Annotated in this window: 34 protein-coding genes (1 of these 34 running past the window's edge); 24 read left to right on the top strand and 10 right to left on the bottom strand. The window is 73.9% G+C overall.

The annotated features are described in order from the left end of the window. The 13 genes from ACFVHO_RS15410 to ACFVHO_RS15350 all read left to right on the top strand — a co-directional run. On the top strand, positions 1-7,441 hold the 3' portion of the coding sequence (locus ACFVHO_RS15410) for an amino acid adenylation domain-containing protein (RefSeq protein ID WP_385713746.1). It extends 2,066 nt beyond the left edge of the window; 7,441 of the gene's 9,507 nt are visible here — the last part of the coding sequence; its start codon lies beyond the left edge, outside the window; the stop codon is at positions 7,439-7,441. Positions 7,442-7,696: 255 nt separating this feature from the next. Next, on the top strand, positions 7,697-8,794 hold the full coding sequence (locus ACFVHO_RS15405; protein ID WP_385713744.1) for a TauD/TfdA family dioxygenase: 1,098 nt from the start codon (positions 7,697-7,699) through the stop codon (positions 8,792-8,794). Then, positions 8,791-12,051 (top strand): amino acid adenylation domain-containing protein, encoded by a 3,261-nt coding sequence (locus ACFVHO_RS15400; RefSeq protein ID WP_385713742.1) that lies wholly within the window; start codon positions 8,791-8,793, stop codon positions 12,049-12,051. The genes ACFVHO_RS15405 and ACFVHO_RS15400 overlap by 4 nt, the downstream gene beginning before the upstream one ends. Next, entirely contained in the window at positions 12,048-18,572 is a 6,525-nt protein-coding gene (locus ACFVHO_RS15395; RefSeq protein WP_385713740.1) for an amino acid adenylation domain-containing protein, read from the top strand. The genes ACFVHO_RS15400 and ACFVHO_RS15395 overlap by 4 nt, the downstream gene beginning before the upstream one ends. Continuing rightward, a complete protein-coding gene (locus tag ACFVHO_RS15390) occupies positions 18,569-20,209 on the top strand; it encodes a cyclic peptide export ABC transporter (RefSeq protein WP_385713738.1) in 1,641 nt (546 codons plus the stop codon). The genes ACFVHO_RS15395 and ACFVHO_RS15390 overlap by 4 nt, the downstream gene beginning before the upstream one ends. Positions 20,210-20,293: 84 nt before the next feature. Beyond that, on the top strand, positions 20,294-20,497 hold the full coding sequence (locus ACFVHO_RS15385; protein WP_385713736.1) for an MbtH family protein: 204 nt from the start codon (positions 20,294-20,296) through the stop codon (positions 20,495-20,497). 160 nt (positions 20,498-20,657) lie between these two features. Beyond that, on the top strand, positions 20,658-21,983 hold the full coding sequence (gene lat / locus ACFVHO_RS15380; protein WP_385713734.1) for an L-lysine 6-transaminase: 1,326 nt from the start codon (positions 20,658-20,660) through the stop codon (positions 21,981-21,983). Next, complete coding sequence (locus tag ACFVHO_RS15375) at positions 21,980-22,729, top strand: thioesterase II family protein (RefSeq protein ID WP_385713732.1); 750 nt, start codon at positions 21,980-21,982, stop codon at positions 22,727-22,729. Before lat ends, ACFVHO_RS15375 begins: the two co-directional genes overlap by 4 nt. Continuing rightward, complete coding sequence (locus ACFVHO_RS15370) at positions 22,729-23,907, top strand: NAD(P)/FAD-dependent oxidoreductase (RefSeq protein WP_385713731.1); 1,179 nt, start codon at positions 22,729-22,731, stop codon at positions 23,905-23,907. The genes ACFVHO_RS15375 and ACFVHO_RS15370 overlap by 1 nt, the downstream gene beginning before the upstream one ends. Continuing rightward, the gene (locus tag ACFVHO_RS15365; RefSeq protein ID WP_385713729.1) at positions 23,900-24,898 is read left to right on the top strand and encodes a trypsin-like serine peptidase; all 999 of its coding nucleotides are present in this window, start codon (positions 23,900-23,902) and stop codon (positions 24,896-24,898) included. The genes ACFVHO_RS15370 and ACFVHO_RS15365 overlap by 8 nt, the downstream gene beginning before the upstream one ends. Before the next feature lie 81 nt (positions 24,899-24,979). Continuing rightward, positions 24,980-25,678 carry a hypothetical protein gene (locus tag ACFVHO_RS15360; RefSeq protein WP_385713727.1) on the top strand — a complete coding sequence of 233 codons (699 nt, stop codon included), beginning with the start codon at positions 24,980-24,982 and terminating at the stop codon, positions 25,676-25,678. 220 nt (positions 25,679-25,898) lie between these two features. Further along, positions 25,899-26,384 (top strand): phospholipase, encoded by a 486-nt coding sequence (locus tag ACFVHO_RS15355; RefSeq protein WP_385713725.1) that lies wholly within the window; start codon positions 25,899-25,901, stop codon positions 26,382-26,384. A gap of 62 nt (positions 26,385-26,446) precedes the next feature. Then, positions 26,447-26,845 (top strand): MerR family transcriptional regulator, encoded by a 399-nt coding sequence (locus ACFVHO_RS15350; RefSeq protein ID WP_385713723.1) that lies wholly within the window; start codon positions 26,447-26,449, stop codon positions 26,843-26,845. On the opposite strand, the gene ACFVHO_RS15345 is transcribed toward ACFVHO_RS15350, so the two are convergent. Beyond that, a complete protein-coding gene (locus ACFVHO_RS15345) occupies positions 26,842-27,060 on the bottom strand; it encodes a hypothetical protein (protein ID WP_385713722.1) in 219 nt (72 codons plus the stop codon). The genes ACFVHO_RS15350 and ACFVHO_RS15345 overlap by 4 nt on opposite strands. Next, positions 27,057-28,670, bottom strand: a complete 1,614-nt coding sequence (locus tag ACFVHO_RS15340; RefSeq protein WP_385713720.1) for an amidase — start codon at positions 28,668-28,670, stop codon at positions 27,057-27,059. The genes ACFVHO_RS15345 and ACFVHO_RS15340 overlap by 4 nt, the downstream gene beginning before the upstream one ends. 258 nt (positions 28,671-28,928) lie before the next feature. Here ACFVHO_RS15340 and ACFVHO_RS15335 point away from each other — a divergent pair, with 258 nt between their 5' ends. The 3 genes from ACFVHO_RS15335 (at position 28,929) to ACFVHO_RS15325 (ending at position 33,278) form a co-directional block, all read left to right on the top strand. Beyond that, positions 28,929-29,729: a 3-hydroxybutyrate dehydrogenase gene (locus tag ACFVHO_RS15335; protein ID WP_385713718.1), complete on the top strand. Its 801-nt coding sequence runs from the start codon at positions 28,929-28,931 to the stop codon at positions 29,727-29,729. Between the two features lie 69 nt (positions 29,730-29,798). Further along, positions 29,799-31,205 carry an MFS transporter gene (locus ACFVHO_RS15330; RefSeq protein ID WP_385713716.1) on the top strand — a complete coding sequence of 469 codons (1,407 nt, stop codon included), beginning with the start codon at positions 29,799-29,801 and terminating at the stop codon, positions 31,203-31,205. Between the two features lie 114 nt (positions 31,206-31,319). Then, positions 31,320-33,278 carry a helix-turn-helix domain-containing protein gene (locus tag ACFVHO_RS15325; RefSeq protein WP_385713714.1) on the top strand — a complete coding sequence of 653 codons (1,959 nt, stop codon included), beginning with the start codon at positions 31,320-31,322 and terminating at the stop codon, positions 33,276-33,278. Here ACFVHO_RS15325 and ACFVHO_RS15320 read toward each other — a convergent pair. Together ACFVHO_RS15320 and ACFVHO_RS15315 are read right to left on the bottom strand one after the other, a co-directional pair. Then, positions 33,238-35,271, bottom strand: coding sequence for an ABC transporter ATP-binding protein (locus ACFVHO_RS15320; protein ID WP_385713712.1), 2,034 nt, complete (start codon positions 35,269-35,271; stop codon positions 33,238-33,240). The genes ACFVHO_RS15325 and ACFVHO_RS15320 overlap by 41 nt on opposite strands. Before the next feature lie 229 nt (positions 35,272-35,500). Beyond that, positions 35,501-36,022, bottom strand: a complete 522-nt coding sequence (locus ACFVHO_RS15315; RefSeq protein WP_385713710.1) for a CGNR zinc finger domain-containing protein — start codon at positions 36,020-36,022, stop codon at positions 35,501-35,503. Positions 36,023-36,048: 26 nt separating this feature from the next. Between ACFVHO_RS15315 and ACFVHO_RS15310 the strand changes: the two genes are divergently transcribed. Continuing rightward, the gene (locus ACFVHO_RS15310) at positions 36,049-37,449 is read left to right on the top strand and encodes an MFS transporter (RefSeq protein WP_385713708.1); all 1,401 of its coding nucleotides are present in this window, start codon (positions 36,049-36,051) and stop codon (positions 37,447-37,449) included. Between the two features lie 5 nt (positions 37,450-37,454). Here the strand turns inward: ACFVHO_RS15310 and ACFVHO_RS15305 are convergent, their stop codons facing one another. Then, complete coding sequence (locus tag ACFVHO_RS15305) at positions 37,455-38,576, bottom strand: medium chain dehydrogenase/reductase family protein (protein ID WP_385713889.1); 1,122 nt, start codon at positions 38,574-38,576, stop codon at positions 37,455-37,457. 228 nt (positions 38,577-38,804) lie between these two features. Here ACFVHO_RS15305 and ACFVHO_RS15300 point away from each other — a divergent pair, with 228 nt between their 5' ends. Further along, a complete protein-coding gene (locus ACFVHO_RS15300; RefSeq protein ID WP_385713706.1) occupies positions 38,805-39,563 on the top strand; it encodes a TetR/AcrR family transcriptional regulator in 759 nt (252 codons plus the stop codon). Positions 39,564-39,729: 166 nt separating this feature from the next. Continuing rightward, a complete protein-coding gene (locus ACFVHO_RS15295; protein WP_385713704.1) occupies positions 39,730-40,587 on the top strand; it encodes a GNAT family N-acetyltransferase in 858 nt (285 codons plus the stop codon). 88 nt (positions 40,588-40,675) lie between these two features. Here the strand turns inward: ACFVHO_RS15295 and ACFVHO_RS15290 are convergent, their stop codons facing one another. Further along, positions 40,676-43,015, bottom strand: a complete 2,340-nt coding sequence (locus ACFVHO_RS15290; protein WP_385713703.1) for a glycoside hydrolase family 3 N-terminal domain-containing protein — start codon at positions 43,013-43,015, stop codon at positions 40,676-40,678. 167 nt (positions 43,016-43,182) lie between these two features. Between ACFVHO_RS15290 and ACFVHO_RS15285 the strand changes: the two genes are divergently transcribed. Then, the gene (locus tag ACFVHO_RS15285) at positions 43,183-45,147 is read left to right on the top strand and encodes an ABC transporter ATP-binding protein (RefSeq protein ID WP_385713701.1); all 1,965 of its coding nucleotides are present in this window, start codon (positions 43,183-43,185) and stop codon (positions 45,145-45,147) included. Positions 45,148-45,219: 72 nt separating this feature from the next. On the opposite strand, the gene ACFVHO_RS15280 is transcribed toward ACFVHO_RS15285, so the two are convergent. Then, entirely contained in the window at positions 45,220-46,146 is a 927-nt protein-coding gene (locus tag ACFVHO_RS15280) for a LysR family transcriptional regulator (protein ID WP_385713699.1), read from the bottom strand. 189 nt (positions 46,147-46,335) lie between these two features. Here ACFVHO_RS15280 and ACFVHO_RS15275 point away from each other — a divergent pair, with 189 nt between their 5' ends. Both ACFVHO_RS15275 and ACFVHO_RS15270 read left to right on the top strand, forming a co-directional pair. Then, complete coding sequence (locus ACFVHO_RS15275) at positions 46,336-47,529, top strand: MFS transporter (protein WP_385713697.1); 1,194 nt, start codon at positions 46,336-46,338, stop codon at positions 47,527-47,529. A 95-nt stretch (positions 47,530-47,624) separates the two neighbouring features. Beyond that, positions 47,625-48,194 carry a TetR/AcrR family transcriptional regulator gene (locus tag ACFVHO_RS15270; protein ID WP_385713696.1) on the top strand — a complete coding sequence of 190 codons (570 nt, stop codon included), beginning with the start codon at positions 47,625-47,627 and terminating at the stop codon, positions 48,192-48,194. A 49-nt stretch (positions 48,195-48,243) separates the two neighbouring features. On the opposite strand, the gene ACFVHO_RS15265 is transcribed toward ACFVHO_RS15270, so the two are convergent. Further along, on the bottom strand, positions 48,244-49,083 hold the full coding sequence (locus tag ACFVHO_RS15265; RefSeq protein WP_385713694.1) for a 4'-phosphopantetheinyl transferase: 840 nt from the start codon (positions 49,081-49,083) through the stop codon (positions 48,244-48,246). Continuing rightward, on the bottom strand, positions 49,080-50,351 hold the full coding sequence (locus tag ACFVHO_RS15260; RefSeq protein WP_385713693.1) for a glycosyltransferase: 1,272 nt from the start codon (positions 50,349-50,351) through the stop codon (positions 49,080-49,082). The genes ACFVHO_RS15265 and ACFVHO_RS15260 overlap by 4 nt, the downstream gene beginning before the upstream one ends. Positions 50,352-51,643: 1,292 nt before the next feature. On the opposite strand from ACFVHO_RS15260, the gene ACFVHO_RS15255 reads away from it, so the two are divergent. Continuing rightward, positions 51,644-54,520 carry an AAA family ATPase gene (locus ACFVHO_RS15255; RefSeq protein ID WP_385713691.1) on the top strand — a complete coding sequence of 959 codons (2,877 nt, stop codon included), beginning with the start codon at positions 51,644-51,646 and terminating at the stop codon, positions 54,518-54,520. Between the two features lie 219 nt (positions 54,521-54,739). Here the strand turns inward: ACFVHO_RS15255 and ACFVHO_RS15250 are convergent, their stop codons facing one another. Beyond that, entirely contained in the window at positions 54,740-55,405 is a 666-nt protein-coding gene (locus tag ACFVHO_RS15250; protein ID WP_385713689.1) for a hypothetical protein, read from the bottom strand. Positions 55,406-55,996: 591 nt separating this feature from the next. Here ACFVHO_RS15250 and ACFVHO_RS15245 point away from each other — a divergent pair. After that, positions 55,997-57,625, top strand: coding sequence for a flavin monoamine oxidase family protein (locus tag ACFVHO_RS15245; RefSeq protein ID WP_385713687.1), 1,629 nt, complete (start codon positions 55,997-55,999; stop codon positions 57,623-57,625). Positions 57,626-57,671 lie beyond the last annotated feature (46 nt).

The raw sequence follows: 57,671 nt of genomic DNA, 5'->3' as shown, positions 1-57,671 counted from the left end.
CGCGGGCATCTTCTGGACGCTCACCCTCGGCGGCACGCTGACCGTGCCCGACGCCGACCAGGTCAAGGACGCCGACGAACTCGCCGGTCTCGTCGAGCGGCACGCCCTGACGCACACCCTGACCGTCCCCTCCTTCTATCGCGCCCTCCTGAACCGGCCCGGCGGCCCCGGCCGTTCGCTGCGCACCGTCGTCGTGGCGGGCGAGGCCTGCCCCGCCGACCTGGTCGCCGAGCACCGCGCGGCGCTCCCCGACTGCGCCCTCGTCAACGAGTACGGCCCGAGCGAGGCCACCGTCTGGGCCACCGGCCACTTCTGCGCCGACGACGACCCCGGCACCGTCCCCATCGGCACCCCGATCGCCGGCACCACCGTGTACGTCCTCGACGACGCGCTGCACCCGGTGATCCCGGGCGGTGTGGGGGAGTTGTACGTCGGCGGGGCGGGCGTCGCGCGCGGCTACGCGGGCCGGGGCGACCTGACCGCCGAGCGGTTCGTGCCCGACCCGTTCTCGACGGTCCCCGGCGCGCGGCTCTACCGCACGGGTGACCTCGTACGGTTCGACGGCACCGGCGCCCTGGAGTTCCACGGGCGCGTGGACGAGCAGGTCAAGGTCCGCGGCTTCCGCGTCGAGCTGGGCGAGATCGAGGCCGTGCTCCGGTCCGCCGACTCGGTCGCCGACGCCGTGGTGGCCGCCGTGGCCGCGCCGGGCGGCGGCGAACTGCGCCTGGCCGCCTACGTCGTGGCCGCCGACGACACCCCCGTGGACACCGGCCGCCTGCGCGCCTGGGCCGGGGAGCGGCTGCCCGCGCACATGGTCCCGGCCGCCGTCGTGACCCTCGACGCGCTGCCCCTGTCCGTCAACGGCAAGGTGGACCGGCGCGCCCTGCCCGCGCCCCGCTGGGAGACGGCGGCCAAGGACCACGTCGCGCCCCGCACCGACGAGGAGCGGCGCCTGGCCGAGGTGTGGTGCCAGGTCCTCGGCCTGGAACGCGTCGGCGTGCACGACGACTTCCTCGCCCTCGGCGGCGACTCCATCCAGTCCATCCAGGTGGTGGCCAAGGCCCGCGGGGCCGGACTGCGCATCACCCCGCGCCAGCTCTTCGAGCACCCGACCGTCGCCGGACTCGCCGCGCAGGCCGAACTCCTGTCCGCCGCCGACGAGTCGGCCACGGGCCCGGACTGCCTCGCCCCGGGCGGCATCGACACCATCGGTCTGCCCGCGGGACTGCTCGCCTCCTGGGAACGCGACCACGGCCCGCTGCACGCCGTCTGGCCCATGTCCGCCCTCCAGCAGGGCATGCTCTACCACGCCCTCGCCGAGCCCGCGTCGGACGCCTACACCGAGCAGTTGGTGTGCGTCCTGCGCGGCGACCTCGACCCGCGCGCCTTCCTCGACGCCTGGCGCGGCGCCATCGCCCGGCACTCCGCCCTGCGCGCCCACTGCTCCTGGCAGGAGACCGACCGCCCGCTGCTCGTCGTGCCCCGCGACATCGACGTACCGGCACGGTTCGAGGACTGGACAGCCGTCGACGACAGCGCCGGAGGGAGCGCGCGGGAGCGTCTGGACGACTTCCTCGCACGCGACCGCGCCGCGGGCTTCGAGCTGAGCGGCGGCCCGCTGGTGCGTCTCTCGCTGCTGCGCACCGGCGCCACCGAGTGGACCTTCGTGTGGACCAACCACCACATCCTCATCGACGGCTGGTCCCTGCCCGTCGTCGCGGGCGACGCCTTCACGCTCTACCCCGCCCTGCGGGACGGCACCGACATCGAACTGGTGCCCGCCCCCGACTACGGCATCTTCGTGCGCTGGAACGAGCACCGCGACCGCACCGAGGACGAGGCGTTCTGGCGCAAGCAGCTCACCGGCTTCACCGCCCCCGCGCTGCTCGCCCCCGGCCGCGCCCGGGCCGAGCACCACCGCACCGGCACCCACGAGCCCGCGCTGCGGATGCCCGACGAGCGCGCCCGGGCCCTGCGCGAGACCGCCCGCGAGCGCGGCGTCACCCTCGCCGCGCTGGTCCACGCCGCCTGGAGCCTGGTCGTCGCCCGGCGCACCGGCGCCCGCGACCTGGCCGTCGGCAGCGTGCTCTCCGGCCGCCCCGCCGAGATCGACGGCATCGAACGCACCGTCGGCCTGTTCATCAACACCCTGCCGCTGCGCGTGCGGATCGCCGACGACCTGCGCGCCGACCAGTGGCTCGGCGCCGTCCACCAAGGACTCCAGGAACTCACCGACCACCAGCACGCCCCGCTCGCCGACGTCACGTCCTGGGCCGGAGCCCCCGCGGGCGCCCCGCTCTTCGACTCCATCGTCGTCGTCGAGAACTACCCCTTCGAGGGCTTCGGCACCGAGGGCTTCACGCTGGAGAGCGGCCGCCTCCTGGAGCGCACCACCTACCCGGTCAGCGTCCAGGTGATGCCCGGCGAGCACCTGGAGCTGCGCCTGAGCGTCGACGCCGCCGCGTACGACGCCGACACCGCGCGGCGCCTCCTCGACGACCTCGACCGCGCCCTGGACGTCCTCACCGGCGACCCCTCGGCCACCCTGGGCGAGCTGGGCACGAGCGACACCGAGGCGCTCCTCGCCTGGTCCGGCGCCGGAGTCCCGGCGGCGGACAGCGCGGGCCCGGTGCCCGAGGCGGTCGTGGCGCACGCCCGGAAGCAGCCGGACGACGTGGCCCTGGTCGACGGCGAGAGGCCGTGGACGTACGGGGAGTTGGAGCGCGCGTCGGCCGTGGTGGCCGCCCGGCTGCGCGCGGCGGGCGTCGGTCCGGACGACGTGGTGGGGCTGTGCCTGCCGCGCGGCACGCGGATGGCGGTGGCGATGCTGGCCGTGGCGCGGGCCGGGGGCGCGTGGCTCGCCCTCGACCCCTCGTACCCGGCCGAGCGGCTGCGCCTGATGGCCGGGGAGGCGGGCTGCGCCGCCGTCGTGCGGGGCGCCGCCCAGCGGGACGTCCTCGACGGACTGCTGCCGGACGGCACCCCGGTCCTGGAGATCGACGCCCTCGACCTCACCGCCGACGCCGACCGGACGGGCCTGGATACGGCACACGCCGACGACCTGGCGTACCTCGTCTTCACCTCCGGCTCCACCGGCCGCCCCAAGGGCGTCGCCGTCACCCACGGCCAACTGGCCGTCCACCTCGCGCAGATCAGCGGCGCCTTCGGGCTCGGCCCCGCCGACCGGGTCATGGTCTTCGGCTCCTTCTCGTTCGACGTGAGCACCGAGCAGCTGTTCGCGCCGCTGACGTGCGGCGGCGCGGCCGTGCTCCGCCCCGACGGGCTCCTCGCCACCGAAGAGCTCCTCGCCTTCCTCGCCGAGCACCGGGTCACCGTCTTCAACCCGCCGACCGGCCTGTGGCGGCAGCTCGCCACCGCCCTCGCCGACGGCACCGCGGTGCCTTCCGCCCTCGCCCTGCGCCTCACCGTCGTCGGCGGCGACGCCATGCCCGCCGCCGAGACCGGCATCTGGCGGCGCACCGCGGGCGGCCGCGTCATCAACGCCTACGGCCCCACCGAGACCGTCATCACCGCCACCGTCCATGAGGTCGGCGTCGACGGCGCCACCGGCACCGTCCCCCTGGGTCGGCCGCTGCCCGGCCGCACCGTGTACGTCCTCGACGAGGCGCTGCGTCCGGTGGTGTCCGGCGGTGTGGGCGAGCTGTACGTCGGCGGCGCGGGTGTCGCGCGCGGCTACGCGGGCCGGGGCGGACTCACCGCCGAGCGGTTCGTGCCGGACCCCTTCACGTCCGAGCCGGGCGCGCGGCTCTACCGCACCGGTGACCTCGTACGGTTCGACAGCGCCGGCGCCCTGGAGTTCCACGGGCGCGTGGACGAGCAGGTCAAGGTCCGCGGCTTCCGGGTGGAGCTGGGCGAGATCGAGGCCGTGGTGCGGGACGCCGCCGGAGTGGCGGACGCGGCGGTGGCCGCCGTGGCGCCCACGGGCGGCGGCGAGCCGCGCCTGGTCGCGTACGTCGTCGCCCGCGCCGGAGCCGCCTGCGCACCGCAGGCGGTGCGGACCTGGGCCGGGGAGCGGCTGCCCGCGCACATGGTCCCGGCCGCCGTCGTCGTCCTCGACGCGCTGCCCCTGTCGGCCAATGGCAAGGTGGACCGGCGCGCCCTGCCCGCCCCCACCTGGGAGGCCGACGACCAGGGGTACGTCGCGCCCCGCACCGAGGTGGAGCGGCGCCTGGCCGAGGTGTGGTGCCAGGTCCTCGGCCTGGACCGGGTCGGCGTGCACGACGGCTATCTGGCCCTCGGCGGGGACTCCATCCTGTCGATCCAGGTCGTCGCCCGGGCCCGCCGCGCCGGGATCCACCTCACCCCGCGCCAGATGTTCCAGTACCCCACGATCGCCGACCTCGCCCCGCACGTCACGACCGGCGCGAGCACCGGCGCCCGCGCGCAGGGCGACAGCACGGACGAGCTCAGCCCGATCCAGCGCTGGTTCCACGAACTCGACCTCGACACCCCGGCCCACTGGAACATGGGCCTGCTCCTCGGCCTGCGCACCCGGGTGCGGCCCGACGAGCTGGGCGCGGCGCTGAACGCCGTGGCCGAGGCCCATGAGGCGCTGCGCACCCGGTTCGTGGACGGGGCCGTCGACGGGGACGAGGACGGGGCTGGTGACGGCGGGGCCGAGGGGCGTGGGGACGGCGGGCACGGCGTGCACGGCGTGCGGGCCGTGGTCGATCCGAAGGTCGACGTTCCGGTGGAGTACAGCCGGCTGTCTGCGGACCCTGCGGACTCCGGGGACCCTGCGGACTCCGGGGACGCCGTGGGCGCTCGGGGTGCGGGCTCCGGAGCCTCCACTGCCTCAGTCGTCCCTTCAGCCTCCGCCGTCTCCGCCGCCTCTTCCGCCTCCGCCGAGGACTGGCTGCGGGTGGTCGCCGACGAGCTCAACACCCGGATCGACCCGGCCGGGGGCCCGCTCCTGCGCGCCCATCTGGCCGACCTCGGGCCCGACGAGCCGCAGCGGCTCCTGCTGACCGCCCACCACCTGGTCATGGACGCGGTGTCCTGGCGCATCGTCCTGGAGGACCTGGAGTTCGCGCTCGACGCCGTCCGCGCGGGCGAGCCCCCCGTCCTCCAGGCCGAGGGCACCACGCACCGGCAGTGGACCGCCGAACTGCGCCGCCGGGCCCTGGACCCGCAGGTCCTCGACCGGGTCCGCGCCGACCTCGACGAGATCGCGGCCCTCGCCGGGCCGCGGACCGAGGCGCTCGCCCCCGGCACCGAGGGCGCCGCGCGCCGCGCCCGGCGCGCCCTGACCGCCGAGGAGACCGAGCGGCTCCAGCAGATGCTCGTGCGGCGGCTCGGCGGCACCCTGGAGGAAGGGCTGATCACCGCGACCGCCCGCGCCCTTGCCCGGGTCGACGCGCTGCCCTCGGTCGTCGTGGAGCTGGAGAGCCACGGCCGCGAGGACCTGCACCCCGACCTCGACCTGTCGCGCACCGTCGGCTGGTTCACCACCCTCGCGCCGTTCCCCGTCGCCACCGCGGACGACGACCCGCTCGGCACCCTGTGGGACGTCCGCGCCCGGCTGCGGGACCTGGTGCACCGGGGCATCGACCACGGCGTGGTCCGCCATCTGGCCCACGACGAGGAACTGGCCCGCCGGTTCGCCGAACTGCCCGCGCCGCACGTCAACTTCAACTACCTGGGCCGGGTCAGCTCCAGCGCCGACCCGCGGGCCGCGCTCGAACTCCTCGCGCCCGGCTTCGGCCAGGTCCGCGACCCGCACGGGACACGGCCCGCCGCGATCGTCGTGGAGAGCCTGGTCACCGACGGCCGCCTCGCCGTCGAGGTGGAACACACCGGACAGGCCGCCGCCGACACGCTCGCGGACGCCGTCCTCGACGAACTCCGCGCGCTCACCGCCGAGTCGGACGCGCCCGTGCTCGCCGCCGGACTGCGGCACGGCACCGCGCCCGTCGCCGCCGTGCGGGACTGGGCCGCGCGCCGGGGCGGCCTGACGGCGGTCTGGCCGCTCACCCCCACCCAGGAAGGCATGGTCTTCCGTAGCCTCGCCGAGGACGGTGCCGCGGGCAGCGGCGTCTACGTGGAGCAGCTCGTCTGCGTCATGGAGGGCGACCTCGACCAGGAGGCGTTCGCGCGGGCGTGGCAGGCGGCGGTCGACCGGCACGCCGTGCTGCGGGGCGTACCGGTGTGGCAGGACGTCCCGCGTCCGCTGCTCGTGGTGCCCACCGCATGTGAACTCCCCGTCACGTTCCTGGACTTCACGCCGGACGGTACGGAAGTGGGAGCGGGCGGGGACGCACGAGCGGGCGGGGACGGGCGAGCGGGCGACGGTACCGGGGGACCGGCCGGTTCCGCCGCCGTCGACGCCGACGCGCGCCTCGACGCCTACGTACGACAGGACCGGCACACCGGCTTCGACCTGCGCGAAGGGCCGCTCGCACGGCTCGCCGTGGCCAGGCTCGCGGCCGACCGCTGGGCCTTCGTGTGGACCAACCACCATGTCCTCTTCGACGGCTGGTCGCTGCCGATCCTGCTCGGCGAGGTCCTGGAGCACTACGCGGCGCACGGCCGGGGCGAGACCCCGCGGTTCGCCCCGGCGCCGGACTTCGGCACGTTCGCCCGGTGGGTCGCACGCCAGGACCCGGACACCTCCCGGGAGTTCTGGACCCGCGGCCTCGCCGGGTGCGCCCCGGTCCCGCTCGCCCCGGCGGCGGACCGGCCCGCCGTCCACCGCGACCACGAGGTGGCGCTGCCCGCGCCGGACACCGGGCGCCTGCGGGACACCGCGGGCCGCCTCGGCGTCACCCTCGGCGGCATGGTGCACGCGGCCTGGGCCCTCACCCTCGCCGCCGAGACCGGCACGGACGACGTGGTGTTCGGCAGCGTGGGCTCCGGGCGGCCCGCCGACCTCGCGGACGTGGACCGCACGGTCGGCATGTTCATCAACACCGTGCCGCTGCGCACCCGGCTGCCCGCCGCCCTGCCGGTCGGCACCTGGGCCCGTGACGTACAGCAGGCACTGCACCAGGCACAGGAGCACATCCACACCCCGCTCGCCCGGATCGCCGTGTGGAGCGGCCGGACCAGCTCCGCCGGACTCTTCGACACCTCGGTGATCGTGGCCAACTTCCCCTTCGCCGACCTCGGCACGGGACTTCCCGGTCTGTCGGTCACCCGGTCCGAGGCGCTCGAGCAGACCGAACTTCCCGTCACCGTCTCCGCCGCCCCCGAAGGGGACCGGCTCGTCATCGCACTCAACCACGACACCGTCCGCGTTCCCACCGAGCGGGCCGCCGCCCTCGGCGACCAGCTGTGTCGCGCCCTGACGGCGCTCGCCGACGGCACCGCGACCGTCGGCGAGGTGCGCGCCGCGCTCGGCGAGCGGGCCCGCGGCGAACGCGCCGCGGGCCGCGCCCGGCGGGCCGCACGCCTCGGGCCCGCCGCCCGGGCCCGCGCCTAAGCCAGGCCACGGCCGCGCCACGCACCACCGCACGGCACCGCACACCACGCACCGCCCGGCACGCACAGCACAGCTCGGCACGGCACTGCACAACTCGACCCGGCGCGGCACGGCAGTGCACCGCACCGCGCCGCGCAGGACCGCACCGAGCACCGCACCACACCGGAGGGCCGCCTCGTCGCGGCCGGTCCGAACCCGCCCGCCCGGACACGCCCATGTCCCCGCGGGTCATACCGACAAGCAAACGGAGCACCCATGTCCCTTCGTACGTCCCGCATGCCCCAGGAGCCCGTCAGGCGACGGTCCCTGACGGACGCGTCAGTCGTCGCCTTCGGTCCCCTGGAGCCCGCGGCCCTGCCCGTGCTCGCCACCCCGCAGCGGCCCGGTGTCCCGCTGACCGTGTGGGTGCGGGCCAACGCGGAGCTGGTGCGGACGCGACTGCACGAGCACGGCGCGGTGCTCTTCCGCGGCTTCGACGAGGGCGCCGAGGCGCTGCGCCCCGTCGTGGAGGCCGTCGCCGGTGACGGCGCGCTCGCCTACCAGGACGGCGCCACGCCGCGCAGCGACCTCGGCGACGGCATCTACTCCTCCACCGAGTACCCCGCCGACCAGACCATCGAGATGCACAACGAGGCCTGCTACAGCTGGAGTTGGCCGCGCGTCCTCGGCTTCTCCTGCGCGCTGCCCTCGGAGACCGGCGGCCAGACCCCGCTCGCCGACTCCCGCAAGGTGCTCGGCCGGCTGCCCGCCGACCTGGTGGCCCGCGTCGAGGAGCACGGCGTGCGGTACGTGCGGAACTACACGCCGGGCGTCGGCATCCCCTGGCAGGAGGCGCTCGGCTGCGACGAGAGCGGCCTCGACGCCTACGCCGAGCAGACCAGGGTGCGCGTCGAGCGCGTCGCCGACAACCACCTGCGCACCGAGGCCCTGCGGCCCGCCGTCGCCCGGCACCCGGTCACCGGCGAGTGGGTCTGGTTCAACCAGGCCACCAGCTTCCACCTGAGCACGCTCGGCGACGACCTCGCCGCCGAACTGCTCAGCCAGGTCGGCCCCGAGCGGGTGCCCAAGACCAGCAGAGCGGGTGACGGCAGCGAGTTCAGCCGCGCCGACCTCGACGCGATCAGGGGAGCGTTCGACGCCGAGTCCACGGCCTTCGACTGGCAGCTCGGCGACGTCCTCGTCGTCGACAACCTGCTGGCCTCGCACGGCCGGGCGCCCTTCACCGGCAAGCGGCAGATCCGCGTCGCCATGGCGGGCGCGGCGACCTGGCACGACCTGGAGACCCGGCCCGCGCCCAGCGGCGCCCGGACCCAGGACGGCACCACCACGCAGACGCAGGGGGACAGACGATGACCACGGCGACATCGACAGCGACCGGGACGGCCGCACCCGCGGCGGAGATCTTCCGCGCGGGCCCGCAGCAGCACGACGCCACCGGCGACGACACGGTGACCACCCTGGTGCTCCAGGCCCCGGCCGCCGTGCCGGGGGAGGCGCTCGCCGCCGCCGTCGCGGCCCTCACACGGCGCCACGAAGTGCTGCGCACCGCGCTGGTGGCGTCCGCGGCGGGCGGCCCGCCCACGCAGCACGTGTTCGCCGAGGCCGTCCCCGGCTCCGACGACGCCCGGCCCTGGTCCGCCCTCGCGGGCCCCGGCGGCCGCGTCCAGCTCGCCGCGTCCGCCCATGTCCTCGACCCCGAGGGCCTGCTGCTCCTCGCGGCCGAACTGGAGCGGGAGCTGGCCGGGGCGACCGGTGACTGCGCGGGTCAGGACGAGGGCGACGCCCTTCAGTACGCCGACGTCGCCGAGTGGCTGCACGACATGCTCGCCGAGCCCGAGGCGGCCGCCGCCCGCGCGAACCAGGAGTCCGCGCACGGCGGCGCCGACGCGGCGGACGAGACGGGCGACGCGGTGGCGCGGGTGCGCTCGCTGGCCCCCGGGGCCGGTGTCGCGGACGCCGCGGCCACGTCGGCCGGGGCGGGGGAGGGCGGCCGCCTCGCGGCCGACTCCGTCCGCTCGCTCACCCTCCCCGCCGCCACCTACCCCACGGCCGAGGCCGAGGCGCTGCTCCTCGCCGCCTGGCTCGTGGTCCTGCACCGCTTCGGCGGCGCCGAGACGCTCACCGTGCGGGTGCGCACCGGCCTGCGCGAGGTGCCCCAACTCCAGGCCGCGCTCGGCCCGTTGAGCGCCTGGACGGGCCTGCGGTACGAGTTCGGCTCCGGGCGCACCCTCGCGGACGTGGTGTCCGCGGCGCGGGCGGCGCGGGCCGAGCAGCGCGAGAGCGTCGAGCTGATCAGCGACCTGTCCGCCGTGAGCGGGCCGCTCGCCTTCTCGTACGCGGAGGTGCCGGAGCACGTCGGCGGCTGGTCCGTGGAGTCGCTCGCGGCCCGGGGCACCGGACCCGCGCTGCGCCTCGCCGCCGTGCGCCACGGCGACCGCGTCGAGGTCCGCCTGGACGGCGCCGCCGCGGCCGTGCTCGGCGGCCCGGTGGCCGACCGGATCCTGGACGCCCTGGCCGCCGTGGTGGAGCAGGGCGCGCGGGAGCCGGGAACGCGGATCGGCCGGACGGCCCTCGGTCCCGCCGCCGCGCCGCTCGCGGCACCCGTGTCGCCCACGGCCGCCGACTGGCAGGAGACCACCCTGCCCGACCTGATCGTCCGCGCCGCCGGGCGCACCCCGGACGCGACCGCCGTGCGCTGCGGCGACCTGGAGCTGACCTACCGTCAACTCCTGGCGCACGCCGACCGGCTGGCCGCCCGCCTGGACGCCGGCCCCGAGGCCGCCGTCGCCGTGCTCGTGCCGGACCCCGTGGCCCGCCTCGTCACCCAGCTCGCCGTGCTGCGTGCCGGAGCCGCGTACCTGGTCGTCGACACGGACGACCCGGCCGACCGGATCGCCGCGCTCCTCGGCGACGCGTCCGTCCGGACGTGCGTCGCCACGGCGGACACGGCGGCCCTGCTGGTCGACAGCGACAGCGACAGCGACAGCGACAGCGACAGCGACAGCGACAGCACGGGCACGGGCACGGGCACGGGCACCGGCGATGACGGCGTAGGCGACAGCCGTGACGTCGTCGTCCTCACCCCCGCCGACAGCGACTTCGGCTCCGGCGGCCAAGAAGCCGAAGCCGCGGCGGCCAAGGAGGGCCCCGCGGCCCCCGACAATCTCGCCTACCTCCTGTTCACCTCCGGCTCCACCGGGCGGCCCAAGCCCGTCGCCGTCACCCACCGCAACGTCGTCAACTACCTCGGCTGGCTGGCCGACGCGGGCCTCATCGGCCCGGAGACCGTGCTGCCCGCGACCGCCGCGCCGGTCTTCGACGCCTCCGTCAAGCAACTGTGGGGACCCCTGGTGCTCGGCGGCACGGTCGTGCTGCCCCCGGCCGGGCAGCGGCCCGCCGAGACACTGGCGGCGGCCGTCTCCGGCGCGGAAGCCACCACCGTCACCACGGTCAACACCGTCCCCCGCCTGTGGGACGAGACCCTGCGCGCCCTGGAGTCCGCCGACGGCACGACCGGTCCGGGCACGGTCGGGCCGCGGACCCTGGACGTGCTCCTCGGCGGCGAGGCCCTGACCGCCGACCTGGTGGCACGCACGTACCGCCTGCTGCCGAAGGCCCGGCTGTGGAACCTGTACGGGCCCTCCGAGACCACCGCCAACGCCACCGCGGGGATCGTCGGCGCCGACGGCCGCGTCAGCCTCGGCGGCCCCGTCGGCGGCACCACGCTGCACGTCCTCGACGAGGCGCTCACACCGGTCGCGCCCGGTGTCATCGGTGAGCTGTACGTCGGCGGCGCCGGGGTCACCCGCGGCTACGCGGGCCGGGGCGGCCGCACCGCCGAGCGCTATCTGCCGGACCCGTTCACCAGCGAGGCGGGCGCCCGCCTGTACCGCACCGGCGACCTGGTGCGCATCGGCGCCGACGGCCTGCCCGAGTTCTGCGGGCGCGCCGACGGCCAGTTGAAGGTGCGCGGCTACCGCGTCGAACCGGGCGAGGTCGAGGCCGTCCTGCTGCGCCACCCCGCGGTGCGCGCCGCGGTCGTCGACGCGCGCGAGAGCCGCCTGGTCGCCTGGCTCGTACCGGGCCCCGACGGCGCGCCGACGGTGGCGGAGCTGCGTGCGCACTGCGCCGCCGTGCTGCCCGCGTACCTGGTCCCCGGCCTCTTCGTGGCCCTGGACCGGGTGCCGCTGACGCCCCAGGGCAAGACCGACCGGCGGGCGCTGCCGGACCCGGCGGACGGGCACCTGGAGCAGGGCGGCGAGTTCACCGCGCCGCGCACGCCCGTGGAGATGGTCGTCGCGGAGATCTGGCGCACCGTCCTCGGTGTCGAGCGGGTCGGCGCGCACGACAGCTTCTTCGCCCTCGGCGGCGACTCCATCCGCGCCATGCACACCGTCGCCCAGGTCCGCGAACTGATGGGCACCGAACTGCCCCTGCAGGAACTGCTCACCGCGCCCACCGTCGCGGACCAGGCGGACCTGCTCCTCGCCCACGACCAGGACGGCGCCGTCCGCGAGTTCGCGGAGGCGTTCGCCGCCCTGGACCCGGCAGCCGACCCGGAGTCCCCCACCGAGGGCCCCGCCCACGACGCCCCCAAGGACCAGTCATGACCGCACCCGAACGCTCTGATCGTGAGAATCGTCTCGAGCAGGCCCGGCGCGCCCTCGCGGCCCGCCGTCCGGGGCGGAAGGCCGCGACCTCCCGCGTGCCCCGGCGGGCCGAGCAGGACCAGGTCGTCCTCTCGGAGAGCCAGCTCCAGCTGTGGACGGCGCACGCCCTCGACCCCACCGGCACCGCCTACACCGTCCCCGCCGCCCTCGACATCGAGGGCCCGCTGGACGCCGACGCGCTGACCCGCGCCTTCGACTGGATGCTCGCCCGGCACGAGGGGCTGCGCCTGGTCACCGACGAGGTCCGCGGCAAGGCGCACGCCCGGCTGCTGCCCGCGCTGCCCCCACTGCGCCGCACCGACCTGACCCGCCTGGCCGACACGGACGCCGAGGCCGCCGAGCGGCGCAGGGACGAGCTGACCGACGCCGAACTGCGCGCCCCCTTCGCCCTGGACGCCGGCGGCCCGCTCGCCCGGGGCCTGCTGATCGCCCTCGCGCCCGAGCGGCACCGGCTCGTCGTCGCCTTCCACCACCTGGTCGTCGACGGCCTGTCGGTCAGCGTCCTCATCCAGGAACTCACCGCCGCCTACGAGGCGTTCCGCACCGGCTCCACCCCGCCGGCGGAGCCCGAGGGACCCTCGTACACCGACTACGCCTGGTGGGAGCGGAACAGCGAGGACGCGCCCTCGCGGGAGGCGTCCCTCGCCCACTGGCGGGCCGAGCTGGACGGCGCCCCGCGGGGCCTGAGCCTGCCCTTCGACCATCCCCGCCCCGACACGCGCGGCCACCAGGGCCACCACCTGGTCCGCCCCACCGGGCCCGCACTGCGCGACCGCGTGGAGAAGTTCGCCGCGGGCTGCGGCGTGTCCGTCTTCGCGGTCCTGTACGGCGCGTGGCGGGCGGCGCTGCACCGGGCCGCCCTCACCGACGACCTGGTGATCGGGGTGCCGGTCGCCAACCGCGTCCGGCCCGAACTGCGCGCCACCGTCGGCCCGTTCATCAACACCCTGACGCTGCGCAGCCGCCTGCGCGACGGCGCGACGCTGCGCGACCTCGCCCAGGACTCGGCGGCCACCGTCGCCCGCTCCCTCGACCACCAGCACGTGCTGACCTCGTCGGTGGTGGCGGCGGTCGGCGGCAGCACCGGGGCCCCGCTGTTCGGCGCGATGTTCGCCTACCTCGGCGAGGACCGCTCCGCGCTGCGCCTCGGCGAGGCCGTCATGACGCCCGTCCCGGTGGAGACGGCCGCCTCCAAGACCGACGTCACGCTCAGCGTCTCCCACCGCGGCGACGACCTGGAACTGATGCTGGAGTACGACACGGAGCTGCTGCGCGAGCACACCGCGGGCGCCCTGCTCGACGCGTACGTCCAGCTGCTCACCTCCGGCCTCGCCGCCCCGGACCGCGAAGTGCGGCTTCTTCCGCTCGCCGCGCCCGCCGTCCCGGAGGGCCCGATGGCCGAGCCCCTGGTGACGCACGGCCTCGACCACGCCTTCCTGCGTTCGGCCGCCCGCCACCCCGCCCGCGTCGCCGTGCACTGGGAGGGCGAGGACATCGCGTACGCGGAACTCGCCGACCGCGTCGAGACCCTGGCCCGCCACCTGGTGGACCGGGGAGTGGCGCCCGGCGACCGCGTCCCGCTGTACCTGGAGCGCGGGCCCGCGCAGATCGTGGCGATCCTCGCGGTCCTTCGCGCGGGCGCCGCGTACGTGCCGCTGGACCTGCGCAACCCCGCGGACCGCATCCGGCACGTCCTGGACGACAGCGGCGGCCGACTGCTCGTGTGCGGTGCCGAGGGCGCGGGCACGCTCGGCTCGGACCTGCCGCAGGTGTGCGTCGACGGGCACGGCCGCCCCCTCTCCGGGGCCGACTCCGCCGCCCCGAGCACCACCGCGCTGCCCGCCCGGCACCCCGGCGACGTCGCCTACGTCATCTACACCTCGGGCTCCACCGGCCGCCCCAAGGGCGTGGAGGTCGCCGACGCCCAGGTCCTGCGCCTGTACACGTCGACCGCGCGGCGCTTCGACTTCGGGCCGCACGACGTGTGGACGTTCTTCCACTCCTACGCCTTCGACGTGTCCGTCTGGGAGCTGTGGGGCGCAATGCTGCACGGCGGGAAGCTGGCCCTGGTGCCGGACGAGACCGCCCAGTCGCCCGCGGACCTGCTCGCGCTCGTCGAGCGGCTCGGCGTCACCGTGTTCAGCCAGACTCCGTCGGCCTTCAAGGGCGTGGTGGCGGCCGACGCCGCCGAGGGCTCCACCCGTGAACTCGCCCTGCGCCACGTGGTGTTCGGCGGCGAGCGGCTCGACCCGAACACGCTGCGGCCGTGGATCGAGGCGCGCGGCGACCGGTCGCCGGTCCTGGTGAACATGTACGGCATCACCGAGACCACCGTGCACTCCACCTTCCGCGTCATCACCGCCGACGACCTGGGCGACCGCACCGGCAGCCCCATCGGCGTACCCATCGACGACCTGACCCTGTACGTCCTCGACGCGGCCCTCAACCCGCTGCCCGCCGGGCTCGTCGGAGAGCTCCACGTCGGCGGCGCGGGCGTCACCCTCGGCTACGCCGGACGCGGCGCGCTGACCGCCGAGCGGTTCGTGCCCGACCCGTTCTCCGACGTGCCCGGGGCCCGGCTCTACCGCAGCGGGGACCTGGCCAGGGTCACCGAGGACGGCGAGTTCGAGTACTGGGGGCGCGCCGACGCCCAGGTGAAGATCCGCGGCTTTCGGATCGAGCTGGGCGAGGTCGAGGTCGCCCTCGCCACCCATCCCGGCGTCGCCGCCGCGGTCGCCGACGTGCGCGGCGAGCAGCTCGTGGTGTGGCTGGTGCCCGCCGCGGGTGAGCTGCCCGACGTGCCCGAACTGCGCGAGCACGCCTCCGGGCTGCTGCCCTCGTACATGGTGCCCGCGGTCTACACCGCCCTGGACGAGGTGCCGCTGACCGTCAACGGCAAGGCCGACCGGCGTGCCCTGCCCGACCCGGCCGAGGCCCGCCTGGACGCCGGGACCGAGTACACCGCCCCGCGCACCGGCCTGGAGGAGACCGTCGCCGGGGTGTGGGCCGACGTCCTCGGCGTCGAGCGTGTAGGCGTGCACGACAACTTCTTCGCCCTCGGCGGGGACTCCATCCGCGCCGTGGAGATCACCGGCACGCTGCGCGCCCTCGGCCACGAGACCCGCGTGCACGCCGTGTTCAAGCACCAGACCGTCGCCGAGTTCGCCACCCACCTCGCGGGCAGCCGCGAGGAGACCCTGGCGCGCGCCGAGCCGTTCGAGATGATCAGCGCCGAGGACCGGGCCGCGCTGCCCGCCGACGCCGAGGACGCCTACCCGCTCAGCGCCACCCAGGCAGGCATGCTCTACCACCTGCATCTGCACCCCGAGGCGGGCATCTACCACAACACCGTCAGCGTGCGGATGCGCGGCCGCCTCGAGGCGGACCCGCTGCGCCGCGCCCTCGCCGACACCATGGACCGCCACCCCGTCCTGCGCACCAGCATCTCCCTGGACGGCTACTCCGAGCCCCTGCAGATCGTGCACCGCGACGTGCCGCCGCTCCTGACCGTGCGTGACCTGTCCGGGCTCGACGCCGCCGAACAGCGCGCCGAGATCGACGACTTCGTCGCCCGCGAGCGCGAGGACCACCTGGAACTGGAGCGCGCCCCGCTGCAGCGGCTCGCCGTGCACCTGCTCGGCGACGACGAGTTCCAGCTGACGGTCAGCGAGAACCACGTCATCCTCGACGGCTGGAGCTGGACGTCCACCGTCACGGAGATCTTCACCCGGCAGGCGGCACTGCTCGACGACGCCCCCGACTACGGCACCCGCTGGCCCGAACTGCCCCTGCGGTACGCCGACTTCATCAAGACGGAGCGGGCCGCGCTGGAAGGGGCGGACGTCGCGGAGGTGTGGCGGCAGCGGATGGCCGACGCCGAACCGCGCTCCGTCGCCGATCTGCGCCCCGCCGGACTGCCGCAGGTGCGCCGCGTCCAGGTCGACATCGACCCCGACACCTCCCAGCGCCTGGCCCGGCTCGCCAAGGAGGAGGGCCTGCCCTTCAAGAGCCTCGCCGTGGGCGTGCACTTCAAGGTGCTCGCCGAGGCCCTGGCCGTGACCGACCCGGTCACCGGCATGGTGATGCACGGCCGCCCCGACCTGCCCGGCGCCAAGGACCTGCGCGGCCTGTTCATCAACATGCTGCCGACCTCGATGTCCGTGCCCGGCGGCAGCTGGCGCGAGCTCGCCCGGCGCGCCTTCGACGAGGAGCGCGGCCTCCTCGAACACCGGCACACCCCGCTGATCAACGTGCAGCAGGCCCTCGGCAACGATCCGCTGTTCGACGTGGGCGTGAACTTCGTGCGCTTCCACGCGCTCGGCGAGATCCTCGACGCCGGTGTCGTGGAGCTCGTCGACCACCACCCGGCGTCCGCCGAGGACACCAACTACGCGGTGATGACGACCTATTCGGTGCACCCGCCCGCCAACGAGCTGGGCCTGATCCTCGCCTACGACAGCGACCGGGTCTCCGACGAGTGGGCCGCCGACCTCGCCACCATGTACGCGCAGGCCCTGCGCCGCTTCGCCACCGACCCCGACGCCCCGCACGAGGCGGCCAGCCTGCTGCCCCACGACGCGGCAGCCGCGGCCCGCCGCGCCGACGGCGGCCCGCTCGATGTGCCCGGCGGCACCCTGCACGAGACCGTCGAGGCCGTCGCCGCGGCCCGCCCCGGCGCGGTCGCGGTCACCGGACCCGGCGGCGCCCTGACCTACCGCCAGCTCACCGAGCGGGCCCGCGCCGCCGCCGACGGCCTCACCGCCGTCGGGGTGCGCCGCGGCGACCTGGTCGCGGTGGTCGCGAGGCGCGGCGTCGACCTGGTCACCGGGCTGCTCGCCGCCATGACGGCGGGCGCGGCCTACGTCCCCGTCGACCCGGAGCTGCCCCTGGAGCGCATCACCCACCTGATCCGCGACTCGGGCTGCCGCACGGCGGTGACCGCGCACCTCACCGACGACGACGCGGACGTCCTCGCGCTGCTCGCCGACGAGGGCATCACGGTCCGCACCGTCGCCGAGGCGGCCGCGCCCACCGACGCCGCGGTCCCGCAGCGCGCCGACGCCGCCGACCTCGCGTACCTCATCTACACCTCCGGCTCCACCGGCACCCCCAAGGGCGTCGGCGTCAGCCACCACAACCTGCTCGCCTACCTGGAGGCCTCCGGCACCGTCGTGGCGCCCACCGCCGACGACGTGGTCGCGGTCCGCTCCACCTTCACCTTCGACCTGTCGGTGTGGGAGCTCTTCGCGGGCCTCGTGGCCGGATCCCGGATCCACCTCGTGCCCGGCGACGTCGCCGCGGACGCGCAGCAACTGCACGGCCATCTGCGGGGCGAGGGCGTCACCATGCTCGCCACCACGCCGACGATCGCGCAGGAGCTGGCCGCCGTGGACGGCAGCGGCGACACCGGCGGCGTGCCGCTCGGCCTGCGGGCGCTGCTGCTCGCGGGCGAGGAGGTGGTCCCGGCCCGGTTCGCCGACTGGTTCGAGGGACCCTCCGCGCAGGGCTGCCGGGTCTTCAACTGGTACGGCCCGACCGAGGCCACGGTCCTGATGACCGTCGCCGAACTCACCGCCGAGGTCACCCGCAGACAGCGGGCCCCCATCGGCGCCCCCGTGCCGGGCTCCACCATCTGGGTCCTGGACGAACACATGCAGCCGGTACCGCCCGGCGCCGCCGGAGAGCTGTACATCGGCGGTGTCCAGGTGGCCCAGGGCTACTGGCGGCGCCCCGGCCTCACCGCCGGACGCTTCATCCCCGACCCGTTCGCCGCCGAACCCGGCGCGCGGCTCTACCGCACCGGCGACCGCGCCCGCCACCGGGCCGACGGCCAGCTGGAGTTCCTCGGCCGCTTCGACAACCAGATCAAGCTCCGCGGCCACCGCATCGAGCTCGGCGAGGTCGAGTCCGTCCTCGTCGACCACCCGGGCGTGACCGACTGCGTCGTGGTGGTGCACGGCGCCGCCGGGGCCACCCCGCGCCTGGTCGCGTACGTGGTGCCGGAGAAGGACGGCCTGGACCGCGGCGAGCTACGCACCCGGGCCGCGGGACGCCTGCCGCGCTACGCGCTGCCCGCGGCGATCCGCCTCGTCGAGGAGATCCCGCAGACCCCCAGCGGCAAACTGGACCGGCGCCGGCTGCCCGCGCCCACCGCCGACGACTTCCTCGGCACCTCGGGCAACGCCGAGCCGGCCCGCGACGACGTCGAGCGCGAACTCCTCGCGATCTGGCAGGACCTGCTCGGCCTGGAGGGCCTCGGCATCCGCGACCACTTCTACGAGGCGGGCGGACACTCGCTGCTCGCCACCCGGCTGCTCCTTCGGGTGCGGCGCGAGTTCGGGGTGCGCCTGCGGGTGCAGCAGGCCATGGCGGACTTCACCGTGGCCGGCCTCGGTGAGCTGATCAAGTCGGCGCGGGAGAGCACCGGCGGTGCCTCGGCGCGGAGAGCGGGACGTCGATGAACTTCATCTCCCTCCTCGCCACCCGGTCCCGGACGACCGTGATCGCGGCGGTGGTCGCGGGCCTGCTCTCCGGCGGCGCGACCGTGGCCCTGATCGCGGTGCTCCAGCGGGTCCTCGAACGGCTCGACGACCCGGGCACCGGGCTGCTCGCCGCCTTCGTGGCGGCGGCGCTCACCGTGATGCTCGCCGGGGCCGTCTCCTCCATCCTGCTGATCCGGCTCGCCCAGCGCTCCATCCAGGAGCTGCGGATGGAGCTGTGCCGCCGGATCCTGGACAGCGGCATGCGCCGCATCGAGCGCATCGGCCCCGCCCGGCTCCAGTCCGCCCTCACCGACGACGTACAGATCATCACCAGCGCGGTCAGCAGCGTGCCGCTGCTCTCCATGAACGGCTCCATCGTCATCGGCGCCTTCGTCTACATCGGGGTGCTCTCCTGGAAGATGCTGCTGGGCATGGTCGGCGTGCTCGCCGTCGGCCTGCTGCTCTACCAGCTCCCGGTGCGCCGGGCCGGTGTCCATCTGCGCCGCGCCCGTGAGCACCAGGACGCCATGCACGGCCACTTGGAGAGCGTCACGCGCGGTGCCAAGGAGCTGAAGCTCGACCGCGGCCGTCGCGACGAGGTCCTCGACGGCGGCGTCGGCGCCACCGGCAAGCTCCTGGTGCGCGACACCACCCGGGGCGTGGGCCTCTACACCGTCGCGGGCTCCTGGGGGCAGCTGCTCTTCCTCGCCTGCATCGGCATCATGCTGTTCGCCGGGCCCCACTTCGACATCCCCGCCGACGACCTGACCGGCTTCACCCTCGCCGTCATCTACATCAACACCCCGCTGGTCACGGTCCTCAACCTGATCCCGGCGCTCGGCCGGGCCGGGACGGCGCTGCGCTCCCTCGACGCGCTCGACCTGGGCGACGAGAGCGGCCTGCGGACGCCCGACCGGGGCGACGCCGAGCAGGACGCAGGGGCCGAGCTGCGGCTGCGCGGCGCGGTCTTCCACTACGACACTCCCGGGGACGACAAGGGCTTCCAAGTCGGCCCGATCGACGCCGAGTTCGCCCCCGGCACCCTCACCTGTCTGATCGGCGGCAACGGCAGCGGCAAGACCACGCTGGCCAAGATGCTGTGCGGCCTGTACCCGCCGAGCGCGGGCGAGATCGTCCTCGACGGCACGCCCGTGGCCGGGGACCGGGTCGAGGAGCTGCGGGGGAGCGTCGCCGGGGTCTTCGCCGACGTCCACCTCTTCCGCACCCTGCCGGACCACCCCGAGGGCGACGACGAGGCCAACCGGCTGCTCGCCCAGCTCGGCATGGACAGCAAGGTGACCGTGCGCGACGGGGAGTTCTCCACCATCTCCCTGTCCACCGGGCAGCGCAAACGCCTCGCCCTGGTGGCGGCGCTGCTCTCGGACCGGCCGGTGCTGCTGTTCGACGAGTGGGCCGCCGACCAGGACCCCGAGTTCCGGGAGTTCTTCTACACCGAGGTCCTGCCCGCGCTGCGCAAGCGCGGCAAGACGGTCATCGCCATCACCCACGACGACCGCTACTTCAACATCGCCGACCAGATCCTCAAGCTCGACCGCGGCACCATCGCCGAGCTCACGGAACCGGCCCGTCCCGCGGCCGAACCCGCCGCGCTCTGACCGCTTCCGCCCCACCCCCCACACCACCGGGTCGCGCACGCCCAGCGCATCCGTTCCCGCCTCACCACGCTCAAGGAGACAGCCATGTCCGAAGCGCCCCGCTACGACGTCGTCCGCAACGACGAGGAGCAGTACTCCCTCTGGGAGGCCGACCGCGAACTGCCCCTCGGCTGGCACCGCGAGGGCACCAGCGGCACCCGCGAGGAGTGCGTCGCGCACATCGACCGCGTCTGGACGGACATCCGGCCGCGCAGCGTGCGCACGCGCCAGCAGACGGCCCGGGCCTGACGGCCCGTCCGGCCCGCGACCCGTGAACGGCCACGCACCGCACGAGACACCACCGCACGAGACAGCGCCGCGCCATGCGGCACCGCACGAGACAGCACCACGCCAGGCACACGCCACGCCACACCAGTCACACGCCACGTCACAGGACAAGGGGACAGCCATGAGCCAGGCCGGGATCGACCTGCTGCGCGACCACGTCAGCGGGGACTTCGGTGACATCATTCTGGACGTCCGCAACAGCCAGGGCTGCTGGCTGGTGGACGAGCGGGACGGCTCCCGCTACCTGGACATGTCGATGTTCTACGCATCGGCGCCGCTCGGACACAACCATCCGGCCCTGCACGGCGACGCGGAACTCGACGACGCGTTCCTCGCCGCGGCCCGGATGAAGCCCGCCAACCCCGACTACGGCACCCGCGAACAGGCCCGGTTCGTCGAGGAGTTCCTCGGCCTGCTGGGCTCCGACGACATGCCGTACCTCTTCTTCATCGACGGCGGCGCGCTCGCCGTCGAGAACGCCCTGAAGGTCGCCTTCGACTGGAAAACGCAGCACAACGCCGCCCGCGGCGTCGCCGTGCGCGGCTCGCGGGCCATGCACCTGGAGCGCGCCTTCCACGGCCGCAGCGGCTACACGATGTCCCTGACGAACACCGACCCGTCGAAGATCCGCGACTTCCCCGTCTTCGACTGGCCGCGCATCCCGAGCCCGGCCGTCAACGACATGAGCCGCTGGGACGAGCCGGAGCTGTTCGCCGAGGAGCAGGCCGCCCTGGACGCCGCCGCGGCGGCCTTCTACCGGTACGCCGACGAGATCGCGTGCTTCGTCTTCGAGCCCGTCCAGGGCGAGGGCGGCGACCGCCACCTGCGGCCGCAGTTCCTCAAGGCGATGGCGGAGCTGTGCCACGAGAACGACGCCCTGTTCGTCGCCGACGAGGTGCAGAGCGGCTTCGGGATCACCGGCGAGCGCTGGGCCAGCGAGGCGCTCGGGCTGCGCCCCGACGTGATCGCCTTCGGCAAGAAGACCCAGGTGTGCGGTGTCATCGGCGGGCGCCGGGTCCTGGAGGTGGAGGGCAACGCCTTCCGTACGTCGAGCAGGCTCAGCTCCACCTGGGGCGGCAACCTGGTCGACATGATCCGGGCCACCCGGATCATCCAGGTCGTCCGCGACGAGAACCTCTTCGAGAACGCGGCCCGCACCGGCGCCCACCTGGTCGGCCAGCTCCGCGAGATCGCCGCCGAGTTCCCCGAGCTGGTCTCCGACCCGCGCGGCCGCGGCCTGATGTGCGCGATCACGCTCACCGACGGCGCCCTGCGCGACCGGGTCCTGCAGCGCGCGTACGGCTCCCACGGAGTGATCTTCCTCGGCTCGGGCGAGCGCGAGCTGCGCTGGCGGCCGCCGCTGTCGGTGACCGAGGCCGAGCTTGACCTCGGGATCAGCGCGCTGCGCGCCGTCCTGAAGGAGATCACGGCGGAGGACCACGCATGAACCGCATCGCCCGACCGCAGCCACGCCCCTGGGCGGCGCGCCGGCTCGTCTGCATGGGCTTCGCCGGTGGCGGCACCGTCGGCTTCCGGCCCTGGGCCAGGCTCCTTCCGCTGGAGGTGGAGCTGCGCACCCTGTGCTACCCGGGCCGCGAGTACCGGTACGCGGACGAGATCACCGGCGGCTGGGACGGCTTCGTCGCGGACTGCGCCGACGCCGTCGCCACCGAGGTGCGCGCCCCGTACGTCCTCTACGGCCACAGCATGGGCGCCCTGCTCGCGTTCGAGACCGCGCGACTGCTCCAGGAGCGGGGCGCCCAGGGCCCCGAGAGCCTGATCCTGTCCGGGCACATCGCGCCACAGCACTGGACGGGCGTCCGCTCGGCCAAGCTGGCGACCGCGTCCGACGAGGAGCTGGCCGCGTCCCTGGAGGAGGGCGGCGGCCTGCCGCAGTCGGTCGTCGACGACCCCGACCTGCTCGCCATGGCCGTGGACCTGCTGCGCATGGACATGGAGGCGTACGCCGCCTACGAGTTCCGGCGCGAGCCCCGGCTGCGCGCGGGCATCCACCTCATGGTCGGCGAGGACGAGGTGACGCCCGCCCACGACGGCTGGGAGGAGCTGACGGAGGGCCCGTTCACCCGGTCCCTGCTGCCGGGCGGGCACTTCTTCACGCCCCGCGTCTGGGGGCAGCTGCCGCGCCACATGCCCGCCTTCCTGCCCGACGGCGCCGCCGAGCTGGCGGGCTGATGGGGGCGCGAGTACCCGCGGCGGAGCTGCCGCCCGCCGCCGACGTGGTGATCGTCGGCGGCGGGGTGATGGGCACCAGCATCGCCTTCCACCTGGCCGAGGCCGGGGTCCGTGACGTGGTCCTCCTGGAGCGGGACACGCTGGGCTCGGGTTCCACGAGCAAGGCGGCGGGCGGCATCCGGGGACAGTTCTCGGACGCCGTCAACATCCAGCTGGGTGCCCGCAGCCTGGAGCTGTTCCAGAACTTCGGCACCCGTCCCGGCCAGGAGATCGACCTGCACCGGGAGGGCTATCTGTTCCTGCTCTCCCGGCCCGAGGACGTGGCGGCCTTCGAGCGGAACGTGGCCGTCCAGAACGAGTTGGGCGTGCCGAGCCGGATGCTCGACCCGGCCGAGGCCCGCGCGCTGTCCCCGCTGATCTCCACGGACGGCCTGCTCGCCGCGGCGTACTCGCCCGACGACGGCTACTGCGCGCCGGAGTCGGTGGTCCTCGGCTACGCGGTCGGCGCCCGGCGCTACGGCGCCCGACTCCTGACGAACTGTCAAGTCATCGGCATGGAGCGGGCGGCGGGGCTCTCCGGGGCCACCACCGTGGTCACCGGACGCGGCACGGTCACGGCCGGCACCGTGATCTGCGCGGCCGGGGCCTGGTCGGCGACGCTCGGCGCGATGGCCGGGGTCGACCTGCCCGTGCGGCCCTACCGGCGGCAGGTCCTGGTGACGGGACCGGTGCAGGACCGGCCCGAGCGCGTACCCATGACCATCGACTTCGCCACCAGCTTCTACTTCCACGGCGAGGGCCGGGGCGTGCTGCTCGGCATGTCCGACCCCGACGAGCCCTCCGGGTTCGACCTGTCCCGCTCGGACGCCTGGCTGCCCCGCCTGTCCGAGGCGATGGCCCTGCGCGCGCCCCGGCTCACCGAGGCCGAGGTCGTCACGGGCTGGGCCGGACTCTACGAGGTCACCCCCGACCACAACGCGCTCATCGGCGAGGCCCCGGGCCCCGGCCGCTTCCTGTACGCGACCGGCTTCTCCGGCCACGGCTTCCTTCAGGGGCCCGCGGTCGGCGAGGTCGTCCGCGATCTCTACCTGGGACGACGGCCGTTCGTCGACGTCTCGGCCCTCTCCGCGGAGCGCTTCACCCAGGGCGCGCCACGAAAGGAGCTCAACTGTGTCTGAGGACTCACCCGTGTCCGGCGGACAGGACAGAGCCGGGCGCTTCCGGCTCGGCCGGGTCCGGACCCTGCTCGTCGCCCTGACCGTTTCCGCCGCCGGGCTCGCCGCGGCCACGCCCGCGCAGGCGGCGGACGACACCCCCGGCGTGGTCAGCAGGGCGGCCGTCGTCGACGTACCCGGCGCCGAGGGCGGCACGGCCGCGCAGCGGGAGCGGGCCCTGCTCGACTACTGGACGCCGGAGCGGGTCCGCCGCGCCACCGGCGAGAAGAAGGCCCCGGCGCCCGCCGTGGACCGCGCCGACCCGCGCCTCGCGGCGGCGGGAACGCACTCCACCGCCGTCGGCAAGCTCGTGTTCGAGCACGCCGACGGCAAGCCCGACCACTGCACCGCCACCGCGGTCGACAGCGACTCGGAGATCCTCGTCCTGACCGCGGCGCACTGCCTCCACGAGGGGCCGGGCGGCAGTTGGACGAAGAACGTCGTGTTCATCCCGGCGCGCGAGGGCGGCAGCGAGCCGTTCGGCCGGTTCACCGCCTGGAACGTCGCCACCTCGGCGCTGTGGAGCAGCGGCGCGAAGCCGGACTGGGAGCACGACTACGGCCTGGTCATCACCAACGACAACGCCAAGGGCGAGACCGTCTTCGACGCGGCGGGCGGCTACCAGATCGTGCCCGACGCGCGCACCGGCGAGCAGGTGTCGGTCATGGGCTACTCCGGCCCGCCCTACGACGGCGAGCACCAGGAGTTCTGCCAGGACCTGATCGAGCCGACGGTGCCGCCGATGAACATGTGGCAGGTCGAGTGCCCGAACATGACGCCGGGCTCCAGCGGTTCGCCCTGGTTGCTCGACTACGACTACGACACGGGCTCGGGCTACATCGGTGGCCTCAACAGCATCTCCGACACCCGGGGCTACATGGCCTCACCCCGATTCGACGCCAAGACGGGTGAATTCGTGTCGATGGTGGAGCGGATCGCCGCGGCACGGCCTTAAGCATGGGCGGGAACGGGCGAGCGCGGGCAGTACGGGCAGGCACAGGCAGGCACAGGCAGGCACGGTTCGGAGGGGGACGCGATGAGTGAGGCCGAGGACGGTGCCGGGTCGCGGCTGTCGCCGTCGTTGCCGTCGACCAACCCCGACGGGGGCTGGGGCCGGGCCAAGGTCCCGCTGCCCGCGCCCGCCCTCGACCTCGGCGCCGCGCTGCCCCAGGTCGCCCGGCCCGTCGGCACGGTCGTCCTGCGCACGCTGCTCCTGTCCGCGCAGGACCCGGCGGCCATACCCGCCCGAGAGGACACCCTGAGCGCCGGCGAACGCGCCCGGCTGCCCGGGGATCCGGCGGAGCGGCTGCGATACGTGGCCGAACGCGCCGGACTGCGGCTGCTCCTGGCCTCGTGTCTGGGGGCGGCGCCGCAGGGCATCGCCGTGGACGCGGGCCCCTGCCCGCACTGCGGCGCCGACCACGGGCGGACGGCGAGCGCGCGGGGCAGGCCGCCCCTGTTCGTCGCCACCGCGGCGCACGGCGACCTCGTCGTGCTCGCGCTCGCGGCGGCGCCGGTGGGGCTCGGCCTCGCGGTGTCCGAGGGGCCCGACCGCGAGGCGCTGCTGCGGGCCCGCAAACCGGCCCGGCTCGCGGCGGGTTCGGGTGCTCTCGCCCGGGGCCGGTGCCGGGAACCAAGAACGTCCGGTGTGGCGCGGCACGTCGAGTACGTGGGCGTCCCGCCGGAGGGGGAGTGCGTCGTGTCCGTCGTATGGCAGGAGCACTCCCAGCCCTGAGGCACGCGCGTACGCGTGTGCCCCGACAGCGTCAGCGTGGTGGTTTGGGGCCAAGTCCCATGGCGTATAGGCCAGATGCCGTCAAGAACCCGTCATCGGGGCGCCACCCCCACGCGGCGCGCACGACCACCGGCCGACAGGCCGGCGGTGATCAATGAAAGCCACGGCTCCGCGCAATCCGGCCCGGAGTTGTGTCATGACCCCCACAAGGAGGATCCCCATGCGTCGTCGACTCGCCGCTGTGGCCGTGAGTGCCGCTGCCCTCACCCTCGGGACCGGCCTGGCGGCCGCCCCGGCGTCCGCCGTCCCGGCGGACAAGGCGCAGGTGCTCAGCAGCTGGACGCAGACCAGCGCGGGCAGCTACAACTCGTTCGTCTCGGCCCGCAACAACCAGGGCGCGTGGAGCGCGTACAAGTTCAACTGGTCCACGGACTACTGCTCCTCCTCCCCGGACAACCCGTTCGGCTTCCCGTTCCAGACGGCCTGTGCCCGGCACGACTTCGGCTACCGCAACTACAAGGAGATGGGCAGCTTCGACGCCAACAAGGCCCGCGTCGACAGCGCCTTCTACGCGGACCTGAAGCGAGTCTGTGCCACCTACAGCGGTGCCAAGAAGGTCTCCTGCGACGCGCTGGCCTGGACCTACTACCAGGCCGTCGACAAGCTCGGCAAGGTCGCCCCGCAGAACACCGTGAACGCCGCCTGACCCCGTCGGTGAGGGGGCGGGCCACCGCCCCCTCACCGGCACCACCGGTGGACCATGGGGTCATGGACGACCTCACCCCGATACGGGACGTGGCGGACCGCTTCGGCCTGCCGCTGTCCACGCTGCACTACTGGGAGCGGCGCGGTCTGGTGGCGCCGCACCGGCGCTCCGGGCGGCGGTACTTCGACACCGAGCAGGTCTACCGCGTGGCGCTGATCAAGCTCTGGCGGGAGACCGGCCACATGTCCGTCGACGAGATCGGCACTCTGCTCACTCGCGACGACCCCGCCGCCGACTGGCGGCAGACCGTGCACACCCGCATCGCCGCGCTCCAGGACGACATCGCCCGACTCGACGCCGCCCGCTCCTACCTGGGCCATCTGCTCTCCTGCGACCACGGCCACGACCTGGAGCGCTGCCCCGACTTCCGCGCGACCGTCCCCCTGGGCGACGCCCCCTAGTCCCGCGGCACGACGACCTCCCGGCGCAGCACGGGCCGCGCGTCGGGCGCGGGTACGTCGAAGAGCGCGTCCACGGCCGGGCGCTGCACGGCGTACGCCGCCACGAACCCGGCGATCTCCCGCTCGCCCGCGGGCAGTCCGGCGGCGGCCAGCAGGCTCCGCACCCGGACGCCGATGTCCAGCCGGTCGGCGGTCTCGCCGTGACGGGCGGTCATGCGCGCACCCGCGCGGCGGTGCCGACCGGGCCGCCCGACACCGGTGCCGGGTACGCCGCTGGATCGGGGACGCGCCGGTGCCAGTCGGTCCGCTCCTGGAACGCGTCCCCGACGCGCAGGACCGTCGCCTCGTCCGCCACCGGACCCGCGATCTGCAGCGACAGCGGAAGCCCGGCACCGTTGACCCCCATCGGCACCGCGAGCACGGGGTTGGCCAGCGGATTCCAGTACGGCGTGTGGACCTTGCCGAACACGCCCGCGTGGTCCTGGTGGCCCGCCGCGTCCGCCAGGGCGTCGAACGGGGGCGCCCCGATCGACGCCGTCGGGCACACGATCACGTCCAGGTCCGCGAACAGGGCGTCCACGGCCCCCTGCGCCACCGTGCGCACGCGCTGCGCCTGGACGTAGTCCGCGCCGGACACGAGCGCGCCCATCGCGAGGAGCCCGCGCGCGGCCACACCGTAGTCGTCCCAGCGGCGGGACAGCCCGGCGCGGTGGTGGGCGAGCCCCTCGCTCGCCGCCGTCACGAACACCGTCGTGATCAGCTCCCGCCAGTACGGCAGCCGCACCTCCACCGCGTCCGCGCCGAGGCCGGTGAGCACCGACACGGCCGCGTCGAACACCCCGGGCAGCGCGGGGTCGCCGTCGGCGGGGAAGTGGTGCTCGCGGACGACGCCGATCCGCAGCCCGGCCAGATCACCGCCGAACCGGGGCTCGGCGAAGGGGACTTCGAGCCCGCCCGCGGCCACGAGGCCGCCGCTGCCCGCCGTACGACTGCCCCTGCCGCTGCCCGCCGTGCCCCTGCCGCTGCCCGCCGTGCCACGGCCGCTGCCCGTCGTACCGCTGCCGCCGGACGCCGTACCACCGCCGGACCCCGCACCGCCGTCGCCCCGCCCCCCGGCGATCACGCTCAGCACCGCCGAGCAGTCCCGCGCGCCACGGGCCAGCGGCCCCACCCGGTCCAGGCTGTACCCGAGCGGCACACACCCGGTCGCCGGCACCCGCCCGAACGTCGGCAGCAACCCGCTGACCCCGCAGAACGCGGCGGGCATGCGGATGCTCCCGCCCGTGTCGCTGCCGAGCGCGGCCGCGAAGAGGCCCGCCGCGACACCGCTCGCGGAGCCCGAACTGGAGCCCCCGGCCCACAGGTCGGGCCGCCACGGGTTGCGCGGGAACGGGAACGGCTCGTCCTCCTCGGGGAGTCCGCAGCCGAACTCCATCGCGGTCGTCTTCCCGGTGATCACGGCGCCCGCCGCGCGCAGCCGGGCCACCACCGGGGCGTCCCGCCCGGCCCACCAGGTCCGGTCGTGGACGAGGCTCTGCGCGGTGGTCGGCCCGTCGGCCACCGCGATCGTGTCCTTCACGCCGAACGGGATCCCGTGCAGCGGCCCGCGGTCGTACCCGCGCGCCAACTCCTCGTCCGCGCGCCGGGCAGCCGCCCGCGCCCGCTCGTCGAACCTCGCCAGATACACGCCGAGCAGCCTGTCGTGCCGCTCGGCCGCCGCGATGGCCGCCTCGGTGAGGCCGGCGCTGGTCACGGTGCCGTCCCGCAGCGCGACCGCGGTCTCGGACAGGGTCAGGGGCAGGGTCAGGGGCAGGGATTCGCTCATGTTCCACCTCCGTGTACGCCGCCCGGGTGCGGCGGCCGGTGGCACGCCACCCTTCCCGTTCAACCCGAGTTGAACGCAAGCGGCCGAGGAGACCGTCCCGCCGGGAAGCACGCTCCGCCGAGGGCGGCGATCCCGCCGGGAGGCACGCTCCGCCGAGGGTGGGTGCCGCGCCCATGGCGGGCGCCGCCATGAGGTCGAGCCGGAGTGTGGTGCCGGGCCACATGGGCTTCGTCCCGCGCCGTCCCTATGTTTCCGGCCATGACCAGCGGACCTCACCCCACGCCCGACGCCCCGACTCCGGCCGCCCCGGGCGCCGTCGGCCTCAGCGGCCGCGTCGCCCTCGTCACCGGCGGCGGCAGCGGCATCGGCCGTGCCTGCGCCATGGCCCTCGCGGCGGCGGGCGCCGAGCTCCACGTCGTCGACATCGACGCGGCCGCCGCCAAGGCCGTCGCGGACACCGGAGGCGGTCACGCGCACACCACCGACCTCGCCGACGCCGACGCCGTCGCCGCGCTGCCGGCGGACGTCGACATCCTCGTCAACAGTGCCGGACTCCAGCACGTCGCGCCGATCGCCGAGTTCCCGCCCGCCCGGTTCGCGCTGATCCAACAGGTGATGGTCACCGCCCCGTTCCTGCTCCTGCGGCAGAGCCTGCCGCACATGTACGCGCGCGGCTGGGGCCGTGTCGTCAACATCTCCAGCGTCCACGGCCACCGCGCCAGCGCCTACAAGAGCGCCTACGTCGCCGCCAAGCACGCCCTGGAGGGCCTCAGCAAGGTCACCGCCGTCGAAGGCGCCCCGCACGGCGTGACCAGCAACTGCGTCAGCCCCGGCTACGTACGCACCCCGCTCGTGCAGGGGCAGATCCACGACCAGGCCGCCGCCCACCGCATCAGCGACGAGGCCGTCGTCGCCGAGGTGCTGCTCGCCCGCTCACCCGTGAAGCGCCTCATCGAACCCGAGGAGGTCGCCGCGGCCGTCCTGTGGCTGTGCGGCCCCCACAGCGGCTTCGTCACCGGAACGTCCCTGTCGATGGACGGCGGCTGGGCGGCGACCTGACCCCGGCGCGCCTCCCCGCACGACCCCGCTCATGCCTGTGCCACCCGCGAGTGAAACCCGGTGATCCCCATGGCCCGTCCCCGCAGCAGCATCGGCAAGATCGTCGGTGCCAGCCTCGTCGGCACCACCATCGAGTGGTACGACTTCTTCCTCTACGGCTCCGCCGCCGCCCTCGTCTTCAACGAGATCTTCTTCCCCACCGCCGACCCGCTCACCGGCACCCTCATCGCCTTCATCACCTACGCCATCGGCTTCCTCGCCCGGCCGCTCGGCGGCGTCGTCTTCGGGCACTTCGGCGACAAGGTCGGCCGCAAGAAGCTGCTCGTGCTCAGCCTGCTCCTGATGGGCGGCGCCACGTTCGCGATGGGCCTGCTGCCCACGTACGACGCGATCGGCGTCGGCGCGCCCGTCCTCCTGACCGTCCTTCGCCTCGTGCAGGGCTTCGCGCTCGGCGGGGAGTGGGGCGGCGCCGTGCTCATCGTCTCCGAGCACGGGGGCGACAAGCACCGCGGCTTCTGGGCCTCCTGGCCGCAGTCCGGGGCGCCCGGCGGCAACCTCCTGGCCACCGGTGTGCTCGCGCTGCTCGCCGCCGTGCAGTCCGAGTCCACCTTCCAGGCCTGGGGCTGGCGCGTGCCGTTCCTGCTCTCCGGCGTCCTGGTGATGGTCGGCCTGTGGATCCGCCTGTCCGTCTCCGAGTCGCCGGTCTTCCTCGAGGCGCAGGCCAGGGCCGAGGCGGCCGCCGCGCACGGGGCCAAGGAAGCGCCGCCCGTGGTGGAGGTGTTCCGCAGGAACTGGCGGGAGGTCCTCACCGCGATCGGCACCCGCTTCGGCGAGAACATCTCGTACTACGTCCTCACCTCCTTCGTCCTCGTGTACGTCACCAAACACCTCGACCTGCCCAAGAGCACCGCCCTCAACGCCGTCCTGATCGGCTCCGCCGTGCACTTCGTCACCATCCCGGCCTGGGGCGCCCTCTCCGACCGGATCGGGCGGCGCCCGGTGACGCTCATCGGGTCGGCGGGCATGGCGCTGTGGGCCTTCGCGTTCTTCGGCCTCGTCGACTCGGAGTCGTTCGCCGTGATCACCGCGGCGGTCACGGTGGGGCTGCTGTTCCACGGCGCCATGTACGGGCCGCAGGCCGCGTTCATCTCCGAGATGTTCGACACCAAGGTCCGCTACTCCGGCGCCTCCATGGGCTCCCAGCTCGCCTCGATCGTCGCGGGCGCGCTCGCCCCGATCATCGCCGTGGAACTCCTCAAGGAGTACGACTCCTCCGTGCCCGTCGCCCTCTATCTGTCCCTGGCCGCCGTGGTGACGACGGTGACCGTGGCCCTCGCCCGCGAGACCCGGGGCCGGGACCTGCGCACCGAGGCGGGCGAGAGCCCGACGGCGGGCCCGCCCCCGGCGCCGGCAGGGCCCGCCGCACCCGCTGCGCGCACCGAGGAGACGGCAGTACGCTCCGGCGAACCGTCCTGAGCACCCGCACCGCACGCCCGGGCACCCGCACCGCGCCCAGGCACGCGAACCGCGCCCAGGCACGCGAACCGCGCCCGGGCACACGAACCGCACCTCGGAAGGCAGCCACCACCCATGGCAACCGCCCGCCCCCGCACCACCGTGCCCCAGGACCCGGGCGACACCGTGGCCGACTCCCTGTGGCACCTGCTCGACCTGCTCGGACGGCAGGCCCCGGCCGAGAGCTTCGCCGCGGCCGCCGCCGCGGCCCGGGACGCGGGGGCGGGCCCGGCGGAACTGGCCCGCGTCGAGGCGGCCACCGAGACCGCCCTCGGCATCCGCCGCACCCTCGACCAGCACCGGCGCCGCGAGGCCGAGCTGTCCGCGCTCTTCGACACCGCGGGCGACCTCGCGGCCCTCAGCGACCTGGACGCGGTCCTGCGCGCCATCGTGCGCCGCGCCCGGCTGCTCCTGCGCACCGACGTCGCGTACCTGACCCTCAACGCCCCCGCCGAGGGCGACACGTTCATGCGGGTCACCGACGGCTCCACGTCCGCGAAGTTCCAGCAGCTGCGGCTCGGCATGGGGGAGGGCCTCGGCGGTCTGGTCGCGCAGACCGCCCGGCCCTACGCCAGCGCCGACTACCGCGCCGACACCCGCTTCAAGCACACCGCCGTCATCGACGCGGGCGTCGGCGAGGAGGGCCTGCGCGGCATCCTCGGCGTACCCCTGCGCGTCGGCAGCCGCGTCATCGGCGTCCTGTACGCGGCCGACCGCACCCCGCGCGACTTCGCCCCCGACCAGATCGCGCTGCTCTCCTCGCTCGCCGACCACGCGGCCGTCGCCATCGACAGCGCCCGCCTGCTGGAGGAGACCCGCGCCGCCCTGGTCGAACTCAACGCGGCGACCGCCACCGCCCGCGCCCAGAGCGAGGCCATGCGGCGCGCCGCCGAGACCCACGACCGCCTCACCGACCTGGTCCTTCGCGGCGGCGACGTGTCCGACCTCGCCGCCGAGATAGCCGCGCTCCTCGACGGCGGCCTCGTCGTCCAGGACGCCGACGGCACCGAACTGGCCCGCGTCGGCGGGGAGTCGGCGACCGCGCCCGCCCGGGGCGTCGCCGCGTCGCGCGCCAGCGGGCACGCTGTGGCCGTCGACGGCGTCTGGGTGTCCGCCGTGCTTGCCGGGCCCGAGCCGCTCGGCAGCATCGCGCTCAGCGGCCGCCCCGACCTCACCGACAGCGACCGGCGCCTCTTCGAACGCGCGGGCCTGGACACGGCGTTGCTGCTGCTCCTGCGCCGCTCCGTGGCCGAGGCGGAGGACCGGGTGCGCGGCGAACTCCTCGACGACCTGCTCACCGCCGCCCACGCCTCCGACCCGCGCCGCGCCGGACGCCTCTGCCTGCGCGCCCGCCGCCTCGGCGTCGACCTCGCGGAGCCGACCTCCGTCCTCGTCCTGACCTGCGAACCCGATCTGCGCACCCGCCTGGTGACCGAGACCGCCCGGCGCGCCCGCACCCTGCGCGGCCTCGCCGCACCCCAGGGCGGCCACGTCGTCCTGCTCGCGCCCACCGCCACGCCGGGACCGCTCGCCGAGCGTCTGTCCGCCGACCTCGGCCGGGCCGTCGGGGCGCCCGTGACGTGCGGCGCCGCCGGACCCGCAGAAGGCCCCGCCCGGCTGCCCGCCGTCCACGCCGAGGCGCTGCGCTGTCTGCGCGCCCTGACCGTCCTCGGCCGCACCGGCCAGGGCGCGAGCCTGTCCGACCTGGGCTTCGTCGGCGTACTCCTCGGCGACCACACCGACGTCGACGGCATCGACGGCTACGTCCAGCGCGTCCTAGGGCCCGTCATCGACTACGACACCCGGCGCGGCACCGAACTCGTCCGCACCCTCGACGCCTACTTCGAGGCGGGCGCGAGCCTGTCCCGCGCGAAGGACGCGCTGCACGTCCACGTCAACACCGTCGTGCAGCGCCTCGACCGCACCGCACGCCTCCTGGGCCCGGACTGGAACAGTCCCGACCGGGCCCTGGAGCTCCAACTGGCGCTGCGCCTCAACCGGTTGCGCCGCCCGCCGGGGACTGGTCCGGCGTAGCGTCACGGGTCCTGCGGCGCTGCGTGGGCACGGCGTCGAGGGTGTCGGTGCGGTACTGGAGCGACTGGAGCTCGAACAGGCGCCGGAACAGATGTGGTCCGTCGGGGGATTGTGTCTCCTCCGACATCAGCGTGGCGAAGTCGCCCTGCTCGACGAGTCTGCCCTCGTCGAGGACGAAGATGACGTCGGCCTCCTTGACGCTGTGCAGACGGTGCGTGACCAGGACGATCGTCTGGTCGGCCGACGCGAGCGCGCGGATCTTGCGGAAGGCGTCGATCTCGGCGGCGGGGTCCATGCTGCTGGTCGGCTCGTCGCAGATGAGGATGTCGGCGTCGCGGAAGTAGGCGCGGGCCAGGGCGATGCGCTGCCACTGGCCGCCGGACAGGTCGACGCCGCCCTCGTAGCCCTTCTCGCACAGGGTGTCCCAGCCGTGCGGCAGGTCGTCGAGCACGCCGTCCACACCCGCGTACGCGGCCGCCGCGTCGAGCCGCGACGCGTCGTGGATGTCGGCGGGGCGGCTGATGGCGACATTGGCGCGGGCGGTGAACGGCCACCGCTGGAAGTCCTGCAGGACCAGCGCGACATGGCCGAAGACGTCCTCGCGGCGCAGCGCGCACAGGTCGGTGCCGTCCCAGGTGATGGTGCCCGACGTGGGCAGATAGAGGCCCGCGAGGAGTTTGCTCAGGGTCGTCTTGCCCGATCCGTTCGCGCCGACGAGGGCGATCACCTGGCCCTTGCGGATGGTCAGGGACACGTTGTCGAGCGCCGGGGTGTCGCGCTCGGGGTAGCGGAAGCTCACCCGGTCGAACTCGATCACGGCGGGCGGCCGCGGCACCGGGACGCCGGTCGCGGGGATGGCGCGCTTCTTGGCCTCCTCACGGGCGCGGATCAAGTCGTTCATGAACAGGCTCTGTTCGTAGAGGTGGTGGATGTGCGACACCATGCGGCGCAGCCCCGCCGTGCCGCTGGTCAGCGCGAGCGCGGCGGTCGCGCCCGACGCCAGCGGCAGATGACCGTTCGTCAGGAGCCAGGCGAGCAGGGCGTACGTGGCGCCCGCGGTCAGGCCCGACAGGGCGGACGTGGCCAGCTCGGTACGGGCCTCCAGATGCGCGAGGCGCGTCTGCTCGTCCGCGGCCTGTGCCGCCATCTGGTCGAACTGGTCGAGCAGGAACGGGCCCGCGCCGTGCACCCGCAGCTCCGGCGCCGCCTTCTGCGAGATGAGCAGCCGCCGCAACGCCCCTTGCTGACGCACGTGTTCCAGCCAGATCTGCACCGACTCGTACGTGCGCCGCGCGGCCCGCACCGTGCCCCACGCCTTGGGCACCACCACCGCGAGCAGCAGCGGAAGCAGCACCGGGTGCAGCACGGCGAGGACCCCGCTGACGGCGAGCAGCGCCATCAGGGCCTCGACGATGCCGAGGGTGTGCTCGATGAGACGGCGGGCCGCGGTCTGGCCGTGCTGTCCGGAGTCGAGGACCGCGTGGAAGTCGGAGCGCTCGATGTGCTCCATCTCCACCCGGATGACCTCCTTCATCATGGAGAGCCCCGCCACCCGCTCCACCTTCGGCCCGAGGCGGCCCGCCGCCGCGAACGACACGGCCCGCAGCGTCGCCGCGAACGCGCTGGCGGCGGCCACCCACACCAGCGACGGCAGCGCGTCGCGCACTCGGTCGGCCGTCGGGCCAGCGGCGAACAGCGACACCAGGACGCGGTTGGTGGCGAGCAGCCCGAACGCGGTCGCCGCGGCCTGGCCGAGCTGGGCCACCGCGACCACCACGAGGGCCACCGGGTCGGCGCGCCAGCCCAGCGTCACGGTGTGCCGGAAGAGGCGGGGGATCTGCCGCAGGATCGACAGGAACGACGCGTTGAGGCGCGCCAGTTCGTGTGCGGTCCAGCCCCATGAACCGCGTAACCGCCCGCCGAAGAGCAGCTGTTCGGGGGGCGTGGGGGTGCCGGGGCGGCGCTTCCCGGGAGCCGGGGGAAGTGATGCCAAAGTTCCTCCCTGATCAGGGTTCTCCGTCCGGCACCTGCCCCGGACGGCTCCGTCGATCCTCACCAGAAGATCGGCGCGACGGAGTACCCCGGACGAAACTTTCGGACGAATGTCTGAAAGCGTCCTGTATTGACGGGAGTTGAGGGGGCGGGAGGGGGCGGCCGGGGCCGGTGCGAGGCAGGTGGGCGTGGGCGCCGCCCGTGCACGGTGCGGTGCGCGCCCGCGCGGTTCAGGAGAGGGCGCGCGCCCGGTGGCGGCGTACCGCGTCCCGGTTGGCGCACCGCTGCGAGCAGTAGCGCTGCCGTCCGGTGCGGGAGGTGTCGGCGAAGATCGTGGTGCACTCCGTGACGGTGCACCGCCGCAGCCGGTGCATGCCCCGACCTGTCAGGTGCAGCGCCGTGCCCACGGAGATCAGCGCGAACAGCAGCGGACCGAGCGGCTGTTCGTCGTCCCGGTAGTGCAGATGCCAGCCCGTGCCGGCGTGGTCGGTCAGGCGGGGGTGGGTGGTGGCCGCCGCGAGCATGCGGTTGAGCAGCTCGGCGCGAGCCTCCTCGTCGGCGGCGTCGACGACCTCCTCCCACGCCGTCAGCGCCTCCAGGGCGCGGTCCAGGTCCTGCGGCACGACCGGCCGCTCCAGGGCGAGACCGGCCGCGTGGCAGCGGTCCGCGAGCTCCGCGGCGGTCGTCGGGCGCCGGTTGGCCAGATCCGCGGCCAGGTTCACGACGTCCGCGCCGTAAGGGTTGAGATGCACAAGACCATTACAGCAGCCTGATCGGCATGCGACGACGTGCGAGGGACAGACGTACGAGGGGCACAGGCCCAGCCGCGGGGGACCGGGATCCGTGGCGCTACCGGTGGGCCGTCCTCGGCATCGCCACCTTCACGCAAGCCGCCGCCGGCTTCTTCGTGCAGGGCATCGGCGCCCTGGGCATCCACCTGCAACGCGACCTGGACCTCAGCACCGCCCAGCTCGGAATGCTGGTCTCGGCGTCCCAACTGGTCCCACTGGTAGGCCTGTTGGTGGCCGGTGAGCTCCTCGACCGCTACAACGAACGCTGGGTCGTCGGCATCGGCGCCTGCGTGGTGGCCGTGGCCCTGGGCGCGGGGAGCGCCGCGCCCGGCTATGTCCCCCTGCTCTGCGTCCTGTTGGTCGTCGGGGCGGGCTACAGCACCGTCCAGCCCGGCGGCAGCAAGTCGGTGGCGTCCTGGTTCGACACATCCCGGCGCGGATTCGCGATGGGGGTGCGCCAGGCGGGCCTGCCGTTGGGCGCCGCGCTCGCCTCGGCCGTGCTGCCGCTCCTCGCGGAGGCCCACGGCTGGCGCGCGACGCTGGTGGCCGGGGGGTTCGTGGCGCTGCTCGGGGCCGGTGTCTTCATGGGCGGCTACCGGCGCCCGCCGTCCGTCCCGTCCACCCTGTCCGGCTCCTCGGCCTCGCCCCCTTTGCCCGCGCCCCCGCTGCCCGCGCCCCCGCTCAAGGAGCCGTCCGCCCCGCTCTCCGCGCGACTCGCCGACCGGCTGCGGCTGCTCCGCACACCCTCCATGGCGAAGATCGTGCTGTCCGGGACGACCTTGATCTCGGTGCAGTACGCGGTGGGTGTCCTGACCGTCCTGCACCTGCACGAGGCGGCCTCGGTCGGAGCCGGGACGGCGGCCCTGGTCCTGGTGGCCGCCCAGGGTGCGGGCGTGGTCGGCCGGATCGCCCTCGCCGTGCGCAGCGACCGGAGTCGCTCCGGTCGGCACGGCACCATCGCCCTCTGCATGGTCGGCGTCGTCGCGGGGATGCTGGTCCTGATGACTCCGCTGGGCCGCTCGCCCGCCCTGGCCTGCGGTGTCCTCGTCTGGCTCGGCTTCTTCGGCTACGGCTGGTACGGGCCGTGGGTCGCCTACGTGACCGAGTCGGCCCCCGCGGGCCGGACCGGGTTCACCCTCGGCCTCGCCATGTCCGGAAACCAGGTCGCCATCGTCCTCATGCCGCCCGCGCTCGGCCTGCTCCGGGACCTGACGGGCAGCTTCACCGTGGTCTGGGGCCTGCTGTCCGCGCTGACCGTGGCGGCCCTCGCGGTCACCGCCCGCGCCGACCGCCGCCGGAGGCACGGTCCGCCCGGCGGCGGGGGCCTGCCGGACGCCGCCGGGGCTCGGCCTCCGGCCTCGTCCGCGGCCTCTCATCGCCCGGACTGACCGTCTCATCGCCCGGACTGATCGTCCCGCGCCTCGTTCCGTACGTCGTCCCGCGCCTCGTCCCGCACCTCGTCCCGCACCTCGTCCGGTACGAGGACGACCTTGCCCGCGACCGTGCCGGACTCCGCGAGCCGCATCGCGTCGGCCGCCCGCGACAGCGGGATCCGCGCGGCGACCTGCGGCTTGAGCCTGCCTTCCGCGAGGAGCGCGAAGACCTGCCCGAGGTCGGCGCCGAGCCGGGCGCGGAAGGCGTCGACGCGGCGCCGCCCGGCCCAGATGTTGAAGAAGTGCGCGTGGCGCGAGTTGGGCAGCGCGTTCCACAGGGCGAGGCGGGCGAAGAGCTTCAGGACGGGGGCCTTGGAGGACCCGGCGGCGTCGCGGGTGGACGCGGTGCCGTACGACACGAGCGTGCCGCCCGGGGCGAGCAGCCGGAAGGAGTCCACGACGCCCTCGCCGCCGACGTGGTCGAAGACCGCCGCCACGCCCTGCGGCGCGAGCCCGCGCAGCCGCCCGTACAGGTCCGGGTCCCGGTAGTCGACGGGGGTGACGCCGAGCGCGCGGAGCTGGTCGTGGTGGCGCCGCGATGCCGTGCCGATCACCCGCACGCCGGCGATCTGCGCCAGCTGGACGAGGGCGGAGCCGACGCCGCCGTTCGCGCCGAGCACGACGACGGTGTCGCCCGCCTCGACCTTGGCCGTGCGGTGCAGCATCTGCCAGGCCGTGATGCCGTTCACGACCAGCGTCTCGGCATCCGCCGACGACACGGAGTCCGGCACCTCGACGAGGTCCGCGGCCGCCACGACGACGTGGCTCGCCCAGCCGCCGGTCTTGGTCAGCGCCGCGAACCGCCGCCCGGCCAGCGCGGGGTCGACCCCCTTGCCGGTCGCCGCCACCCGCCCGACCAGGTCGTACCCCGGCACGAACGGGAACGGCGGCTGGTCGTAGTACTTCCCGCGCCGCATCTGCTGCTCCGCGAACGAGACGCCGGTGGCCTCCATCGCGAGCAGCACCTCGCCCGGGCCGGGGGTGGGGGCGGCGACGTGCCGGACCTCCAGGCCGTCGGGCTCGACGACGCCGGGCAGGACGATCTCGGTGGCGACGGTCCCGGCAGTGGGCGCCGTAGTCATGGCCTCCGGGGCCTCCGGAGCCGCCGCCTCCGCGGTCGTCGTCGGCTGGTTCTCGATCGTGTGCGTCTCGCGCATGGCTTTGCCTCTCTCAGGTGATAGCGCTTCTTGCTGTGGTTAGAAGCTCTAACTAGAGAATGGCCTTCCTTCGAGGGGCTGTCAACCCCTCTCTCTAGAGTTAGAGTCTCTAACTGAAGTGATGGTCGAGAGACAGGGAAAGGAGCCACCGCCGTGGCAGCCGACAGCAGCACCTCACCCCCCACCGCCCCCTCGACGCCGCGCCAGCGCTACCGCGACCAGGTGCGCGGCGAGATCAAGGCGGCCGCCCTGGAGCAGATCCGCGCGGGCGGCGCGCCCGCGCTCAGCCTCAACGCCGTCGCCAAGGGGCTCGGCCTCACCGGCCCCGCCCTCTACAAGTACTTCCGCAACCGCGACGACCTCCTCACCGAGCTGATCTGCGACGGCTACGACGCGGCGGCCTCCGCCATGCGCGAGGCCGCCGAGCGTGCGGCCGACGCCCCGCCCCGGGAGCGGCTCCTCGCCCTCGGCACGGCGCTGCGCGCGTGGGCGATCGGGGCGCCGCACGTCTACCAGCTCCTGGCCGGTACGCCGTCCCCCGGCTACCAGGCGCCTCCGGAGACCACCGACCGGGCCCGCGCGGTGCTCGGCCCGCTGCTCGGCGTGCTCGGGCAGGGGGACTGCGCGGGCGCCGCCCTCGAACTGCGCGCGGAGATGAGGTTCTGGCTGAACGGGACCCCGGCCGTCGAGGAGTGGGTCAAGGCCTGGGCCCCTGACGTCGATCCGGCGACGGCCCTCGCCGGCACGGTGACGGCGTGGGCCCGGCTGCACGGGATCGTCAGCCTCGAAGTGCAGGGCCTGTTCGGGGGGATGGGGCACCGCCCCGGCACGCTCCTCAGGGCCGAGATGGAGGCCCTGGCCGACGCGATGGGACTGCCGGGGCCGACCGGCCCCGTGACACGGACGGCTTGATCGGCTCGGTGGACCGGATGGGACCGAGCCCGGCGGGGCAGGATGGGGCCGCTGCGCGGAACCGCTCGTCAGGCAGGTGGACCACCCGGTCGAGCGGGTGCCCCCGTCAGGGCGGGCGGACCACCCGCGCAGTCAGGCGGAACCCCCGTTCAAGGAAGGTGCGGCGATGGAGAACGCGACCCCCGGACGGCTCGTCGTCTCGACGGCGACGCCCGACGACTGGCGCACGGTCACCGAGTGGGCGGCCCGGGAGGGCTGGAACCCGGGCGTCGGGGACGCGGCGGCGTTCTTCGCGCAGGACCCGGACGGCTTCTTCGTGGGCCGCGTCGACGGCGAGCCGGTGTCGGCGATCTCGGTGGTCAACTACGGCCCGGCGTACGCCTTCCTCGGCTTCTACCTGGTCCGCCCCGACATGCGCGGCCGCGGCCACGGCATCACCACCTGGCGGACCGCCCTCGCCCACGCCGGGGACCGGGTCGTCGGCCTCGACGGCGTCCCGGCGCAGCAGGACAACTACCGCCGCTCCGGCTTCCAGCGGGAGCACGGCAGCCTGCGCTACGTCGGCCCCGTGGGCGCGCCCGGCCCGCTGCCCGCGCACATCAAGCCCGTGGCGGACGTGGGCCGCGACGCCGTCGCCGCGTACGACAGCGCCTGCCACCCCGCCGACCGGCCCCGGTTCCTCGACGTCTGGCTGACGGCGCCGGGCCACCGCACGCTGGCGAGCGTCGTCGACGGCCGCGTCACCGGGTACGGGGTGCTGCGCCCCGGCCGGGACGCGCCGCGCGTCGGCCCGCTGTTCGCCGACACCCGCGCCGACGCCGAGGCGCTGCTCGACGCGCTCGCGGCCGAGTCCGGCGGCGCGGCCGTCGCCATGGACGTACCGGAGACGAACACGCAGGCCGTGGCGCTCGCCGAGGCACGCGGCATGAAGCCGTCGTTCGCCACGGCGCGCATGTACACGGGGCCGGTGCGGGAGTTCGCGCGCGAGCGGGTCTTCGGGATCACCACGCTGGAACTCGGCTGAGCGTGCCGGGAGACGGCTGAGAGGGGTGAGCAGGGGTGGACGGCCGGGTGCCGCCCACCCCCGTTCGGGCCCGTTCAGTGCGTCCCGCTCACGTCACCGTCAGCGTGACCTTGCTCTTCGCCGTGGAGCTGTTGCCCACGTACAGGTCGAACCTGCCCTCCTCGACGAGGAACTCGCCGTGCGTGTCGTTCGTCCAGAAGCCCAGGTCCGCCGCGCCGAGCCGGAAGCGGACGACGGTGGAGCGGCCCGCGCCGAGCGTGACGCGCCGGAAGCCGCGCAGCTTGCGCACGGGCTGGGTGATGCTCGCCGCGAGGTCGTGGACGTACAGCTGCACGACCTCGTCGCCCTTGCGGCGGCCGGTGTTGGAGACGGTGACCGACACCTCCAGGGTGTCGCCGTCGCGCAGGGCGCCCGCGGGGACGGTGGCACGGCTCAGCTTCGGCGCGCCGATCTCGAACGTCGTGTAGCTCAGGCCGTGGCCGAAGGGGAACTGCGGGTCCGGCGGCAGGTCCAGGTACTTGGACGTGTACTTGTTGTCGGCGCTGTAGGGGCGGCCCGTCGACTCGTGGTTGTAGTGGACGGGGATCTGGCCGACCGTGCGGGGGAAGGACACGGGCAGTTTGCCGCCCGGGTTGACCTTGCCGAAAAGGACGTCGGCGATGGCGTTCCCGGCCTCGACACCGGGGTGCCAGGCCTCCAGGACGGCGGGTGCCGACTCCAGCCAGCCGGCCATGGTCAGCGGGCGGCCGCCGACCAGGACGACCACGAACGGCTTGCCGGTCCGCGCGATCGCCTCGACGAGACGTTCCTGCGCGCCGGGCAGGGAGATGTCGCTGCGCGCTGCCGCCTCGCCGCTCATCGACGGCGGCTCGCCCACGACGACGACCGTCACGTCGGCGGCCTTCGCGGCGGCCACGGCGGCCGGGACGCCGCCGGTGTCCTTGCCCTCGGGGTCGACACCGCGCGCGTACGTGACCTTGGCGTCCGGGGCCGCGCGGCGTACCGCGTCGAGGACCTTCACCGACGGGTACTTCTTCGCGGCGGCCGGGACCACCCAGGTGCCGAGCAGGTCGTCGGAGTCGCCGAAGGGGCCGACGACGGCGATGGACCTGGCGCCGGACGCGAGCGGCAGCACCTTCCGGCCACCGCCACCGCCACCGCCGCTTCCCCCAGTGCCCTCGTTCTTGAGGAGCACCATCGAGCGCGCGGCGGTCTCGCGGGCGGCCTTGCGGGCGGCGGCGGTCGGCCCGTCGATCGCGGCGTCCTCGTCGACGTACGGGTCGTCGAAGAGGCCGAGGGCGAACTTCAGCCGCAGGACGCGGGCGACCGCGTCGTCCAGGCGGCGCTCGCTGATCTTCCCGGCGCGCAGCAGCTTCTTGCCGTGCTCACGGAGGTTGGTGCTGACCATCTCCATGTCGACGCCCGCGTTCAGCGAGAGCCGGGCGGCGGCCGCGCCGTCCTCGGCGAAGCCGTGCGCGATCAGCTCCTGGACGCCGGTCCAGTCGCTGACGACGACCCCGTCGAAGCCCCACTCCTTCTTCAGGATGCCGGTCAGGGTGTGGGAGTTGCCGTGCGCGGGGACGCCGCCGACGGTGTTGAAGGACGCCATCACCGTGGCGGCGCCCGCGTCCAGGGCGGCCTTGAACGGCGGCAGATAGAGGTTGCGCAGCCGGGACTCCGACACGTCGACCGTGTTGTAGTCGCGCCCGCCCTCGGCCCCGCCGTACGCCACGAAGTGCTTGGCACAGGCGGCGACGCGGTCCTTGGCGGCGAACCCGCCCTTGCCCGGGCCCTGGTAGCCCTCGACCTTGGCGGCGGCGAACTCGGCCGTCAGATACGGGTCCTCGCCGCAGCCCTCGGCGATGCGACCCCAGCGCGGCTCGTGCGTGACGTCCATCATCGGGGCGAACGTCCAGTGCACGCCGTTGGAGCGGGCCTCCTTCGCGGAGACCTCGGCGTCCTTCCTCGTCACGTCCGGGTCGAAGCTCGCCGCCTGCGCGAGCGGGATCGGGAACGTCGTCCAGAAGCCGTGGATCACATCGAGGCCGAACAGCAGCGGGATGCCGAGCCGGGACTCCTCGACCGCGATGCGCTGGAGCGCGTTGCTGCTCTTCGCACCGAAGATGGAGAGCACCGAGCCGAGCCGTCCGGCGCGCGCCGCGTCCTCCACGTCCTTCGTCTCACCGCCGCCCGGGCCGGTGTCCCAGGACCAGGCGAGCTGCTGGAGCTGGCCCAGCTTCTCTTCGACAGTCATACGGTCGAGGAGGCGCCGCACCTTTCCTTCGTGAGGGGTGCCGCGGTCCTCGGCGGCGGTGGCCGGGGCGGGCGCCGCCGGTGCCGCCTCGGCGATTGTGGAGTTCAGGGCGCTTCCCGCGACGGCGGTGCCGCCGATCGCGGACAGCACAGTGCGCCTTCGTACATCTCGCATGCGTTCGCCTTCTCACGTCAGGACACGAGTAACCGGAGTGATGCGCTCAAGAATTGAAGCGAAAGTACGTGCCGGTTACAGGAGGGTCAAGAGGCGCGACAGGGGAGTCCGGGACACGTGGTGCGGCGCTTGACCTCAAGATAAGTTCAGGTTCTACGGTGCTTCACATGAGCATGGAGACCACAGCCTGGACCCAGCTGCACAGCGTCATGAACGCCGAGCAGGAACGCCGACCCTTCGCGCGCGCCACGCTGCGCCGCATCACCGCCTTCGCCGCGCCGCACCGCCGCCGCATCACCCAGTTCGTGCTGCTGAGTGTCGTGACCGCGCTGCTCGCCGTGGCGACTCCCGTACTCGCCGGGCGTGTCGTCGACGCCATCGTGTCCGGGGCCGAGTCCTCGACCGTCGTCCGCTACGCCGTGCTCATCGCCGTCATCGCGATCGCCGAAGCGGGCCTCGGGCTGCTCAGCCGCTGGCTGTCGGCGAACCTGGGCGAGGGCCTGATCCTCGACCTGCGCACCGCCGTCTTCGACCATGTGCAGCGCATGCCGGTCGCCTTCTTCACCCGCACCCGCACCGGCGCGCTCGTCAGCCGCCTCAACAACGACGTGATCGGCGCGCAGCGGGCGTTCAGCAACACGCTCTCCGGCGTCGTCTCCAACCTCGTCACCCTCGTCCTCACCCTCGCCGTGATGCTCGCCCTCTCCTGGCAGATCACGCTCCTCGCCCTCGTGCTCCTGCCGGTGTTCGTGGTCCCCGCGCGCCGCATGGGCACCCGCATGGCCCGTCTCCAGCGGGAGGCTGCGCACCACAACGCGGCCATGGGCACGCGGATGACGGAGCGGTTCTCGGCACCCGGCGCCACCCTCATCAAGCTGTTCGGCCGACCGGCGGACGAGTCCGCGGAGTTCGCGGCCCGGGCCCGCCGCGTGCGCGACATCGGCGTCCGCACCGCCATGGCGCAGTCGGCGTTCATCACCGCCCTGACCCTGGTGTCGGCGCTCGCGCTCGCCCTGGTCTACGGACTCGGCGGGTACTTCGCGCTCGACGGCACGCTTGAAGCGGGCGCCGTCGTCTCCCTCGCGCTGCTCCTGACCCGGCTGTACGCCCCGCTGACGGCCCTCGCGGGGGCGCGCGTCGAGGTGATGAGCGCCCTGGTGAGCTTCGAGCGGGTCTTCGAAGTCCTCGACCTGAAGCCCCTCATCGACGAGAAGCCGCAGGCCCGGACCGTGCCCGAGGGCCCCGTCGCCGTCGAGTTCGACGACGTCCGCTTCGGTTACCCCTCCGCCGACAAGGTCTCCCTCGCCTCCCTGGAGGAGGTCGCCTCGCTCGACGGCCGGGGCGGCGACGAGGTGCTGCACGGTCTGTCGTTCCGCGCCGAGCCCGGCCAGACCGTGGCACTCGTCGGCTCGTCGGGCGCGGGCAAGTCCACCATCGCGCAACTCCTTCCGCGCCTGTACGACGCCGACTCCGGAGTCGTACGCGTCGGCGGCGAGGACGTGCGAGACCTGACGGCCGACTCGCTGCGCGACACCATCGGGATGGTCACCCAGGACGGCCACCTCTTCCACGAGTCGGTGCGCGCCAACCTGCTGCTCGCCCGCCCCGGCGCGAGCGAGGACGAGCTGTGGGACGTGCTGCGCAGGGCCCGCCTCGACGCCCTGGTGCGGTCGCTGCCCGACGGCCTCGACACGGTGGTCGGCGAGCGCGGCTACCGGCTCTCCGGCGGTGAGCGGCAGCGCATGACCATCGCGCGGCTCCTGCTCGCCCGGCAGCGGGTGGTGATCCTCGACGAGGCGACCGCCCACCTGGACAACACCTCCGAGGCCGCCGTGCAGGAGGCCCTCGCGGAAGCCCTCTCGGACCGCACGGCGGTGATCATCGCGCACCGGCTGTCCACCGTGCGGGCGGCCGACCAGATCCTGGTGGTGGAGGCCGGGCGGATCGTGGAGCGCGGCACGCACGACGAACTGCTCGCGGTCGACGGGCGGTACGCGGAGCTGTACCGGACGCAGTTCGCGGGGAAGCAGCACGCGGAGCCCGCCGCGGGTGCGGCGGACGCGGTGGGCTGCGTGCTCGGCGAGGACTGCGGCGACCCGGCCGACGGCGCCGATGTGGCCGTGACCGTCTAGCGCGCCGGTGGTCTCCCACGTGCCGGTCCGAGGGCTCCGCGCCCACGGACCGGCACGCGCGTTCAGGGGGCGTCAGCCGCCGGAGTCGGCGTCGCCCGTGGTGAGTTGGAGCAGCCCCGCCGTGTCCCGGGCGACCTCGTTGAAGGCGTGGACGGCGGCCGCCGGGGTGGCGGCGAGCCAGGTGGGCACCCACTCCAGGGGCGGCGCGTCACGGAAGGGCACGTACACGACGTCGGGGCGGGCGAAGTACCGGGTGACCTGGGCGCCGACCACCCAGGCCCCCTGCCCGGCGCCGATCAGGGACAGCGCCTCCTGGAGGGTGTCGAAGGCGGGCCCGGACTCGATGGGGGTCCCGGAGGGCGTCAGCAGGGGCGTGCGTTCGGCGCGCCAGTACGGGGGCAGGGTGCGGGTCGCCTGCAGGAGGCGGACGGCGGCCAGGTCCTCCAGGCAGACCGTGTCCCGCCCGGCCAGGGGGTGCTGCGCGGGCACGGCGAGCACGCGGGGCTCGGAGAACAGGACCGGGCCGTTGACCATGCCGGGCTCCTGGTGCGGCAGGGTCACGATCAGCACGTCCACGTCGCCGTCGCGCAGCCGCGGGAAACCGTCCGCGATCTGCAGCTCCCTGGGCTGGATCCGGCAGCCGGGATGGCGCTGCGCGTACAGCTCGGCGGCGCGGATCGTGAGCTGCCCCACGGCGGGGCCGACATAGCCGACCCGCAGGACGTTCGCTTCGTCCCGCGCGGCGTTGACCGCCTTCCGCAGTCCGGCCTCGAGGGCGCGGTAGGGCGGCAGGAGGTCGTCGTACAGCTGGCGTCCGGCCGGAGTGAGGCGGACATGGCGGCTGGTGCGCTCGAACAGGGGCGTCCCGATGTGGCGTTCCAGCTTGCGGATGGTCTGGCTGACCCGCCCGGTCGTCAGGTGCAGGCGGTCGGCGGTGCGGCCGAAGTGCAACTCCTCGGCCAGCGTCAGGAACGCCTCGAGGTCCACTCGCTCCAGCACGGCCGCCCCTCGGTCGTTAAGTCTGGCTAAACGCTCAGGCCACTATCGCACCTTGTTCCCCCTTCCGGCGCACAGCAGTGTGGTCCTGCGAGCGCGCCCGCCCCGGTCTTCTGACCTGCGACGCGTGGCCCTCGCCCGCACCCCGCGCGCCCCGCCGACGTGCCCCCACCGACCGAAAGCGCCACCTCCATGACCCTCGTCGACACACCAAGTCCCGTCGCGCCCGAAGCCGAACAGGTCCCCCTGCGAAGATGGCTGGCCGTCGCCGCGATGGCCGTCGGGACCTTCGCCCTCGTCACCGTCGAATCCATGCCCGTCGGCCTGCTGCCCTTCATCGGCGGCGCCCTCGACGTCTCCGAGGGCACGGCGGGCCTGATGGTGACCGTCCCCGGCCTGGTCGCCTCCGCCACCGCGCCCCTGCTCCCGGTGCTCATCCGGAACCTCGACCGGCGGATCGCCCTGCTCGGCCTGATCGTCCTGATGGTGGCCGCCAACGTGCTCTCGGCGCTGGCCCCCACCTTCGCGCTCCTGCTCGTCTCGCGCTTCCTCGTCGGCATCAGCATCGGCGGGTTCTGGGCCCTCGCGGCCGGTCTCGCGGTACGCCTGGTGCCGGAGCGGCACATACCCCGGGCGGTCTCCCTCGTCTTCGGCGGCGCCACCGCCGCCAATGTCCTCGGCGTGCCCGCGGGAACGCTCATCGGCGGCCTCGGTGACTGGCGCGTCGCGTTCGTCGCGGTCGCCGGGCTCGGCCTGCTCGTCCTCGCCGCCCTGTTCGTCCTGCTGCCCCCGCTGCCCGCCGAGCGCGCCGTGCGACTGCGCACGCTGACGCAACAGTTCGGGAACCCCGTGGTGCGCGCCGGAGTCATCGCCACGTTCCTGCTCGTGAGCGGCCACTTCGCCGCGTTCACCTTCGTCAGCCCCGTCCTCCGGGACGTCTCGGGGATCGACGAGTCGATGGTCGGTCCGCTGCTGCTCTGCTTCGGCGTCGCCGGCATCGCGGGCAACTTCCTGGCGGGCGCCGCCGCCGCGCGCGACGTCCGCGCGACGATCGTCACCATCAGCGTCGCCCTGACCGCGGTCCTCGCGGTGTTCCCCCTCCTCGGCGGCACGCCGGTCGGCGGGACGGTCCTCCTGATCGCCTGGGGACTGGCCTTCGGCGGCGTCCCCGTCGGCGTACAGACCTGGATCCTCAAGTCGGCGCCGGACTCGACGGAGGCCGCCACCGCCCTGAACACCTCCGTGTTCAACCTGGCGATCGCGCTCGGCGCCCTGGTCGGCGGCATCGTCGCCGACCACGTCACCCTCACCGGCGTCCTCCTCACCGGCGCGCTCCTCGCCGTGCCCACCACCCTGGCGATGTGGAGCACGCGGAGGCGGGCCTGACCGGCCCGGCGCACCACACCTCACTCCGTGCATGGCACTCCGCCCGCAGTGGTTAGGGTGGGGTGCCGCCGCACAGGAAGCAGGAGAGGACCGTCATGCGACAGAACCCGGCCAGGCGCACCGCGCTGTTGGACGCAGCGATCGAGGTGCTCGCGCGCGAGGGGTCCCGGGGGCTGACACTGCGGGCCATGGACGCGGAGGCGGCGGTGCCCAAGGGCACCGCCAGCAACTACTTCCCGCACCGCGCGGAACTCCTCGCGCAGGTCATGCGGCGCATCCTGGAACGGCTCACGCCGGAGGAGACCGCGCTCGCCGACACCATGACCGAGAAGCCGGACTCGGCGCTGGTCGTGACGCTCCTCAAGCAGCTCCTGGAGCGGACACGGGCCGACCGGGCCAGCCATCTGGCGCTGCTCGAACTGCGCCTGGAAGCCACCCGCCGCCCCGAACTGCACGCCGGACTCACCCGGTTCATGGCCGAGCAGCTCGAGGCCAACATCGAGTTCCACCTGGGCGCGGGCCTGCCCGGCGACCGCACCGGCGTCGTCCTTCTCTACCTCGGCATGCTGGGCCTGATCGTGGACGACCTGACCGTGCCCGACCTGCTCGCGCCGTTCTCGACGGACACGCTCATCGAGGAACTGTCGCAGCGCGTCCTGCGCTGACCCGGCCGCCGGTACGTCCCGGCCCGGCGCCGCCCCCGTGCGCCCCGGCTCAGCCCGCCGGGCGCAGCGTGATCGCGGTGAGGACCAGTCCCTCCCGCGCCAGCCAGCGGCCGGTGAGCTGCTGCGGGAATCCCCGTTCGCGTACGGCAGGAAGGATCCGCGCGGTGAAGGTGCCCGTGTCCGGATCCTGCGACGGGTGGAAGGTGACGTCGGCCTCCTCGAAGCCCAGGGGCGCGCGCATCAGGGGATACCAGGTCTTGTAGATGCTCTCCTTGGCGCTGAACAGGGCGCGGTCCCAGCGCACCGCGGGCCGCCGCGCCAGGAGTTCGCCCACCCGCCGTCGCTCGTCGGGCAGCGCCACCGCTTCGAGGACGCCGTCGGGCAGCGGCTCGCCCGGGGTGGCGTCGATGCCGACCGAGCGGACGCGTGCGGCGCGGGCGACGGCCGCGCCGCGGTAGCCGTCGCAGTGCGTGATGCTGCCGACGACACCCTCGGGCCACTCCGGACAGCCCTTCGCGTCGGGGAGGATCGACACGGCGGGCTGCCCGAGGGCGGCCAGGGCGCGGTGCGCGCAGTGACGGCCGGTGCTGAACTCGGCGCGCCGCGACGGCACCGACCGGGCGATCAGGGCCTGCTCGTCGGGGTGCAGGACGACGCCGTCCGGGTCGCCGAGGGACTCGCAGCAGACGACGTCCTCGGGCACGATCCGCGCGAGCAGGGCGGGCGGCGCGGCGGCCGGGGACGGGGTGGCGCCCGGCGCGGTGGTGGTCTGCTGTGCGGTGGTGGAGTGCGGTGCGGTCGTGGTCTGCGGTGCGGTGGTGGAGTGCGCTGCGGTGGTGGTCCGCGGTGCCTCGGCCGCCGTACGGCCGTACCGGGTCCCGAGGGTCATGGCGTGCCTTCCTTCTCCAGGCCGTCCCGTGCCGACTCGGCTCGCGCGGGCGCGGTGCCCGCGTCCTTGGCCCGGTCGCGCCGGGGCAGATAGACGAGCAGCTCGGTGGCGATGAAGCGGATGACGAACGTCGTGAGCAGCGCCAGGGCGGTGGCGGGCAGCACGGACATGCCCACGCCGTCGACGAGCAGTGCGATCAGCGGGATCCGCAGCACCAGATCGGCGTTGGCGAGCAGCGCGAACCGGCCGAGGCGGTCGGCCCAGTGGCGGTGGCCGCGTCGGTCGCGGAACAGCAGCAGATCGATGAGCAGGAAGTTCCACAGCACGCCGAACTGGTTGGCCACCACCTCGGCGGGCAGATAGTGCAGGCCCATGGCGGTGAGCGCGGCGAGGCCGCACAGGTTCGGCAGGAAGCCGGTCAGACCGATGAGGCCGAAGACCACCATCCGGGCCACCGGCGTCGCGGTGCGCAGCGACACCAGGTGCGCGAGGAAGCGCAGACCCTCGCGCACGGTCGACTTCGACTCGCCCGCGAACCGCTCCTGGAAGGAGAACGGCACCTCGGCGACGACGCGCGGCCGGCAGCGGATGGCCAGTTCGAGGAGGATCTTGTAGCCCAGCGGCTTGAGGATGTCGGAGTGGGCGTGCACCGTGCTGCGGCGGATCGCGAAGAAGCCGCTCATCGGGTCGCTGATGCCGCGCAGCGCCGAACGGAACAGCGCCTTGGTCGCGAGCGTGGAGGTGCGTGACACGGCGACGCGGTAGCGGCCCGAGAGCCCGGCGTGGCTGCCGCCGCCCGCGTACCGGCTGGCCACGACCAGGTCGGCGCCCGCCCGGCGCCCGGTCTCGATCAGCTCGGGCATCAGGGACGGCGGGTGCTGGAGGTCGGCGTCCATGACGACGATCCACTCGGACGCGGCGGCCTTCATGCCCTCCACCACGGCGCCGCTGAGGCCGCCCGTGGCCACCTCGCGGTGGATGACGTTCACGGGGAACGGGCAGGTGAGGGCCGCGCGTTCGATCGCGGCCGGGGTGTCGTCGGTGCTGTCGTCGACGAACAGCGCCTCGCAGTCCAGATGCGCGGGCAGCCCGGCGGCGAGGCGGCTCAGCAGCTCCTCGACGTTCCCGGCCTCGTTGAAGGTCGGGATGATCACGGTGACGGTGGTCCGGGTCGTGTCCGGGGCCGACTCGTCCAGGACGTCGGCCTCGTCCGGGACGGTGGGCCCGCGGCCTTCGGTCTCCTCGGCGCCGGGGCCGGACACGCTCATCGGGGCACGCTCCCTCGGTGGGGTGCGGCCGCCTGCCGCGGCACGCTCCGGGTGGTGGTGGAGCCCGCGGTGTGCATTCTCGCCATGGTCGTCCTCTACGGTCTGCGCGCCTGCGCGTCACATCGGCGTGCCCTGACCGACCGGGGCCGGTTGCGGGCGGTGAACCTGTCTGCTGTGCACGGGAGCCCCGGTGACCGAGCGGGGGAGACGGCCGTCGGCCGGGGGTGGCCGTCGTCCGGGGAGCCGAGCCGCGTTCCGGAGGATCAGGGGTGGCGTCCGTCGTGCCCGCGCCACGGTGCCGGAGACCCTCGGTGATTACCTCCTGCCGGAGGCTATCCGCGGCCTGTGCGGCTCTCCACCCCTATCCGTCCCCTAGGGACGGTGCGCCGCGCCGTGCGGACAGGACGCCGCCGCACTCCCGAGTTCGCGTACGCCGACGGCGAGTTGGGCTCCGCGGGCCGTCACAAAATGTGCGGTGGCCAGAAACGGCGACGTAACAATGTGACGCATCTGGCACTGCCGACAGGTGTGGGGCCGGTTGTGCACAGGCGGTTCCGGTTGCACAACCGGTGTGCAACTCCGGAAGGCGCCTGAACACCATGGACTTCCTTGGTGAATTTTGCCGTCAAATTGCCTCTGGATTGTCTTCAGAGGACCGTTACCGAGTCTCCGCGAGGGACTTTCCCGGACACGAACGCCTAACGCATCCTTAACGGCCGCAGCCGGGGGAGCGGGCCCCTCGGGCCCGCCGGGAGGTCAACGGCGGTTGCACCGTGCGGTGTTGAACGCGGGGCGCGCGGGCGGTATGAACCGCTCCACTTGGGCGACGGGGGTACTGGCCGGGCGTGGAGCGGGTAGGAGGCCGCTGGCGGCCGGTTCCCAGGTCGTGCGTGTGGCCAGGGGTGTTTCCGGACAGGTTGGCTGGATGATCACTGTGCATCGGCCTCCTGGCTGGTTCTTCTTCGCCTTTCCTTCAATTGGAATTCAAAGTTCCGTATGTGCGGGCGGCCTCCGGGAGGCCCAATACCACACCCAGGGCCGGAGTGGGGAGGGCTGAACGTTGCGAGTCGTGGTGGATTTGGGGGGTGGGCTCACTTCTTTCGGGGCTACCTCGTCGTCAAGTTTCAGTCATAGTTGTGTTGTTGACTGAGTGCTGCCAGAAGCACGGGAGAGATATCTGGAATATGCCCTGGTATCCTGCGAAGCGGTTCCAGTGGTTACTTGAGAGTGCGTTATGCAAATAGGGCACCAGTGCAGTTTGCGATAATTTCTTACGGGGAGGAAACCGCACAATGAGCCTGGTCGAGCGAGTCGATGAATGGGCTCTCTTGGAGGAGGTTCTGGCGAGCAGCGCGGAGGGGCCCTCCCGCGTTGTTGTGGTGAGAGGGCCGGTCGCCACCGGCAAGAGCGAGTTGCTGAACGGCGTCGCCGACCAGGCCGAGGCACGAGGACTGACGGTCCTCAGGGCGACGGGTTTACGAGCCGAGCGCAGGACCCCCATGGCTGTTTTCGGCCAACTGCTCCTGAACGCGGGCCGGGCCGGAGGGCCCGAGGACGCGTCGGAGCGGGACGGCCGGGCGCGGCCCGCACAGGGGGAACAGCAAGAAGAGACCAGCGCGGCCGCGCGCGTGGAGCAACTGCTCGACGACGCGAGGTTCACCGCCATGCTGCGCGACCCCGACTACGAACGCGAGGAGCACGTCCGCGCCCATGTCATGCGGTCGCTGACCGCCGCCCTGCACGCCACGGCCCAGGGGCGGCCGCTCGCGATCCTCGTCGACGACGTCCAGTACGCCGACATCCCGTCCCTGCAGTGCCTGCAGCACGCCATGCGGGAACTGCGGGCCAAGCCCCTGGTGATCGTGCTCGGCCTGCGCACCGGGCCGCGCGCCGAACGCCCCATGTTCAGCGCCGAACTGCTGCGCCACCCCCGGCTGACCCAGCTGCGCCTGTCCACCCTCGGTGAGCGGGCGACGGCCGAGATGCTGCGCGAGCACCTGGACGAGGCGACCGCGCGCCGCCTCGCCCCCGAAGTCCACCGCGTCAGCGGCGGCAACCCCCTGCTGATCCGGGCCCTGACCCACGACATCCTCGCCCACCGTCCCCCCACCGACCCCTCCCTGCCCGCCCTGCACGCCCTCACCGTCGGCGACGCCTACCGCCAGTCCGTGCTCAGCTGCCTGCACCGGGGCGAGGACTCCGTGCTCGCCGTCGCCCGGGGCCTGGCGATCCTGGACGACGCCGCGTCCGACACGGCACTCGCCGGACTGCTCGAACTCGACCACGAGACCGTCACGCTCAGCCGTCGCGCCCTGGAGTCGGCCGGCCTGGCCGAGGCGGGAACGTTTCGGCATCCGCTGGCGAGAACCGCCGTGCTCGACGACCTGACCCGCGACGACCGGATCGACCTGCACCGCCGCGCCGCCGACCAGCTGCGCCGCGGCGGCGCCGAACCGCCTGTCGTGGCCCGGCACATCGTCGCCGCCGGCGAGGTCCCCGACGAGGAGTCCCTCGACGTGCTGTGGGAGACAGCCACCCGCGCCCGGCGCGACGAGGACGTCTCCCTCGCCATCGCCTGCCTGCAACTCGCCGACCAGGCCTGCCCGCGAGGGGCTCGGCGCAGCGAGATCCTGGCCGAGCTGACGCGCTGCGTCTGGCGGGTGCGTCCGTCCACCGTCGGCCCGCATCTGCGCGCGCTGCGCGCCGCGTTCGACGAGGGCTGGCTCGCCGAGCAGGCCGTGCCCGCGCTCCTCGCGGGCCTGCTCTGGCAGGGCCGGTTCGACGAGGCCGCCGAGATCGCCCGCAAGTGCCAGGGCGCGTTCGAGGGGACCTCGGCCGTCTCCGCGTACCTCGCCGCCGGTGCCGTCCGCACCACCTACCCCGCGCTGCGCGAGCGCGTCGGCACCGACAACTGGCCCGCCCCGCACAGCAACGTGGACGCCGTGACCGGCCGCGGCAGCGACCCCCGCAGCCGGGCGGGCGCCGCCCTCAACACGGTGCTCACCCGCGGCGTCGACCCGCACGCCGCCGACCTCGCCGAGGCCGTGCTGCAGGGCACCCCGCTGAACGACGCCAACCTGGAGGCGCTGACCTGCTCGCTCAACGTCCTGATCTACTCCGACCGGCTCACCCGCGCCGCGCACTGGTGCGACGCGCTGCTTCGCGAGGCCACCAAGCTCGGCGGCCCCGGCTGGCAGGCACCCCTCTCCGCGGTCAGAGCGAAGATCGCGCTGCGGCAGGGCAACGCCGGGGACGCCGTCCGCTACGCCGTCAACGCGCTGGCGTGGATGACACCGCTCGGGTGGGGCGTCGGCATCGGCTCGGTCCTCGCCACCCTGGTCTCCGCGCACACCGCGATGGGGCAGTACGACCAGGCCATGACCTACCTCGACCACCACGTCCCCGACAGCCTGCCGGAGACGCGGTACGGCCTGGAGCTGATCCACGCCCGCGGCCAGCTCTACGCGGCCACCGGCCGGGTCCGCCCCGCCCTCGACGACTTCCTCACCTGCGGGGAGCTGATGACGCGCTGGGGCATCGACCAGCCCGCGCTCATCCCGTGGCGGTCCGCCGCCGCGGAGATGCACCTGCGCACCGGCGGTGAGGCCGAGGCCGACCGGCTCGTCAAGGAGCAGCTGTCCAAGTGCGGTCCCGGACAGTCGCGCACCCGCGCGCTGACCCTGCGGGTGCTCGCCGAGGTGGCCGGACTCCGGCGCCACCACCATGCGCTGCACGAGGCGATCGAGGAACTGGAGGAGTGCGAGGACCGGCTCGAACTGGTCCGGGTGCTCGGCGCGCTCAGCCGCTCCCACCACGCCCTGGGCGAGCTGGGCCAGGCGCGCATGATGGCGCGGCGGGCCTGGCGCATCGCACGCGACGCCCAGGCCGAGGCGCTGTGCGAGCAGCTGCTTCCGTACGGCGACGGCGAGGCGAGCGCGGTGGACCGGCCGACGCGGGACGGCGAGAGCTGCCCCTCGGAGGAACTGACCGACGCGGAGCGGCGCGTGGCCTCACTGGCGTCCTTCGGACACAGCAACCGGGAGATAGCACGGAAACTGTTCATCACGGTCAGTACGGTCGAGCAGCATCTGACGCGGGTCTACCGCAAGTTGAACGTGTCCCGGCGCAAGGATCTGCCGCACGACCTGCTCGCCGACACGGCGTGCTGACATCCCCTGACGCGGCGCGCCGATACGGCTGAAACGGTGTGCCGAAGAGGTGTCCGGCCACGGTCCGTCGCGCGATGACAACGTTGTGCATGGGGTTCTCCACGGTCAACGATCCGCTGGGGAAACGGAGTTGAGTTTCCGATGACCTGGGGAGGCGTGGAGAACCGGAGGGAGGCGCGACCGCCCGGAGCGTGACCGGCGGCGCGCGGCCTTGGTCGGTCAGTGAGCGGCCGACCGGCAGGCGAGGCACATCTCGCCGTCATGGACCGCGAAGGCGCGGTCCGCCATGGCGTGTGCGATCTGCCAGGAGCGGGTGGAGAACACCACGGTCCCGGTGGATGCCGTGTAGCGGCTCAGCACCCGACAGATGATCTTCTCCGACGTGCTGTCCACGTCGTCCAGAAGATGACACAGCAACAACAGCTTCGGTACGTGCAGCAGCGCGCACCCCAGAGCGGTGCGCGAGCGCTGCCCCGGGGAGAGACCGGAGACGGGAACCCGCTCGACGGCCCGCAGCCCGAGGACATCAGTTAAGTCCGCCGTGCGCTGCGTGGCCGTCTCCGGCGAAAGCCCCTTGTGTCTGCCCGCGGCCACCAGCGCCTCGTGGACCATCACTTCGGGCAGCGGCATGCCCACGGACACGACACCGACGAGCCGCCGCACGGCCGTGGGGTCGGCGCGCGGGTCCAGGCCCTGCACCGAGACGGCACGGCCGGGTCTGTCGTCGCACAGCAGCCGCGCCAGAAAGCGGTCCGCGGAGTCGTCGTCGGAGACCGCCGCCACGCACGTGTGCGGCTCGATCCGCAGGACGCGCTCCCGGTCCCCCGACCCGCCGCCGCACGCCCCCGATCCGCCGTCCGTCGTGTGCCGTACCTCCAGGGCCATGGGCTCCGGCCGGGTTCCGCCGGGCGCTCCGCCCGGCCGGTGATCATGCACCGCGAACCTTCGGCCGTCCGACCCTCGATGCATGAAGCCTCTCCTTCATTGCGAATGTTGCACAGTTGGGTACACGGGGACTGTGTGGGGGTGCGTGGTGCGGACACCATAGATCATTCCAAGGTGTCTCCTGACTTTCGTACAGTCTTCAGGATCGAGACCTGGCTACTAAAGTACTCATTGCGTGTCGCGTGTCTTTTTCGGCCCCGTCGTAGCGGTGGCCGTGAGCCCCCTGGGGCTCCGGGTGCGTGAACGTAGGAGGCGTAAGGGGATGTTGAGGGGTTTCTCCACCCCCGGGCGCCGTCGTCATAATCAAGGGCACCGTCAGACGCGCCGTGTATCGGAGGCGATTCGCGAGCCCGACGGCCCCGTGGGGCAAGGCTCGGCCGCGTACGTCGCAGACCCTTCTCCTGCTGCCGCAGCCCGGCTCACCGCGGCCGTCTGAACGTACCGCCGGGCCGGCCTCCACCACGGTCAGAGGAGTATCCGTTGGTTGCCCTCAACGGCAGTTCACGTCCCGGCGCGGCAGATTCCATTACCATGCTGGGCCCGGACTTTCCCTTCGCCTACGACGAATGGCTGTCCAGCGCGCACGGGCTCGGCGAAATACCCGAAGCGGAGTTCGGGACACCGGTTGCGGTGATCGGGGCCGGGATATCGGGCCTCGTCGCCGCCTACGAGCTCCTGCGCCTCGGGCTGCGGCCCGTGGTGTACGAGACGGGCCAGATGGGCGGCCGGATGCGCTCCGCCGCCTTCGAGAGCCACCCCGACGCCGTGGCCGAGCTCGGCGCCATGCGCTTCCCCGCCTCCGCGCTCGCCCTGCGGCACTACCTGGACCTGGTCGGCCTCGAGACCCGGCCCTTCCCCAACCCGCTGACCGCCACGAGCGGCAGCACCGTCGTCGCCCTCGGCGGCGACCGGCACTACGCCCGGCGGGCCACCGAACTCCCCGACATCTACCAGGAAGTCGGCATGGCCTGGGACAAGACGCTCCAGGAGCACGCCGAGCTGTTCGCCATGGACGACGCGATCCGCCGCCGGGACACCGCGGCCATCAAGGCCATCTGGAACCCGCTGGTGCGCGCCCTCGACGACCAGTCCTTCTACGGCTTCATCGCGGGATCGCCCTCCTTCCAGTCCTTCAAGTACCGCGAGATCTTCGGCCAGGTCGGCTTCGGCGCCGGCGGCTGGGACACCGACTTCCCCAACTCCATCCTGGAGATCCTTCGGGTCGTCTACACCGGCGCCGAGGACGACCACCGGCTCGTGGTCGGCGGCTCCCAGCAGCTGCCCCTGCGCCTGTGGGCGCACGCCCCCGACGACGCCGCCCACTGGCCCGCGGGCACGTCCCTGGAGTCCCTGCACCGCGGCGGCCCCCGCGGCGGCGTCGCCCGCATCGAGCGCACCGCCCGCGGCATCACCGTCCACGAGCGGGGCGGCGGCTCCCAGACCTTCCCCGCGGCCGTCTTCACCCCGCACAAGCGGACCCTGGTCACCAACGTGCGCTGCGACCAGGCGCTGCTGCCCACGCCCGTGTGGACGGCCGTGGAGCGCAGCCACTACATGGGCTCCTCCAAGCTGTTCGTGCTCGTGGACCGCCCGTTCTGGCGCGAGCGCGACCCGCGCACCGGCCGGGACGTGATGAGCACGACCCTCACCGACCGGATGCCGCGCGGCGTCTACCTCTTCGACGACGGACCCGACCGCCCCGGCGTGATGTGCCTGTCGTACACCTGGAACGACGACTCCCTGAAGATGGCGCCGCTGACCCCCGAGGAGCGCCTCGACGGCGTCCTCGACGTGCTCGCCGACATCTACCCCGGCGTCGACATCCGCTCCCGCGTCATCGCTCCTCCGCGCACCGTGACCTGGGAGACCGACCCGCACTTCCAGGGCGCCTTCAAGGCGAACCTGCCGGGCCACTACCGCTACCAGCGGCGTCTGTTCACCCACTTCATGCAAGCGGACCTGACGCCGAGTCAGCGCGGGCTCTTCCTCGCCGGTGACGACGTCTCCTGGACGGCGGGCTTCGCCGAGGGCGCCGTGACGACGGGCCTGAACGCCGTCTGGGGCGTACAGCGTCATCTCGGCGGCGCCACCATGCCGTTGAACCCCGGGCCCGGCGACCTGTTCGCGGATCTCGCGCCGGTGGACCTGCCCGAGGACTGACCAGCAGAGGTACGGCGGAAGGGCCCCGGAGCGATCGCTCCGGGGC

This window comes from Streptomyces sp. NPDC127108, assembly GCF_042677545.1.
Classification (GTDB): Bacteria; Actinomycetota; Actinomycetes; order Streptomycetales; family Streptomycetaceae; genus Streptomyces.
This window is presented reverse-complemented; position numbering and strand designations above follow the sequence as displayed.

What these genes read in the sequence shown, in the direction of transcription:
- ACFVHO_RS15325 (WP_385713714.1), top strand. Translation starts at nt 31,320, where the DNA reads ATGGCAACCGCCCGCCCCCGCACCACCGTGCCCCAGGACCCGGGCGAC.
- ACFVHO_RS15290 (WP_385713703.1), bottom strand. Translation starts at nt 43,015, where the DNA reads ATGCGAGATGTACGAAGGCGCACTGTGCTGTCCGCGATCGGCGGCACC.
- ACFVHO_RS15385 (WP_385713736.1), top strand. Translation starts at nt 20,294, where the DNA reads ATGTCCGAAGCGCCCCGCTACGACGTCGTCCGCAACGACGAGGAGCAG.
- ACFVHO_RS15350 (WP_385713723.1), top strand. Translation starts at nt 26,447, where the DNA reads ATGGACGACCTCACCCCGATACGGGACGTGGCGGACCGCTTCGGCCTG.
- ACFVHO_RS15395 (WP_385713740.1), top strand. Translation starts at nt 12,048, where the DNA reads ATGACCGCACCCGAACGCTCTGATCGTGAGAATCGTCTCGAGCAGGCC.
- ACFVHO_RS15400 (WP_385713742.1), top strand. Translation starts at nt 8,791, where the DNA reads ATGACCACGGCGACATCGACAGCGACCGGGACGGCCGCACCCGCGGCG.
- ACFVHO_RS15340 (WP_385713720.1), bottom strand. Translation starts at nt 28,670, where the DNA reads ATGAGCGAATCCCTGCCCCTGACCCTGCCCCTGACCCTGTCCGAGACC.
- ACFVHO_RS15285 (WP_385713701.1), top strand. Translation starts at nt 43,183, where the DNA reads ATGAGCATGGAGACCACAGCCTGGACCCAGCTGCACAGCGTCATGAAC.
- ACFVHO_RS15330 (WP_385713716.1), top strand. Translation starts at nt 29,799, where the DNA reads ATGGCCCGTCCCCGCAGCAGCATCGGCAAGATCGTCGGTGCCAGCCTC.
- ACFVHO_RS15360 (WP_385713727.1), top strand. Translation starts at nt 24,980, where the DNA reads ATGAGTGAGGCCGAGGACGGTGCCGGGTCGCGGCTGTCGCCGTCGTTG.
- ACFVHO_RS15345 (WP_385713722.1), bottom strand. Translation starts at nt 27,060, where the DNA reads ATGACCGCCCGTCACGGCGAGACCGCCGACCGGCTGGACATCGGCGTC.
- ACFVHO_RS15265 (WP_385713694.1), bottom strand. Translation starts at nt 49,083, where the DNA reads ATGACCCTCGGGACCCGGTACGGCCGTACGGCGGCCGAGGCACCGCGG.
- ACFVHO_RS15335 (WP_385713718.1), top strand. Translation starts at nt 28,929, where the DNA reads ATGACCAGCGGACCTCACCCCACGCCCGACGCCCCGACTCCGGCCGCC.
- ACFVHO_RS15355 (WP_385713725.1), top strand. Translation starts at nt 25,899, where the DNA reads ATGCGTCGTCGACTCGCCGCTGTGGCCGTGAGTGCCGCTGCCCTCACC.
- ACFVHO_RS15250 (WP_385713689.1), bottom strand. Translation starts at nt 55,405, where the DNA reads ATGGCCCTGGAGGTACGGCACACGACGGACGGCGGATCGGGGGCGTGC.
- ACFVHO_RS15370 (WP_385713731.1), top strand. Translation starts at nt 22,729, where the DNA reads ATGGGGGCGCGAGTACCCGCGGCGGAGCTGCCGCCCGCCGCCGACGTG.
- ACFVHO_RS15255 (WP_385713691.1), top strand. Translation starts at nt 51,644, where the DNA reads ATGAGCCTGGTCGAGCGAGTCGATGAATGGGCTCTCTTGGAGGAGGTT.
- ACFVHO_RS15260 (WP_385713693.1), bottom strand. Translation starts at nt 50,351, where the DNA reads ATGAGCGTGTCCGGCCCCGGCGCCGAGGAGACCGAAGGCCGCGGGCCC.
- ACFVHO_RS15295 (WP_385713704.1), top strand. Translation starts at nt 39,730, where the DNA reads ATGGAGAACGCGACCCCCGGACGGCTCGTCGTCTCGACGGCGACGCCC.
- ACFVHO_RS15405 (WP_385713744.1), top strand. Translation starts at nt 7,697, where the DNA reads ATGTCCCTTCGTACGTCCCGCATGCCCCAGGAGCCCGTCAGGCGACGG.
- lat (WP_385713734.1), top strand. Translation starts at nt 20,658, where the DNA reads ATGAGCCAGGCCGGGATCGACCTGCTGCGCGACCACGTCAGCGGGGAC.
- ACFVHO_RS15275 (WP_385713697.1), top strand. Translation starts at nt 46,336, where the DNA reads ATGACCCTCGTCGACACACCAAGTCCCGTCGCGCCCGAAGCCGAACAG.
- ACFVHO_RS15310 (WP_385713708.1), top strand. Translation starts at nt 36,049, where the DNA reads ATGCGACGACGTGCGAGGGACAGACGTACGAGGGGCACAGGCCCAGCC.
- ACFVHO_RS15375 (WP_385713732.1), top strand. Translation starts at nt 21,980, where the DNA reads ATGAACCGCATCGCCCGACCGCAGCCACGCCCCTGGGCGGCGCGCCGG.
- ACFVHO_RS15305 (WP_385713889.1), bottom strand. Translation starts at nt 38,576, where the DNA reads ATGACTACGGCGCCCACTGCCGGGACCGTCGCCACCGAGATCGTCCTG.
- ACFVHO_RS15245 (WP_385713687.1), top strand. Translation starts at nt 55,997, where the DNA reads ATGCTGGGCCCGGACTTTCCCTTCGCCTACGACGAATGGCTGTCCAGC.
- ACFVHO_RS15390 (WP_385713738.1), top strand. Translation starts at nt 18,569, where the DNA reads ATGAACTTCATCTCCCTCCTCGCCACCCGGTCCCGGACGACCGTGATC.
- ACFVHO_RS15270 (WP_385713696.1), top strand. Translation starts at nt 47,625, where the DNA reads ATGCGACAGAACCCGGCCAGGCGCACCGCGCTGTTGGACGCAGCGATC.